Annotated in this window: 60 protein-coding genes (1 of these 60 only partly in view); 36 read left to right on the forward strand and 24 right to left on the reverse strand. The window is 69.6% G+C overall.

Going from position 1 to position 55590, the window contains the following annotated elements; genetic code table 11:
• Both CQ042_RS15670 and CQ042_RS15675 read right to left on the reverse strand, forming a co-directional pair.
• Positions 1 to 452 (reverse strand): response regulator transcription factor (locus CQ042_RS15670; RefSeq protein ID WP_146115416.1); only part of this gene is annotated, 452 nt, incomplete at its 3' end.
• An 8-nt stretch (positions 453 to 460) separates the two neighbouring features.
• Complete coding sequence (locus CQ042_RS15675; protein WP_105671387.1) at positions 461 to 1726, reverse strand: sensor histidine kinase; 1266 nt, start codon at positions 1724 to 1726, stop codon at positions 461 to 463.
• Between the two features lie 153 nt (positions 1727 to 1879).
• Between CQ042_RS15675 and CQ042_RS15680 the strand changes: the two genes are divergently transcribed.
• Genes CQ042_RS15680 through CQ042_RS15690 form a run of 3 tightly spaced genes read left to right on the forward strand, consistent with a single transcriptional unit; the run spans position 1880 to position 3643 of the window.
• A complete protein-coding gene (locus CQ042_RS15680; protein ID WP_181157596.1) occupies positions 1880 to 2317 on the forward strand; it encodes a VOC family protein in 438 nt (145 codons plus the stop codon).
• 1 nt (position 2318) lies between these two features.
• Positions 2319 to 3011, forward strand: a complete 693-nt coding sequence (locus CQ042_RS15685; RefSeq protein WP_105671388.1) for a helix-turn-helix domain-containing protein — start codon at positions 2319 to 2321, stop codon at positions 3009 to 3011.
• On the forward strand, positions 3008 to 3643 hold the full coding sequence (locus tag CQ042_RS15690; protein ID WP_105671389.1) for a dihydrofolate reductase family protein: 636 nt from the start codon (positions 3008 to 3010) through the stop codon (positions 3641 to 3643). Before CQ042_RS15685 ends, CQ042_RS15690 begins: the two co-directional genes overlap by 4 nt.
• 788 nt (positions 3644 to 4431) lie before the next feature.
• Here the strand turns inward: CQ042_RS15690 and CQ042_RS15700 are convergent.
• Both CQ042_RS15700 and CQ042_RS15705 read right to left on the reverse strand, forming a co-directional pair.
• Positions 4432 to 5241, reverse strand: coding sequence for a Cof-type HAD-IIB family hydrolase (locus CQ042_RS15700; protein WP_105671391.1), 810 nt, complete (start codon positions 5239 to 5241; stop codon positions 4432 to 4434).
• Positions 5242 to 5252: 11 nt separating this feature from the next.
• The gene (locus CQ042_RS15705) at positions 5253 to 6113 is read right to left on the reverse strand and encodes an exodeoxyribonuclease III (protein ID WP_105671392.1); all 861 of its coding nucleotides are present in this window, start codon (positions 6111 to 6113) and stop codon (positions 5253 to 5255) included.
• Between the two features lie 37 nt (positions 6114 to 6150).
• Here CQ042_RS15705 and pyrE point away from each other — a divergent pair, with 37 nt between their 5' ends.
• Entirely contained in the window at positions 6151 to 6711 is a 561-nt protein-coding gene (gene pyrE / locus CQ042_RS15710) for an orotate phosphoribosyltransferase (RefSeq protein WP_105671393.1), read from the forward strand.
• A complete protein-coding gene (locus CQ042_RS15715) occupies positions 6708 to 7610 on the forward strand; it encodes an ROK family protein (protein ID WP_105671394.1) in 903 nt (300 codons plus the stop codon). The genes pyrE and CQ042_RS15715 overlap by 4 nt, the downstream gene beginning before the upstream one ends.
• Before the next feature lie 31 nt (positions 7611 to 7641).
• Here CQ042_RS15715 and CQ042_RS15720 read toward each other — a convergent pair whose 3' ends face one another.
• From CQ042_RS15720 to CQ042_RS15730, 3 genes are all read right to left on the reverse strand, one after another.
• Positions 7642 to 7911, reverse strand: a complete 270-nt coding sequence (locus tag CQ042_RS15720) for a hypothetical protein (RefSeq protein WP_105671395.1) — start codon at positions 7909 to 7911, stop codon at positions 7642 to 7644.
• 4 nt (positions 7912 to 7915) lie between these two features.
• The gene (locus CQ042_RS15725) at positions 7916 to 8110 is read right to left on the reverse strand and encodes a hypothetical protein (protein ID WP_105671396.1); all 195 of its coding nucleotides are present in this window, start codon (positions 8108 to 8110) and stop codon (positions 7916 to 7918) included.
• 189 nt (positions 8111 to 8299) lie between these two features.
• Entirely contained in the window at positions 8300 to 9202 is a 903-nt protein-coding gene (locus tag CQ042_RS15730) for a MurR/RpiR family transcriptional regulator (protein WP_105671397.1), read from the reverse strand.
• Positions 9203 to 9325: 123 nt separating this feature from the next.
• Here CQ042_RS15730 and murQ point away from each other — a divergent pair, with 123 nt between their 5' ends.
• Positions 9326 to 10225 carry an N-acetylmuramic acid 6-phosphate etherase gene (gene murQ / locus CQ042_RS15735; RefSeq protein ID WP_258132281.1) on the forward strand — a complete coding sequence of 300 codons (900 nt, stop codon included), beginning with the start codon at positions 9326 to 9328 and terminating at the stop codon, positions 10223 to 10225.
• The gene (locus CQ042_RS15740; RefSeq protein WP_105671399.1) at positions 10225 to 11409 is read left to right on the forward strand and encodes an anhydro-N-acetylmuramic acid kinase; all 1185 of its coding nucleotides are present in this window, start codon (positions 10225 to 10227) and stop codon (positions 11407 to 11409) included. Before murQ ends, CQ042_RS15740 begins: the two co-directional genes overlap by 1 nt.
• A gap of 23 nt (positions 11410 to 11432) precedes the next feature.
• On the opposite strand, the gene CQ042_RS20530 is transcribed toward CQ042_RS15740, so the two are convergent.
• From CQ042_RS20530 to CQ042_RS15765, 6 genes are read right to left on the reverse strand one after another with little or no spacing between them, the layout of a single operon-like run.
• A complete protein-coding gene (locus CQ042_RS20530; RefSeq protein WP_165875499.1) occupies positions 11433 to 11600 on the reverse strand; it encodes a hypothetical protein in 168 nt (55 codons plus the stop codon).
• Positions 11597 to 12175, reverse strand: coding sequence for a YdeI family protein (locus CQ042_RS15745; RefSeq protein ID WP_105671400.1), 579 nt, complete (start codon positions 12173 to 12175; stop codon positions 11597 to 11599). Before CQ042_RS15745 ends, CQ042_RS20530 begins: the two co-directional genes overlap by 4 nt.
• A gap of 3 nt (positions 12176 to 12178) precedes the next feature.
• Positions 12179 to 12991 (reverse strand): HAD-IIA family hydrolase, encoded by an 813-nt coding sequence (locus tag CQ042_RS15750; RefSeq protein ID WP_105671401.1) that lies wholly within the window; start codon positions 12989 to 12991, stop codon positions 12179 to 12181.
• A gap of 53 nt (positions 12992 to 13044) precedes the next feature.
• The gene (locus CQ042_RS15755) at positions 13045 to 13677 is read right to left on the reverse strand and encodes a metal-dependent transcriptional regulator (protein ID WP_105671402.1); all 633 of its coding nucleotides are present in this window, start codon (positions 13675 to 13677) and stop codon (positions 13045 to 13047) included.
• 14 nt (positions 13678 to 13691) lie between these two features.
• The gene (locus CQ042_RS15760; RefSeq protein ID WP_105671403.1) at positions 13692 to 13994 is read right to left on the reverse strand and encodes a hypothetical protein; all 303 of its coding nucleotides are present in this window, start codon (positions 13992 to 13994) and stop codon (positions 13692 to 13694) included.
• 19 nt (positions 13995 to 14013) lie between these two features.
• Positions 14014 to 15306, reverse strand: a complete 1293-nt coding sequence (locus tag CQ042_RS15765; protein ID WP_374954474.1) for an Nramp family divalent metal transporter — start codon at positions 15304 to 15306, stop codon at positions 14014 to 14016.
• A gap of 191 nt (positions 15307 to 15497) precedes the next feature.
• Between CQ042_RS15765 and CQ042_RS15770 the strand changes: the two genes are divergently transcribed.
• Positions 15498 to 16295 carry a TrmH family RNA methyltransferase gene (locus CQ042_RS15770; RefSeq protein WP_258132276.1) on the forward strand — a complete coding sequence of 266 codons (798 nt, stop codon included), beginning with the start codon at positions 15498 to 15500 and terminating at the stop codon, positions 16293 to 16295.
• Between the two features lie 67 nt (positions 16296 to 16362).
• Positions 16363 to 16830, forward strand: coding sequence for a VOC family protein (locus CQ042_RS15775; protein ID WP_105671405.1), 468 nt, complete (start codon positions 16363 to 16365; stop codon positions 16828 to 16830).
• A gap of 41 nt (positions 16831 to 16871) precedes the next feature.
• Here the strand turns inward: CQ042_RS15775 and CQ042_RS15780 are convergent, their stop codons facing one another.
• The 3 genes from CQ042_RS15780 to CQ042_RS15790 form a co-directional block, all read right to left on the reverse strand.
• Complete coding sequence (locus tag CQ042_RS15780) at positions 16872 to 17117, reverse strand: hypothetical protein (RefSeq protein ID WP_105671406.1); 246 nt, start codon at positions 17115 to 17117, stop codon at positions 16872 to 16874.
• A 155-nt stretch (positions 17118 to 17272) separates the two neighbouring features.
• Positions 17273 to 18196, reverse strand: coding sequence for a hypothetical protein (locus CQ042_RS15785; RefSeq protein ID WP_105671407.1), 924 nt, complete (start codon positions 18194 to 18196; stop codon positions 17273 to 17275).
• Positions 18193 to 19515: an MATE family efflux transporter gene (locus CQ042_RS15790; RefSeq protein WP_181157597.1), complete on the reverse strand. Its 1323-nt coding sequence runs from the start codon at positions 19513 to 19515 to the stop codon at positions 18193 to 18195. The genes CQ042_RS15785 and CQ042_RS15790 overlap by 4 nt, the downstream gene beginning before the upstream one ends.
• 133 nt (positions 19516 to 19648) lie before the next feature.
• Between CQ042_RS15790 and CQ042_RS15795 the strand changes: the two genes are divergently transcribed.
• The 5 genes from CQ042_RS15795 to CQ042_RS15815 all read left to right on the forward strand — a co-directional run bounded on the left by CQ042_RS15795 (position 19649) and on the right by CQ042_RS15815 (position 24395).
• Positions 19649 to 20200, forward strand: a complete 552-nt coding sequence (locus CQ042_RS15795; RefSeq protein ID WP_258132277.1) for a DUF1992 domain-containing protein — start codon at positions 19649 to 19651, stop codon at positions 20198 to 20200.
• A gap of 71 nt (positions 20201 to 20271) precedes the next feature.
• Positions 20272 to 22236, forward strand: coding sequence for a M13 family metallopeptidase (locus CQ042_RS15800; protein WP_105671409.1), 1965 nt, complete (start codon positions 20272 to 20274; stop codon positions 22234 to 22236).
• Positions 22237 to 22347: 111 nt separating this feature from the next.
• Positions 22348 to 23313 (forward strand): serine hydrolase, encoded by a 966-nt coding sequence (locus CQ042_RS15805; protein ID WP_105671410.1) that lies wholly within the window; start codon positions 22348 to 22350, stop codon positions 23311 to 23313.
• Positions 23314 to 23342: 29 nt separating this feature from the next.
• Positions 23343 to 23744, forward strand: coding sequence for a hypothetical protein (locus CQ042_RS15810; RefSeq protein WP_105671411.1), 402 nt, complete (start codon positions 23343 to 23345; stop codon positions 23742 to 23744).
• A 57-nt stretch (positions 23745 to 23801) separates the two neighbouring features.
• Complete coding sequence (locus tag CQ042_RS15815) at positions 23802 to 24395, forward strand: dihydrofolate reductase family protein (RefSeq protein ID WP_105671412.1); 594 nt, start codon at positions 23802 to 23804, stop codon at positions 24393 to 24395.
• A 38-nt stretch (positions 24396 to 24433) separates the two neighbouring features.
• On the opposite strand, the gene CQ042_RS15820 is transcribed toward CQ042_RS15815, so the two are convergent.
• Positions 24434 to 25876 (reverse strand): MFS transporter, encoded by a 1443-nt coding sequence (locus CQ042_RS15820; RefSeq protein WP_105671413.1) that lies wholly within the window; start codon positions 25874 to 25876, stop codon positions 24434 to 24436.
• 62 nt (positions 25877 to 25938) lie between these two features.
• Between CQ042_RS15820 and CQ042_RS15825 the strand changes: the two genes are divergently transcribed.
• From CQ042_RS15825 to CQ042_RS15835, 3 genes are read left to right on the forward strand one after another with little or no spacing between them, the layout of a single operon-like run.
• Positions 25939 to 27264, forward strand: coding sequence for an alpha-hydroxy-acid oxidizing protein (locus tag CQ042_RS15825; protein WP_105671414.1), 1326 nt, complete (start codon positions 25939 to 25941; stop codon positions 27262 to 27264).
• 32 nt (positions 27265 to 27296) lie between these two features.
• A complete protein-coding gene (locus tag CQ042_RS15830; protein ID WP_105671415.1) occupies positions 27297 to 27917 on the forward strand; it encodes a hypothetical protein in 621 nt (206 codons plus the stop codon).
• A 50-nt stretch (positions 27918 to 27967) separates the two neighbouring features.
• Positions 27968 to 28657, forward strand: a complete 690-nt coding sequence (locus CQ042_RS15835) for a GNAT family N-acetyltransferase (protein WP_105671416.1) — start codon at positions 27968 to 27970, stop codon at positions 28655 to 28657.
• Positions 28658 to 28714: 57 nt separating this feature from the next.
• Here the strand turns inward: CQ042_RS15835 and CQ042_RS15840 are convergent, their stop codons facing one another.
• Positions 28715 to 30184, reverse strand: coding sequence for a peptide MFS transporter (locus CQ042_RS15840; protein ID WP_105671460.1), 1470 nt, complete (start codon positions 30182 to 30184; stop codon positions 28715 to 28717).
• A gap of 114 nt (positions 30185 to 30298) precedes the next feature.
• Here CQ042_RS15840 and CQ042_RS15845 point away from each other — a divergent pair, with 114 nt between their 5' ends.
• The 4 genes from CQ042_RS15845 (at position 30299) to CQ042_RS15860 (ending at position 37235) form a co-directional block, all read left to right on the forward strand.
• Complete coding sequence (locus CQ042_RS15845; protein ID WP_105671417.1) at positions 30299 to 31684, forward strand: glycine--tRNA ligase; 1386 nt, start codon at positions 30299 to 30301, stop codon at positions 31682 to 31684.
• 1 nt (position 31685) lies between these two features.
• A complete protein-coding gene (locus CQ042_RS15850) occupies positions 31686 to 32405 on the forward strand; it encodes a hypothetical protein (protein WP_105671418.1) in 720 nt (239 codons plus the stop codon).
• 228 nt (positions 32406 to 32633) lie between these two features.
• Positions 32634 to 34316: an ATP-binding cassette domain-containing protein gene (locus tag CQ042_RS15855; protein WP_105671419.1), complete on the forward strand. Its 1683-nt coding sequence runs from the start codon at positions 32634 to 32636 to the stop codon at positions 34314 to 34316.
• A 162-nt stretch (positions 34317 to 34478) separates the two neighbouring features.
• Positions 34479 to 37235, forward strand: a complete 2757-nt coding sequence (locus CQ042_RS15860; protein ID WP_105671420.1) for a DUF11 domain-containing protein — start codon at positions 34479 to 34481, stop codon at positions 37233 to 37235.
• A gap of 42 nt (positions 37236 to 37277) precedes the next feature.
• Here CQ042_RS15860 and CQ042_RS15865 read toward each other — a convergent pair whose 3' ends face one another.
• Positions 37278 to 38234: a YafY family protein gene (locus CQ042_RS15865; protein WP_105671421.1), complete on the reverse strand. Its 957-nt coding sequence runs from the start codon at positions 38232 to 38234 to the stop codon at positions 37278 to 37280.
• A gap of 68 nt (positions 38235 to 38302) precedes the next feature.
• Here CQ042_RS15865 and CQ042_RS15870 point away from each other — a divergent pair, with 68 nt between their 5' ends.
• The gene (locus CQ042_RS15870; protein ID WP_105671422.1) at positions 38303 to 39460 is read left to right on the forward strand and encodes an epoxide hydrolase family protein; all 1158 of its coding nucleotides are present in this window, start codon (positions 38303 to 38305) and stop codon (positions 39458 to 39460) included.
• A gap of 69 nt (positions 39461 to 39529) precedes the next feature.
• Positions 39530 to 40012, forward strand: a complete 483-nt coding sequence (locus CQ042_RS15875) for a hypothetical protein (protein WP_105671423.1) — start codon at positions 39530 to 39532, stop codon at positions 40010 to 40012.
• A 30-nt stretch (positions 40013 to 40042) separates the two neighbouring features.
• On the opposite strand, the gene CQ042_RS15880 is transcribed toward CQ042_RS15875, so the two are convergent.
• Complete coding sequence (locus CQ042_RS15880) at positions 40043 to 40468, reverse strand: DUF1801 domain-containing protein (protein ID WP_105671424.1); 426 nt, start codon at positions 40466 to 40468, stop codon at positions 40043 to 40045.
• Entirely contained in the window at positions 40465 to 41037 is a 573-nt protein-coding gene (locus tag CQ042_RS15885) for an HhH-GPD-type base excision DNA repair protein (RefSeq protein ID WP_105671425.1), read from the reverse strand. The genes CQ042_RS15880 and CQ042_RS15885 overlap by 4 nt, the downstream gene beginning before the upstream one ends.
• A gap of 126 nt (positions 41038 to 41163) precedes the next feature.
• Here CQ042_RS15885 and CQ042_RS15890 point away from each other — a divergent pair, with 126 nt between their 5' ends.
• Together CQ042_RS15890 and CQ042_RS15895 are read left to right on the forward strand one after the other, a co-directional pair.
• The gene (locus CQ042_RS15890) at positions 41164 to 41448 is read left to right on the forward strand and encodes a helix-turn-helix transcriptional regulator (protein WP_308736985.1); all 285 of its coding nucleotides are present in this window, start codon (positions 41164 to 41166) and stop codon (positions 41446 to 41448) included.
• The gene (locus CQ042_RS15895; protein ID WP_105671426.1) at positions 41445 to 42695 is read left to right on the forward strand and encodes a type II toxin-antitoxin system HipA family toxin; all 1251 of its coding nucleotides are present in this window, start codon (positions 41445 to 41447) and stop codon (positions 42693 to 42695) included. The genes CQ042_RS15890 and CQ042_RS15895 overlap by 4 nt, the downstream gene beginning before the upstream one ends.
• 43 nt (positions 42696 to 42738) lie before the next feature.
• Here CQ042_RS15895 and CQ042_RS15900 read toward each other — a convergent pair whose 3' ends face one another.
• Positions 42739 to 44049, reverse strand: coding sequence for a glutamyl-tRNA reductase (locus tag CQ042_RS15900; protein ID WP_105671462.1), 1311 nt, complete (start codon positions 44047 to 44049; stop codon positions 42739 to 42741).
• 87 nt (positions 44050 to 44136) lie between these two features.
• Between CQ042_RS15900 and hemE the strand changes: the two genes are divergently transcribed.
• Positions 44137 to 45159, forward strand: coding sequence for a uroporphyrinogen decarboxylase (gene hemE / locus CQ042_RS15905; protein WP_105671427.1), 1023 nt, complete (start codon positions 44137 to 44139; stop codon positions 45157 to 45159).
• A 3-nt stretch (positions 45160 to 45162) separates the two neighbouring features.
• On the opposite strand, the gene CQ042_RS15910 is transcribed toward hemE, so the two are convergent.
• A complete protein-coding gene (locus CQ042_RS15910; RefSeq protein ID WP_105671428.1) occupies positions 45163 to 46065 on the reverse strand; it encodes an NAD(P)H-binding protein in 903 nt (300 codons plus the stop codon).
• A 67-nt stretch (positions 46066 to 46132) separates the two neighbouring features.
• On the opposite strand from CQ042_RS15910, the gene CQ042_RS15915 reads away from it, so the two are divergent.
• From CQ042_RS15915 to CQ042_RS15960, 10 genes are all read left to right on the forward strand, one after another.
• Positions 46133 to 46465, forward strand: coding sequence for a metalloregulator ArsR/SmtB family transcription factor (locus CQ042_RS15915; RefSeq protein ID WP_105671429.1), 333 nt, complete (start codon positions 46133 to 46135; stop codon positions 46463 to 46465).
• Positions 46466 to 46518: 53 nt separating this feature from the next.
• The gene (locus tag CQ042_RS15920; RefSeq protein WP_105671430.1) at positions 46519 to 48201 is read left to right on the forward strand and encodes an NAD(P)/FAD-dependent oxidoreductase; all 1683 of its coding nucleotides are present in this window, start codon (positions 46519 to 46521) and stop codon (positions 48199 to 48201) included.
• A gap of 165 nt (positions 48202 to 48366) precedes the next feature.
• Complete coding sequence (locus CQ042_RS15925) at positions 48367 to 48846, forward strand: hypothetical protein (RefSeq protein WP_105671431.1); 480 nt, start codon at positions 48367 to 48369, stop codon at positions 48844 to 48846.
• Position 48847: 1 nt separating this feature from the next.
• Complete coding sequence (locus CQ042_RS15930) at positions 48848 to 49255, forward strand: phage holin family protein (protein WP_105671432.1); 408 nt, start codon at positions 48848 to 48850, stop codon at positions 49253 to 49255.
• Entirely contained in the window at positions 49242 to 49514 is a 273-nt protein-coding gene (locus CQ042_RS15935) for a hypothetical protein (RefSeq protein WP_105671433.1), read from the forward strand. The genes CQ042_RS15930 and CQ042_RS15935 overlap by 14 nt, the downstream gene beginning before the upstream one ends.
• A gap of 145 nt (positions 49515 to 49659) precedes the next feature.
• On the forward strand, positions 49660 to 50340 hold the full coding sequence (hemQ, locus tag CQ042_RS15940) for a hydrogen peroxide-dependent heme synthase (protein ID WP_105671434.1): 681 nt from the start codon (positions 49660 to 49662) through the stop codon (positions 50338 to 50340).
• Positions 50341 to 50345: 5 nt separating this feature from the next.
• Entirely contained in the window at positions 50346 to 51341 is a 996-nt protein-coding gene (hemC, locus tag CQ042_RS15945) for a hydroxymethylbilane synthase (protein ID WP_105671435.1), read from the forward strand.
• Positions 51338 to 52135 carry a uroporphyrinogen-III synthase gene (locus tag CQ042_RS15950; RefSeq protein WP_105671436.1) on the forward strand — a complete coding sequence of 266 codons (798 nt, stop codon included), beginning with the start codon at positions 51338 to 51340 and terminating at the stop codon, positions 52133 to 52135. The genes hemC and CQ042_RS15950 overlap by 4 nt, the downstream gene beginning before the upstream one ends.
• Positions 52132 to 53109, forward strand: coding sequence for a porphobilinogen synthase (hemB, locus tag CQ042_RS15955; protein WP_105671437.1), 978 nt, complete (start codon positions 52132 to 52134; stop codon positions 53107 to 53109). Before CQ042_RS15950 ends, hemB begins: the two co-directional genes overlap by 4 nt.
• Before the next feature lie 37 nt (positions 53110 to 53146).
• Positions 53147 to 54469 (forward strand): glutamate-1-semialdehyde 2,1-aminomutase, encoded by a 1323-nt coding sequence (locus tag CQ042_RS15960; RefSeq protein ID WP_105671438.1) that lies wholly within the window; start codon positions 53147 to 53149, stop codon positions 54467 to 54469.
• Positions 54470 to 54520: 51 nt separating this feature from the next.
• On the opposite strand, the gene CQ042_RS15965 is transcribed toward CQ042_RS15960, so the two are convergent.
• Positions 54521 to 55590 carry the 3' portion of an HNH endonuclease signature motif containing protein gene (locus CQ042_RS15965; RefSeq protein WP_105671439.1) on the reverse strand. The gene runs 445 nt beyond the window's last position, so the window shows 1070 of its 1515 coding nt (coding positions 446-1515); the start codon falls outside the window, past its right edge; the stop codon is at positions 54521 to 54523.

The following is a 55590-nucleotide window of genomic DNA, read 5'->3' on the forward strand; positions in this document are numbered from 1 at the left end:
GGCCGGTTGGTGATCGTCGGGCTCGCCGCGAACCGGGCCAGCACCCGCCGGGTCACCTCGGGAGCGAGCATCCCGTCCCCCGCGGCGAGGGCACGGACGGCGGTGATCAGGTCTTCCGCGCCGGCGTTCTTGAGCAGGAAGCCGCTGGCTCCGGCATCCAGCGCCTGGTACAGGTAGTCGTCGCGGTCGAAGGTCGTGACGATCGCGATCGCCGCCTCGACCTCGGGGTCGGCGACGATACGCCTGGTCGCCTCGATGCCGTCCATGTCGGGCATCTGCACGTCCATCGTGATCACATCGGGGCGGAGCGCCGACGCCTTCGCCACGGCCTCGGCACCCGACGACGCCTCGCCGACGACGGTGATGTCGGGCTGGGTGTCGAGGATGGTGCGGAAGCCGGCGCGCAGCAGTGCATGGTCGTCGACGAGCAGCACGCAGATCGGTACGGTCATCGGAGCGGTCAACGGAGCACGCTCGATTCGCTCGAGAAGGGAAGCGGGACCCGGGCGCGCACCCGCAGCCCGCCGACGGATCGGGGCGTCACCTCGAGCGTGCCTCCGGAGGCCGCGGCGCGCTCCCGCATGCCCAGCTGGCCGAGTCCCGGACGCACCTGGCCGACCGTACGGCCGGTGTTCACGATCTCGACCTCGACCCCGTCGTCGTCGTAGCGCACGCGGACGTCGGCCGTGGCACCGGAGCCCGCATGCCGCCGCGCGTTCGTCAACGACTCCTGGGCGATGCGGTACAGGTTCACGGCGACGAGCGACGGCACGGGCACCGGGTCTCCGATCACGGCGTAGTCGGTCGGCAGACCGGCCTCGGTCGACGCCTCGGCGAGCTCGGAGATGTCGTCGAGGGCGAGCGTCGAGGCGGCATCGGTCGTCTCACCGCCCGGTGTGCGCAGCGTCTCCAGCAGCTGACGGAGCTCGTGGATCGCGTCGCGCGCCGACCCCTCGATCCCGGTGAGGATCCGTGCCGACTCCGCAGGGTCGCGTTCGAGCACGAGGCGCGCCGCCCCCGCCTGGACGCCCATGACAGACACATGGTGGGCGACGACGTCGTGCAGCTCGCGGGCGATGCGCACCCGATCGAGGGCGACGGCCTGCGCCGCCGTGACCTCGCGCTCGCGTTCCAACTCGGCCGTGCGCTGTTCGAGCACCGCGAGCTGCGCCGCAGCCGTCCAGGAGCGCTCGCCGAAGTAGTAGGCCCCGCCGAAGTAGAGCACGTTGAGCAGCAGCTGGATGAGCATGAACGCCACGTAGGGCGACATGGCCCCGGCGATGACGTCGGCCTTGTCGGCTTCGCGGATCGCATCGCGGTACATCGTGATCAGCAGCCACACGAACATGCCGACGATGATGCCGACGCGCACGACGACGGCGCGGCGACGGTTGTTCATCCAGGCGCCGACGGTGTAGATGGCGATGAACATCGCGATGTTGCCGACGTAGATCTCGGGGACGCGGATCGTCACCGCGGTGAAGTACGCGGCGACCACGACGATGGCGACGATCCCCGGCCAGCGGCGGCGGAATGCGAGCGGTGCGGTCGCGAAGACGGCGTACACGAGAGCGGTCCAGAGCGGGGCCTGATCGTCGCCGTAGATCTCCGCGATCGAGGAGAGTCCCGCGCTGAGGACGGACCCGACGAACAAGACGGCTGCGAGGACGAGATCGCTCCGCCGTTCGCGCTCGGTCGCAATGCGGGTGAACGGGGCAGCGGGCATCCCTCCACCGTAGGGCGGGGGCGACGGCGACGCATCCCCCGTGCGGCGGATCGGAAGGACGTGCGATGTGCCGTTGACAACCGTGCTTGTTTTTTGCAAGCTGGTTTCGAGGGGCTCACCGACCGATGGGTCCGCATCGATAGAGGAGTCATCATGACCAAGGTCTTCGTCAACCTGCCGACCAGCGATCTCGAGCGCGCCAAGGCGTTCTACAGCGCCCTCGGCTGCGAGATCAGCCCGCAGTTCACCGATGAGAACGCCGCGTGCGTCGTGTGGAGCGAGGACATCTACTTCATGGTCCTCAAGCGCGAGTTCTTCGCCACGTTCACCGACAAGCCGATCGCCGACCCGAACGAGGTCGCCCAGGTCTCGGTCGCCTTCAGCCAGGACTCGCGCGAGGACGTCGACGCGATCCTCGCGAAGGGCCTCGCCGCGGGTGGCGCCGAGCCGAAGCCCGCGCAGGACTACGGCTTCATGTACTCGCGCGACCTCGACGACCCGGACGGCAACTCGCTCGGCTTCCTCTACATGACCCCCGAGGCCGTCGAGAACGGCCCGGACCACGTGGCAGACACCGCCACGTCGGCCTGACATGGCGGCGCGCAGCTACGGCCAGTACTGCGGCGTGACGACGGCCGTCGAGCTGATCGGGGAACGGTGGGCGCTGCTCATCGTCCGTGATCTGCTCGTCGGTCCCCGTCGCTACACCGACCTCAAGCAGGGCCTGCCGCGCATTCCGACCAACATCCTGTCCACGCGTCTGAAGGATCTCCAGGAGGGCGGGGTCGTCCGGAGGGTGCCGCTGCTGAACTGCGGCCTCGTCTACGAGCTCACTCCCTACGGCCACTCGTTCGAGCCGATCATGCTCGCGCTCGGACGCTGGGGGTTCCAGGCGATGGGAGACCCGGAGGAGGGCGACGTCGTCACCGCGGATTCCCTCACGATGGCGCTGCGCACGGCTTTCCAGACGGATGCCGCCGCGGACGCCGAGTACGAGCTCCACGTCGGCGATGTCGCCCTCCGTGCATCCGTGCGGGACGGCGAGCTCCGAGTCGCGCAGATCGCACCCCCGGCCCCACCCGTCGGCGGGCGTCCTCCCCGCGGCGAACCCGATGCGGTGATCGTCGCGGGTCCCGGCATCCGTCGTCTGATCGGCGGCGACATCACACCGGCCGAGGCGCTCGCGCAGGATGTCGTCGCGGTCGTCCGCGGCGACGAATCACTGCTGGACTCGTTCGCCGACACCTTCCACATCACACGACTGACCGTAGGGAGCACGACATGAACAACCGCGCATCCGGTCGCATCCTGATCGATCTCTTCACCTCCCTCGACGGTGTCGCCCAGGGGCCGGGCGGCACCGAAGAGGACACCTCCGGCGGGTTCCGCTTCAGCGGCTGGCAGGCCGGATACCCCTCGTCCGGCGTCGGCCCCGAGATCGAGAAGGGCATGCGCGGACTCGATGCGCTGCTGCTCGGGAGACGCACGTACGACATCTTCGCCTCGTACTGGCCGCATCACACCGAGGGGGAGTCGGGCGACATCGGCACGCTCTTCAACCGCGTGCCGAAGTACGTCGCGACGCGGGATGCGGATCTCGCGCTCGACTGGGAGGGCAGCACCCGTGTCGGGGGAGACCTGGCCGCAGAGATCGCGGCGATGCGGACGGCTCACCGCGAGGTGCACGTGATCGGCAGCATCGACTTCGTCCACACGCTGCTCGCCGAGGGGCTCTTCGACGAGCTGAACCTCTGGGTGTATCCGCTGCTGCTCGGCGCGGGCAAGAAGGTCTTCGACGACGGTGCGCTGCCGTCGGTGCTGCGCCTGCTGCAGCCACCGGTCACCGACGAGGCGGGCGTGACCCTGCTCCGGTATGGGCGGACGGATCGCGTGCCGGAGGTCGGGACGTTCGACTGACCACGGGAGGCAGGGTCATCGAGTGAGGTGACGCGGGTCGTGGGGTGAAGACGAGTCCGTGGAACGGTCCACCGTCAGCGCTAGATTCTTTCCATGACGATGACGAAGCGATTCGCGATCTTCGGGTCCATCGGGCTCATCGCTCTTGTCGGCGTGGTGGTTCTCGGCGTCGTCGTGATCGTGCCGGCGATCACGAAAGCACCAGGGCCAGGAGATCAGTTCGCGTATCCGATCGGTTGGCAGCTCTCTCGGCAACCTGATGCGGAGAACACGGCGACCGCAAGGATCACCCTCAACGAAGACGGGACCGCCGAGTTCGCAGGAACATCGATGGGACGAGTCGAAAGGTCACCTGACGGGCGATCCTGTGTGTCCGAACCCGAGGAAGCCGTCTCGGGGGCAGGCAGTTGGGAGATGGATCAGGACGGAGCACTCCGCGTCCGCAGTGATGTCGGTGAAGCGGTCTTCCTTCCCGGGCAGGGGCGCTTCTCGGGTCGCGACTGGTCTGAGTTGAGCGGGCCGTTCTGCGATGGGACCTCTGCTGATTTCAGTCCCACCGCGGCGACGCGGTGAGCACGGCCCAGGGTGCGTCGCTGAGGAGAGCAACGGCATCGAGGATGACATGACACGAACGGCGGATGCTCGGATGGAGGTTCGCAATTGAAGAAGAGAACCGGTCGATCAGTGCGCCTCGCCGCGCCGTGCGGGATGCCCAGCGCGTCGCGATGACGTGAGTGACCGAGGCTTGGCGCTCAGTGACACAAGGGAACTCACCCCTGCGGCGACCCTCAGCCGAGCAGCCGCTCGATCACCTGCGCCACGCCGTCGTCGTCGTTCGAGGCGGTCGTCTCGTCGGCCGCTTCCTGAACGAGCGGTTCGGCGGCGGCCATGGCGACTCCATGCCCTGCCCAGCGGAGCATCTCGACGTCGTTGAGCGCATCGCCGAAGGCCACGACGTCGGCGCGGTCGATGCCGAGGCGGTCGCAGAGGCGGGCGAGGCCGGTGGCCTTGGTGACGCCTTCTGCCATGACCTCGACGAAGGGTGCGCCGGAGAGTGTCGCCTCGAAGCCGGTGAGCCCGAGCGCGCGGACGGTGTCGAAGAGAGCGGCCGGGGCGAGCTCGGGGTGACGGATCACGAACTTCAGGCTGGGGGCCGACAGCACCTGCTCCAGAGGCACGCCGCCCATCGTCCGGGGGTCGCGTTTGTGGTCGGCGAGAGCGGCGATCGCGGCGTAGCCGTCTTGCGCCACGAACGTCTCGCCGGCGTCGCGCACGCTGGCGAACAGCAGGCCGGGGATGCTGGCACGCAGGGCCTCGGCGAGCGAGCGGATCGTGTCGGCGGGAAGCTCTTCGGCGAACAGCATCCGCCCGTCGTCGAGGCGCACCGCATAGGCGCCGTTGCTGCACAGCGCCCAGCCATCGAACCCGGCGTCGGCCGCGATCGCACGCAGACCGATCGGCTGGCGGGCTGTGACCGGGACGACATGGATATCGCGCGCGCGGGCTGCGTCGAGAGCCGCGCGCGTGCGCGGGGTGACGGCGGAAGTCGAGTCGAGAAGGGTGCCGTCGAGGTCGGTGGCGATCAGCCGGACACTCACGAGATCGGCGTTCAGGAGAAGATCATCGGCAAGTCGTCGTCGTCATCGGCGCCGCCCGTCCCCAGGCGGCGGCCGTCGAGGTCGACGACCACCGGGACGTGGTCGCTGGGCTGCTCGCCCTTGCGCTCGTCGCGGTGGATGGAGGCGCCCGTCACGGCCTCGGCCAGCGTGCGCGACCCCAGGACGAAGTCGATGCGGATGCCCTCGTTGCGCGGGAACTTGAGGCGCTGGTAATCCCAGTACGTGTATCCCTCGGGCAGCAACGGTCGCACGACGTCGGTGACCCCCGCGTCCTGGAACGCGAAGAACGCGTCGCGCTCCTGCGGGGACACGTGCGTGGACCGGCCGACCACGATGTCGGGGTCGCCGTTGTCGTGGTCGAACGGGATGATGTTGAAGTCGCCCACCAGGGCGAGAGGGAGGTCGGGGTTCGCCGACAGCTCGGCGGCCGTCGACTTCTTCAGCTGCTCCAGCCAGTGCAGCTTGTACGCGTAGTGCGGGTCTTCCAGCGAGCGGCCGTTCGGCACGTACAGGCTCCACACCCGCACCCCGTCGACCATCACGCCGAGCGCACGGGCCTCGAGCGGCGCATCCGGACCCTCATGCCCCTTCGCGAAGCCCGGCATCCCGTCGAAGGCCGTGCGCACGTCGGTGATCGGCAGGCGGCTCGCGATCGCGACGCCGTTCCACTGGTTCAAGCCGTGCACCTCGACGTGGTACCCGGCCTCTTCGAACGGTCCGTAGGGGAACTGCTCGGGCTTGCATTTGATCTCCTGCATCGCCAGCACGTCGATGTCCTCACGGACGGCGAATTCGACGGTGCGGGCGACACGGGTGCGGATGGAGTTGACGTTCCAGGTGGCCAAGCGCATGCGTCCAGCCTAGGCGTTGCCTCCTACACTGGATGCCGTGACCGCACTCGACGCAGACCGCCAGACACTCCTCGACCTCATCACGGACGAGGCGGTGTTCCACGGTGATTTCACGCTCTCCAGCGGCAAGAAGGCGACGTACTACGTCGACATGCGCAAGCTCACGCTCGACCACCGGGCCGCACCCGCGATCGGCCGCATCATGCTCGACCTGATCGGCGACCTCGATGTCGTGGCCGTCGGAGGCCTCACGCTCGGCGCCGACCCGATCGCGAACTCCGTGCTGCACGCCTCGGTGGCGACCGATCGCCCGCTCGATGCGTTCGTCGTGCGCAAGGAGCCGAAGGACCACGGCCGCGGCCGACAGATCGAAGGGGCAGACGTCAAGGGCAAGCGCGTCGTCGTGCTCGAAGACACCTCGACCACCGGCCAGTCGGCGCTCAAGGCCGTCGAGGCCCTGCGCAAGGAAGGCGCCGAGATCGTCGCGGTCGCCGTGATCGTCGACCGCAAGACCGGGGCGCAGGCCGCGATCGAAGCCGAGGGACTCGAATGGCGTGCCGCCTTCGACCTCGATGACCTCGGGCTCGCCCCCCAGTGACCGGCTACGCGCTCGCCGTCGACGTCGGCGGCACGAAGATGGAGGCCGCGCTCGTCGCAGAAGACGGGATGCTCCTCGACGGCAGCCGCAGTCGGCAGGCCACCGGCCGCGAAGCAACGGTCGCGTCGTTGAACGCCGCGGTCGTCGCGATCGTCGAGCACGCGCTCGCCGCACTTCCCGCCGACGCCGACCTGGTCGGTGCCGGAGTCGGCAGCGCCGGACCCATCGACCGCACCGTCGGTGCGATCATGCCGGTCAACATGCCTCTGGCGCGGGGTTTCGGCCTCGAGGCGGCCGTCCGCGCCGCGGCCTCGGCCGTGCTCGGGCGCGACGTGCCGACGATCCTCGGTCATGACGGCGGCGCGCTCGCGCTCGCGGAGTCCTGGCTCGGCGCCACGCAGGGGGCAGGAGCTTCGCTGTCGATCGTCGTGTCCACGGGAGTCGGTGGCGGCTTCGTCGCGGACGGCGCGTACATCCCGGGTGCCACCGGCAACGCCGGGCACCTCGGCCAGGTGCGTCGCGAGGGCGGGCTGACGCTCGAGGAGATCGCGTCGGGACCCGCGAGCGCCGCCTGGGCGCAACAGCAGGGGTGGACCGGCGCGACCGGCGAGGATCTCGCCCGGGATGCCGCCGCCGGCGATGCCATCGCACGAGCGGCGATCGAGCGGTCGGCACGTGCGGTCGGGGAGGCGCTCGCGGACGCCGCGACCCTCGTCGACCTCGACGTGGTGGCGATCGGCGGCGGGTTCTCCCGGGTGTCGGCGGACTACATCGAGCTCGTGCAGCAGGCGCTCACCGCGAGTGCCGTCCACGAATACTCCCGCCGCACACGCGTCGTGCGTTCGGGGCTCGGCGACGAGGGACCTCTCATCGGCGCAGCTGCTCTCGTGCTGCGGTAGGTCTTCGGGGCGCGTCGTTCCGGGACGCTGCTCAGCGGCTCGTGGTGAGCAGGCGTCGCGGCGGCCCTTCGAGGCGCGCGACGGAGATCTTGAGGTCGGTGACGTCGGCGGCGACCGCGTCGATGCGGGAGCTGAGCTTCTCGTCGACCGCGTCGATGCGGGAGCTGAGCTTCTCGTCGACGGCGTCGATGCGGTCGTCGATGCGGTGGATCATCCACGCGCCGGCGGCGAAGAGACTGGTGCCGAGGGTGAGGACGATCCCGATGGCGCTGAGGATGATGGTGAGGGTCTCCGTGGTCATGGCCTCAGCTTCTTCCCGTGGTGAGCAGGCGCCGCGGCGGCCCTTCGAGGCGCGCGACGGAGATCTTGAGGTCGGTGACGTCGGCAGCGACCGCGTCGATCCGGCGGACCATCCACGCGGCGCCGACGAAGACGCTCGTGCCGAGCGTCACGACGACACCGACGGCGCTGATGATGATCGCGAAAACCTCCGTGGACACGCGTGCTCTCCTTGCTCGGATGGGTGTGTCGACGACGTTACGCCGCACGGGCCGGTGTGTGCGCCGGTATTCCGGCATCTGTGAAGAGGTCGCCGGCGTCGCGAGGTGCGGAGGAGATGTCGGCTCGACGTCCACGTCGAGCGGGAGTGCCACGGCGAACAGCCGGGCCTGCACCCTGCGCCCCCTGCGTCACACCCCTGCCGTCCGCCCGCGGCGCACCGCGTCGAACGTGTCACGCAGCGCCTCCATCGAGCGGTCGTAGTTCGACTGGGCGACGCCGATGAAGATGCAGTCGACCACCATCAGCTGCGCGATCCGGCTGCCCAGTGCGCCGGAGCGGAAACCGGTCTCGCGGGCAGCCGTGGTCAGCACGATGTCGGCCTGATCGGCGAGCGGCGCGCCGGCGTGGTTCGTGATCGCGATCGTGGTCGCCCCGGCCTCTCGCGCGAGCAGCAGGAACTCGATCGTGTCGGTGGTCGCACCGCTGTGGGACACCGCGATCGCGACGTTGCCGGGGCCGAGCGTCGCCGCCGAGGTCCAGGCGGCGTGCGGGTCCGACCATTCCAGCGCCGTGCGTCCGATGCGGGTGAGTTTGCGCTGCAGGTCGAGGCCGACGATGGCGCTGGCCCCGACGCCGAAGATGTCGACCCTGGTCGACGAGGTGATCGCCTCGACGGATGCCCGCAGCGCCTCGGTGTCGAGCACTTTGGCGGTGTCGGCGAGGGACAGGGTTTCCGCGAGCGAGACCTTCGCGACGATGTCGGCGAGGGTGTCGTCGCTGTCGATGTCTCCCGACACGGCAGGGAGGGCCGCCGTGTCGAACGTCTCGCGCTCCACCTCGCGCAGTACGTGGTTGCGCAGCTCGCGCACGTGCTCGTAGCCGAGGCGCTTGCAGAATCGCACGACCGAGGTGGTCGAGGTGTCGCAGCGCCGGGCGAGCTCGGCGATCGAGAGTCCTGCCGTTCCCGCCGGATCTGCGAGGAAGAGGTCGGCGATGCGCTGCTCGCTCGGTCGCAGCTCGGGGCGGACCGCGCGCATGCGGACGAGCACGGGGTGCGCGCCGACGGTGTCACGGACGGCTTCACGGGGCATAGGGCGGTCTCCGATCGATGTCTCATACACTAGAGGAACGTCTGTTACATCAGAAGTGATGGACGGGTACTTTTGATACACGCCTGACCGGCGATGTCGAGAAGGCATCAGGAAGCGGTGACCATGGAGGACCTCGGCGGGCTGGCCACAGAGGCCAGCGATCCCCGCTATGCGGAGCTCGATCTGATGAGCGTCGCCGAGCTGGCGCAGACGATGAACGAGGCGGATGCCACGGTGCCGGCCGCCGTGCAGCGCGCACTCGGGCAGATCGTCCCGGCGATCGAGGCGACGGCCGCACGCATGGCTCAGGGCGGGCGCCTGGTCTACGTCGGCGCGGGAACCCCCGGCCGCATCGGCGTGCTCGACGCCTCGGAGTGCCCACCCACGTTCAGCACCCCGCCCGAGCTCGTGTTCGCGATCATGGCCGGAGGCCCCGGAGCGATCGTGAACCCGGTCGAAGGCGCCGAGGACGACGCGGATGCCGGAGCGGCAGCCATCGACGCGGCGGCCATCGGCCCGCTCGACACCGTGGTCGGCATCGCCTCGAGCGGACGCACGCCCTATGTGATCGCCGCCGTCCGCCGGGCGCGGGAGCGCGGTGCTCTCAGCGTCGGACTGTCGTGCAACCTCGGGACCGCGCTCAGCGCGGTGGCCGAGCACGGGATCGAGGTCGAGGTCGGGCCGGAGGTGCTCTCCGGCTCGACGCGGCTCAAGTCGGGCACCGCCCAGAAGCTCGTGCTGAACATGTTCTCGACCATCTCGATGGTGCGGGGCGGCAAGGCCTACGGCAACCTCATGGTCGATGTGAAGGCCACGAACCACAAGCTGCGCGAGCGGGCGATCCGGATGGTGCAGACCATCGCGGATGCCGACCGTGACGCGGCGGTGGCCGCGCTGGAGACGGCTTCCTACGACGTGAAGCTCGCGTCGATCATGATCCGCCGCAGCGAGGACCTCGCTGCGGCCACCGCACGACTGGCCGCCGGCGACGGTCGCCTGCGCACCGCACTGGAGGAGAACTGATGCGCGTCCTCGGACTGATCTCCGGCACCTCGCACGACGGGATCGACGCCGCCGTCGTCGACTTCACGACCAGCGGTGGATTCACGGCCCACGGTGTGGATCTGCACGGCACGGTGCTCGCGGCGACGAGTGTGCCGTATGCCCCCGAGCTGCGGGCGCGGCTGATCGCCGCCCTCCCGCCGGCGCAGACGACGCTCGCCGAGGTCGCAGAGCTCGACACCCTCATCGGGCAGGCCTTCGCCGAGGTCGCGGCCGACATCGCCGCCGAGGTCGGCGGCGTCGACGCGGTCTGCTCGCACGGCCAGACCGTGTACCACTGGGTCGACGGCGCGCACGCGCGGGGAACCCTGCAGATCGGGCAGCCCGCCTGGATCGCCGAGAAGGTCGGTGCTCCGGTGGTGTCCGACATCCGCATCCGTGACATCACGGTCGGTGGCCACGGCGCCCCGCTGGTGTCGTTCCTCGACGAGCTGCTGCTGCGCTCGCGCGCCGGGATCTCTGCGGCATTGAACCTCGGCGGCATCTCGAACATGACGGTGGTGCGGCAGGGTGGCCTGGTCGCGTACGACATCGGCCCCGCGAACGCGCTCGTCGACGCGGTCGTCGTGGAGCACGGCCTCCACCCGCTCGGCTACGACGACGACGCCGCGATCGCCCGCACCGGACAGGTCGACGAGGCGCTGCTGGCGGCACTGCTCGACGACCCGTACTACGCCCTCACCCCGCCCAAGAGCACCGGCAAGGAGCACTTCCACCTCGGCTACGTGCACGAGCACCTGGCCGCACAGGGCCGGGAGATCGAGGTCGCCGACATCGTGCGCACCCTCACCGAGCTCACCGTGCGCACGGTCGCGCGTGACGTGGAAGCCGCCGGCATCGGGTTCCTCGCCGTGTCGGGCGGCGGGTGCCGCAACCCGCTGATCCTCGATGGACTGCGCGCCGCGCTGCCGGGGACCGAGGTCGTGCTGGCCGACGAGCTGGGCGCCGCTGCGGACAGCAAAGAGGCGATCCTCCTCGCGCTGATCGGCTGGTCGACGATGCACGGTGTTCCCGCGATCGTCCCCGGCGGCACCGGTGCGCGTGAGCCGCGCATCCTGGGGACGATCACCCCCGGGGCCGGCCCGCTGCAGATGCCCGAGCCGGTCGTGGCGATCGAGACCCTGGTGCTGACCGAGGCCCCCTGACCGGGATTCCGGCGTCCGCGGGCTCAGCGCTTGCGGTCGTCGTCGTCCCAGGGGCCCTCCCACCAGCCCGCGCGGCCGTCGTCCGAGCCGCCGCGCCCTCGGCGGGAGCGCACGAACTGCACGATGAACACGGTCAGCGAGCTGAGCAGGATCAGGAAGACGACGAGGAACAGCAGGTCGTTCTGATTCATGGGCGCTTCCCCTCCGCGGCATCCGCCACGATCTTCGCGATGCGCGCCGACCGGGTCTCCGGGCGCTTGGCCATCGCGATGTGCGTGAGCCCGAACTTCTTGACCGACTTCGGGAACGCATCCCAGTTCTCGCGCGCGGCGGGGACGGCGTCGAGCGCAGCCGAGAACTCGGCGGGCTCGATCCCGGCCTCGGGGCCGTCGAGCACGGTCCAGGAGCCGTTCGCCTTGGCGACCTCCAGCACCCGGATGCCGGCGGGGGCGAGCAGTCCCGCCGCTTCGAGCTCGGCGATGCGCGCCTTGTTCGTCGCCGCCCAGCCGCTGCCGGGACGACGGGGAGAGAACCACTGTCCGTTGGCGCGTCCGTCCGTCCCGTCGTTGAACACGCGCACGGGTCCGTCGATCCAGCCGAAGCAGAGCGCCTGTCGCACGGCATCCTCGTAACCGACACCGTCGGAATCGCCCCGAACGCTCAGCAGCCAGACGCCCGCAGCCCGCTCGTGGTTCTCCTCGAGCCACGCGCGCCAGGCCGCAGCATCCGCTGCCCTGAGCCGCTCGCCGTCGTCCAGTGCGCCCATGGGCTACTTCTTGGTCTTCACCGTCGTGATCGTCTCGGTGATCCGCGGCAACAGGTCGGCCACGGACTGCACGATCTCGTCGGGGCGGAACGGGTACTTCTCGATCTCGGCCTGGTCGCTGATGCCGGTGAGCACGAGCACGGTGTGCAGCCCCGCTTCGATGCCGGCGACGACGTCGGTGTCCATGCGGTCGCCGATCATGCCGGTGCGCTTCGAGTGTGCGCCGATCTTGTTCAGCGCCGAACGGAACATCATCGGGTTCGGCTTGCCGACGACGTAGGGCTCCTTGCCGGTGGCCTTCGTGATGAGCGCGGCGATCGCACCGGTGGCCGGCAGCGGCCCGTCGGTGCTCGGGCCCGTGGCATCCGGGTTCGTGACGATGAAGCGCGCGCCGCCGATGATGAGGCGGATCGCCTTCGTGATCGCCTCGAAGGAGTAGTTGCGCGTCTCGCCGACGACCACGAAATCGGGGTTCGTCTCGGTCATGATGAAGCCCGCGTCATGCAGGGCGGTGAGGATGCCGGCTTCGCCGATCACGAAGGCCGAACCGCCGGGGAGCTGCTGCTTCAGGAAGTCGGCGGTCGCGAGAGCCGAGGTCCAGATGTGCTCCTCCGGCACGTGCAGTCCGCTGATGCGGAGGCGCGCAGACAGGTCGCGCGCGGTGAAGATCGAGTTGTTGGTGAGCACCAGATAGGGGATGCCCGCCTTCTCCCACCCGGCGAGCAGCTCGGATGCTCCGGGGATGGCGTCGTTCTCGTGGACGAGCACGCCGTCCATGTCGGTGAGCCAGCATTCGATGTCGTCACGTTGTGCCATGTGCACAGCCTAGAGGCCGCAGGCGACGCGCACCTGACCGTGTCGGCGCCGCGTCAGGCGCTGAGCCAGACGACCTGCGCCGCCCCGTCGGGCAACGCCGATCCGAGGCCGTCGATCTCGACCCCGGATGCCCTGACGGTCACGGTCGAGGCGACCGCGAGGCCCAGCGCATCGAGGGCGCGCAGCAGCTCCGGATCGCGGTCGTCCACCCGGAGCACGCGGCCCGTGTGGCCGTCGGGTGCATCAGCCAGCAGGACGAAGGGAACGCGCTCGATGTGGCCGTCGGCGTCGGGGATCGCGTCGCCGTGCGGGTCGAAGCGAGGGCGGCCCAGGCGCGCGTCGATGCCCTCCAGCAGCCGGTCGCTGATGGTGTGCTCGAGCACCTCGGCCTCGTCGTGCACCTCGTCCCACCCGTAGTCGAACTCCTGCACCAGCCAGGTCTCGATCAGGCGGTGCCGGCGCACCATCGCGAGCGCGCGGACCGTGCCGGCGTCCGTCAGCCGCACCGCGCCGTAGGGCACGTGCGAGACGAGGCCGGCGGCGGCGAGCTTCTTCACCATCTCGGTCACCGAGGACGGCGCGATGCCGAGCTTCGCGGCGAGCACCGACGGGGTGATCGGTGCGTCCTGCCACTCGGTGTGCGCGTAGACGGTTTTCAGATAGTCGTCAGCTGCCGGGGATGCCACCGCTCCAGCTTAGGTCAGGCGTTCGCCACGGCCACCAGGATGCCGAACGCGGCCTGGCCGGCGAAGAACACCACGAGGAAGCCGAGGAGGGCGGCGGCCAGAGAGAGCCGGCCGTCGAACCCCTCGATCTCGGCGATGCCGATCTTGCGGGCCCGGAACGCGAGCACGAGAGTGGCGACGCCCAGTGCGAGCTGCACCCAGGGGCTGGCGAGGTCGATGACCTTCGGGAACGCGATCAGCACACCGCCGATGATGCCGGTCGCGAAGCCGATCCACGTCAGGATGCGGACGTTGCGGCGGGCGTTCTCGGCGGACATGTGTCGAGCCTATCCGGGCTCACGCTCCCGTCAGCACCAGCCACAGCAGGGCGCCGTTGAGCGCGATCAGCAGCACGGAGGCCAGGACCCCGGCCGCCGTCGTCCACCGTCGGTTGACCCAGGCACCGAGGGTGCGACGCTGTGCGGTGAGCACGACCAGCGGGATCAGCGCGAACGGGATGCCGAACGACAGCACCACCTGGCTGAGGACCAGGGCGAGTGTGGGGTCGAAGCCGATCCCGAGGATCACGAGCGCGGGGATCAGGGTCACCAGTCGACGAGCGAGCAGCGGGATGCGCACGTGCAGCAGGCCGTGCATGATCTCCGCCCCGGCGTACGCGCCCACCGAGGTCGATGCCAGACCCGAGGCGAGCAGTCCGACGGCGAAGAAGGTCGCGACGACCGGCCCGAGGCCTGCGGCGAGAGCGGCATGGGCGCCCTCCAGCGAATCGGTGCCCTCGACGCCGGCGAGGTTCGCGGCGGCGAGCAGCAGGATGCAGAGGTTCACGGACCCGGCGATCACCATGGCGATCGAGACGTCCCAGCGGGTGGCCGTGAGGAGTCGGCGGATGCGCGAGGTCTCGGTGCGCAGGGCCTCGTCGCCGGCGTGCGCGGTCGTGGCGCCGAAGCGGTCGCGAGCGAGGGAGGAGTGTGCGTAGATCGCGTGCGGCATGATCGTCGCGCCGAGGATGGACGCGGCCAGCAGGACCGAGCCGGTGTCCTCGAAACGCGGAACCATCCCGCCGAGAACTCCCGCCGGGTCCGGTGGGGCGACGAACACTCCCGCGACGAATCCGATCGTGATGATCGCCATGAGCCCGATGATCACGAACTCGAACGGACGGGCGCCCCGGCGGCTCTGCACGGTGAGCAGGATCATCGAGACCGCGCCGGTGATGAGACCGCCCAGCAGCAGTGGCACGTCGAACAGCAGGTTCAGGGCGACGGCGCCGCCGATGACCTCCGCGAGGTCGGTCGCCATCGCGACGAGCTCGGCCTGCAGCCAGTAGGCGCGACGGGCCCAGGGTCGCGTCAGCCGTGCGCCCAACAGCTCGGGAAGACTCCGCCCGGTGACGACGCCCAACTTCGCCGAGAGGTATTGGATCAGCCACGCCATCACGTTGCCGGCGAGCACCACCCACACCAGCAGGTAGCCGTACTGCGCCCCCGCGGTCATGTTGCTGGCGACGTTGCCGGGATCGAGGTAGGCGACGCCGGCGACGAGCGCCGGTCCGAGCAGCCAGAGACTGCGGGGTGCGGTCGCCGGGGTCGCGTGGCGGACCGTCACCGGGAGCGAGGAATTTTTAGGCACACCGAAACCGTAGCGTATTTTTCGGCACACCTAAATATCCTGGGGTGACATTTCTTCCCTGCGTCGACCGCCCGTCCTGCGCGCCGACGCGCACGGTGCAGGCCGACACGCCAGATGTCGGCCATGGTGTGCTCGCGAGTCCGACATCTGGCGTGTCGGCATGCAGAAAGCGGCGGCGATAGCCTGGCGGGATGGATGATGCCGCGCCGGAGAGCCCGAACCCCGAGGCCCCGGCGGCCTCAAGGAGCCTGCGCCCTGAAGCCCCGGCGGCCTCAAGGAGCCCGAACCCCGAAGCCCCGGCGGCCTCAAGGAGCCTGGGTCCTGCCACGACGAGCCCTGCCGCGACGGGCCCTGCCGCGACGGGCCCGGGATCGAGCACCCAGCCCGGCTACGGCGTCGGCCCCTGGCCCGGGGGAGAGGATGCCTGGCCCGAGGGGGACCAGTACGACCGGGAACTCCTCGCTGTCGGCGACACCCGCAACGTGATCGACCGCTACCGCTACTGGCGGATGGAGGCGATCGTCGCGGATCTCGACACCCAGCGGCATCCGTTCCACGTCGCCATCGAGAACTGGCAGCACGACATGAACATCGGGTCGATCGTGCGCAGTGCCAACGCGTTCCTCGCCGACACCGTGCACATCATCGGTCGCCGCCGCTGGAACAAGCGCGGTGCCATGGTCACCGACCGGTACCAGCACGTCGTGCATCACGAAGACGTCGAGGCGTTCGCGGCGTGGGCCGACGCCGAGGGGCTGCCGATCATCGCGGTCGACAATGTCGACGGCGCCGTCCCCGTCGACAAGGCGGATCTCCCGCAACGCTGCGTCCTGCTGTTCGGCCAGGAGGGGCCGGGGCTGTCGGCCGAAGCGCTCGCCGCGGCGTCCGCCCACATCGAGATCACCCAGTACGGGTCGACGCGCTCGATCAACGCCAGCGCCGCCGCCGCCGTGATCATGTACGAGTGGTGCCGCAGATACGCGCGCTGACGCTGCAGGTGCCTCTCGACAGGCGGTGACCGCGGGCGTAGCGTGAGTGCCGATCGAGGAGGCCGACATGGCAGGCGTCACACCCATCCGTCCGTATCTGTGGTTCGTCGACACCGCGCAGGAGGCGATGGACTACTACGTCTCGGTGTTCCCGAATTCGTCGATCGACAGTGTGACCTTCTATCCGGATGAGAACCTCAGCACGCATTTCGAGGGGATGTCGGGGAAGATCATCAACGGCGAGTTCACTCTGAACGGCACGCGGTTCGGCTGCATCGACGGAGGACCGGCGTTCGCCTTCAACGAGGCGATCTCCTTCGTGATCGAGTGCGCCGACCAGGCGGAGATCGACCACTACTGGGCGGCGCTCTCGGCGGTGCCGGATTCCGAGGCGTGCGGCTGGTGCAAGGACCGGTTCGGTGTCAGTTGGCAGGTGGTCCCCGCCGGCCTCGACCTGCTGCAGCAGCGGCCGGAGCAGATCCAGACGCTGATGCACATGAAGAAGATCGTGATCTCGGAGCTCGAGAACGCCTGATCCCGCACCTCCGCCCCCGCAGCCGAGCGCTTCCGCAAGGGTCAGCCGCGGTCGATGCCGAACAGGTGACGCGAGATCGCGTTGACGTCGCGATCCAGATGGTCGATGCGCCCGTGGAGGGCGCGGATATCGGTTCGTGCGCTTTCGATTCCGCTGCCGAACTCCGCCCGCATACCTTCGAAGCCGTTCTGCATCGATCGCAGGAGCATCGTCGACATGAGCGTCATCGTGCCGAACATCCCGGCGGCGAACACGCCGATCAGTGTCCAGACCTGTGGTTCCGTCATCCCCAGCATCCCTTCAGTGTCCCCCGATCATCGCCGATGGCGCCAGGTTCGGCGGCCTAGTATTCCGCGGAATCCGGCTGTTGTGAGGAAGTCGCTTCCTGCCGAGTCGGTGCAGTTTCAGATGCGGCCCGGCGATGCGTCGTCGACCGCGCCTCTCAGCTCAATCGAGCGGCGATCGTGATCTCGTCGTCGACCGTGATGCGCACGTCGTGCAGGCGCGGACCGGAGTCGCCGATGCCGAGGCTCTCGTTCAGGTCGTGGGTGCGTCCGATCTCGGCGCGGATCGTCTTGCGTGCCGTCCGCAGCGCGAGGGCGATCAGCGGGTTGCCGCTGCTCACCTGCACGTCGCGCACGGTGACGATGCCGTCGGGGTGCACGCCGATGCGGGCCATCGCGCGCGCGGAGGCGGGGACGACCCGCCAGCGGACGCTCGCCGCACCATCGACGCGGATGCCGTCGGCTCCGTCCGGCGCGACGGTCACCGTGAGTCGTCGCAGACGCACGCCACCGGCCCTCAGCGCGGGGCGGAGGACGGCGGTCAGCAGCGGGGTCAGATCCGACGCCGCCAGCGACGCCAGGAACGAGCCGCGCATCCCGGCTCCGTCTCCGGCGATCTCGATACCGAATCGACTCTCCGGCCGGCCGGCGACGGCGGGCGCCGCATGAACGAGCCATTCGATCGGGGCGTCGTGCACCTGGGCGTCGACCACGAGCGGAATGCCCTCGACGCGGACGGGCTGCGCGGTCAGTCGTATCCTGCGGGCGGTTCCCGTCCGACGGCGCAGAACCGCGGGGGTCGGCGAGGGGACGGATGCGGACGGGACGGATGCGGACGGGACGGATGAGGACGGGACGGATGCGCCCTGTTTCGGGGCGCGCACACGGAGTCCCACCGCGCTCGCGTCGAGCGTCAGATGCTCCAGGTCGTCCCCGTCGAGCTCGCACGAGACGCGCACGTCGTCGAGTCCGCGCACCTCGATCTCCGACTCGTCGGGGCGGAGCGAGGCTCGCATCCATCGGGTGACGGTGGCGGCATCCCCCGGCCACTCCTGATCTTCCCGCCAGGTCGTCGTCGTCATGCGGCAGCTCCCACCCAGCGTCCCGATCGCACGCGCCAGCCGAGAGTGCCGAGCCGCGCGAGCAGGTAGATGCCGAAGAACGCGACGGCGAGCCAGATGAGGCCGGCCGTGCCGTCGACGCCCGTGGCGGCGATGATCCACAGCGCGGGCAGGAACGGCACCAGGTTCAGACCGCCGGCGATCGCGAGGTACCGCGCGTCGTTCGCGCCCATGAGCACCCCGTCGAGGACGAACACGACGCCGGCGATCGGCTGGGCGATCGCGAGGACGAGCAGCGCCGGCTGCACGAGGGCTGCGATCTCCGCGGAGCCCGTGAACACGATGCCGAGCACGCCCGACAGGGCGGCGATCAAACCCCCGACGATCACGCCGAACCAGGCGCCCCAGGCGACGGTGCGGGCCAGCACGCGGTGCACCTGCTGTTCGTCGCCGGCTCCCAGCTCCTTGCCGATGAGCGCCTGCGCCGCGATCGCGAGTGCGTCGAGCGCGAAGGCCGCGGCCGAGAAGATCGTGAACACGATCTGCCATCCCGCAAGCTCCTCGGTGCCGATGCCGGTGGCGACCCCGACGGTCGCGAGCAGGGCCACACGCAGGCTCACGGTGCGCAGGAAGAGCCATCCACCCGAGGTCGCGGTGCTGCGGATCCCGGCCCGCTGGGCACGCAGCGATGCGCTGTGGCGGGTGGCCAGGCGGCGGACCACCAGCACGTAGGCGGCGACCATGCCCCACTGGGCGGTCACGGTGCCGGCGGCGGAACCCGCGATGCCCCAGCCGAATCCGTAGATGAACAGCCAGTTGAGCAGGGCGTTGACGCCGAAGCCGAGCCCCGCGATCCACAGCGGCGTCATGGTGTCCTGCATGCCGCGCAGCAGTCCGGTCGCCGCGAAGACGATGAGCATCGCCGGCAGTCCCCACATCGAGATGACCAGATACTCGTTCGCCTGCGCGGCCACGGCGTCGCTCGCACCGAACAACGACACGAGCCACGGCGACGAGACGGCGCCGACCACGGCGAGCACGGCGCCGAGCCCCAGCGCCAGCCACATCCCGTTGACGCCGACGGACACGGCCTCGCCCGGCTGCCCCGCACCGAAACGACGGGCGACCGCCGGAGTGGTCGAGTAGGCGAGGAAGACCATGAGCCCGACGATGGTCTGCAGCACGGCGCCGGCGATGCCGAGCCCGGCGAGCGGCGTCGTGCCGAGGTGCCCGACCAGCGCCGCATCCACGATCAGGAACGCGGGTTCTGCGATGAGCGCGCCGAGTGCGGGGACGGCGAGGCGCAGGATCTCTCGGTTGAGGGAGGCGCGCGCGATCATCCTCCGAGCCTATGACCTCGTGCCGACCTCGCCGCTCCGTCTGCCGGGTGCCGGAGCCTGCGACGGGTGCCGGACGTGGGGATCGGGGGCCCGTCGTAGTGTGGAGGGGAACTCGATGCCACGGAGGTGCATCATGACCGATCCCAGGGAAGCGGCGGCACGATACCTGGCCGCGCAGCAGCAGGATCAGAACGCGGACGGCGACGAGGAGTCGGGGACACCGCCCGGGATCGCCGCGGCCGTCGATCGCGCCGCCTTCATCGAGACGGCCATCCAGGTGGCGATCCGCCGCGGCGAGTTCGACGATCTGCCCGGTGCCGGCAAGCCCCTCGAGGGCCTCGGCACCCACCACGACCCGGACTGGTGGATCCGCCGCAAGATCGAGACCGAGAACCTGACCGGTCTCGGACCACCCGCCATCTTGCTGCGCACCGAGGACCAGGAGCTGAACGATCAGCTCGACCTGCTCGGCCGGGAGTCGGATGTGCGGGATGTGCTTGACGACTTCAACCGCCGTGTGCGGGAGGCGCGACGTCAGCTCCAGGGCGGCCCTCCCGTGGTGACCGAGCCGCGCGACGTCGACGTCGAGGTCGCCGCGTGGGCGGAGCGCCGAGCCGCGCGGCCGATCGCCCCGCCGGTCGAGCAGCAGCGGCGACGGCGCTTCGGGATACGTCGCCGGGGCTGACCGGTACCCGGAGCCGTGCGATCCGCCGCGATCCTCCCCGAGTGGGGGAGGCGGGTCATAGGCTGGAGCGCATGACTGACGTTCTTCCCGTGGGCCTCGCCCTTGATGAGTTCAGCTCCGACATCCGCCCGCAGGACGACCTCTATCGCCACGTGAACGGCGCCTGGCTCGCCCGCACCGAGATCCCCGGCGACAAGGCGCGGTGGGGCTCGTTCCACCTTCTCGCCGAGCAGGCCGAGAAGGATGTGCGCACGATCATCGAGGAATCGCAGGATGCCGCGGAGGGCACGCTCGCCCGCAAGATCGGCGATCTGTTCGCGAGTTTCATGGACACCGAGCGCATCGATGCCGCCGGGGTCACACCGCTGGCCGAGACCCTCGCCGAGATCGACGCGATCGACGGCATCCCGGCATTCCTGCGCACCGTCGGCACCTACGACCGCGACGGCCGTGCCGCCGTCATCGGGCTCTACGTCGACGGAGACCCCGGCGACCCCGAGCGCTACCTGCCGGTGCTCGTGCAGGCCGGCCTGTCCCTGCCGGACGAGAGCTACTTCCGCCTCGACACGTTCGCCGACACCCGGGCGGCGTACCGCGCGCACCTCGAGCGTCTGCTCGGACTGGCCGGCATCGCGGGCGCCGCGGCGAACGCCGACCGGGCGATCACGCTCGAGACCGAGCTCGCGGGACACCATTGGGACAACGTGCGCAGCCGCGACGCGGTGGCCACCTACAACCTCAAGAAGTGGGACGAGCTGCAGGCGCTCGCGGGCGTCGACCTGACTCCGTGGCGCGAGGCGGTCTCGCCGTCGAACCCCGCGGCCTTCGACGAGGTCGTCGTCTCGCAGCCCAGCTTCTTCGAGGGCCTCGGCTCACTGCTGACTCCCGAGCGTCTGGACGACTGGAAGGCGTGGCTGCGGGCCAAGGCCGTGCACGCGGCGGCCCCGTACCTGACCGACGACCTCGTGCAGGAGAACTTCTCGTTCTACGGCACCGAGCTCACCGGCGTCCCGACGATCCGTGAGCGCTGGAAGCGGGGTGTCTCGCTCACCGAGGGCGCGCTGGGCGAGGCGATCGGCAAGGTCTACGTCGAGCGGCACTACCCGCCGACGGCGAAGGCCGCGATGGACGAGCTGGTCGCGAACCTCATCGAGGCCTACCGGCAGAGCATCACCGAGCTCGAGTGGATGACGGCCGAGACGCGCGAGCGCGCTCTCGCGAAGCTCGATTCCTTCACGCCGAAGATCGGGCACCCCGAGGTGTGGCGCGACTACTCGAGCCTCGAGATCGATCGGGCCGACCTGTTCGGCAACGTGCGCCGTGCGTCGATCTTCGAGCATGACCGCAACGTCGACAAGGTGGGCAAGCCCATCGACCGCACCGAGTGGCACATGCCCCCGCAGATGGTCAACGCCTACTACAACCCGTCGATGAACGAGATCGTGTTCCCCGCGGCGATCCTGCAGTACCCCTTCTTCGACGCCGGTCGGGATGCCGCCGCCAACTACGGCGGCATCGGCGCGGTCATCGGCCACGAGATCGGTCACGGCTTCGACGACCAGGGCAGCCGCTACGACGGCGACGGCCGGCTGCAGGACTGGTGGACGGACGCCGACCGCTCGGCGTTCGAGGAGCGCACGAAGGCGCTCATCGCGCAGTATGACGCGCTGGTGCCCGAGGGTCTCGACGCCGAGCACCATGTGAACGGCGCTCTCACGATCGGTGAGAACATCGGCGACCTCGGGGGACTGGGCATCGCGCTCAAGGCCTACGAGCTGTCGCTGAACGGCGCCGAGGCGCCCGTGATCGACGGCTATACGGGCGTGCAGCGGCTGCTGCTGTCGTGGGCGCAGGTGTGGCAGCAGAAGAGCCGGGACGCCGAGACGCTGCGGCTGCTGACGATCGACCCGCACTCGCCGAACGAGTTCCGCTGCAACCAGATCGTGCGCAACATCGGCGCCTTCTACGAGGCGTTCGGCGTGAGCGAGACCGATGCGCTCTGGCTGCCGGAGGCATCGCGAGTGACCATCTGGTGACCAATCGTCCGACTCTGTGAAGCATCCCCCGGCGGTGGGGTTACGATAGCCCTGCCGCCGGGGAGAGTCTCCCCTCGGTATCCCGCACATCCACCCCCCTTAAGGATCAGCGTGGGCGCTCTCGAGCCTGGTGAAGGGTTCCGCAACTCCTCGGCCCCCGAGTCCCTCGGAGGTGCCCAGGAGGCCTCGGGCACGGGTCGCCGGTCGCAGCGAACCAGTCGGCGGCTCCCTCGACGCGCCGCCGCCGGACGCCGCTCGTTCACCGCGACGCTCCGCTCGCTGGAGGGCCTGGTCGATTCCGGTGCGCAGGTCTCCGTGCACGTCGTCGACCTCGACAACCACGTGCACGTGCTCGCCGGCGACGACCATGTGACGATGCCCGTCGCAGGCCTCGGCGTGGTCCCCTTGCTCATCGAGGTCGCCGCAGGGTTCCAGAGCGGGGCGCTCGACCCGTTCGAGATCGTCGAGCGCGAGAGCGTCGAGGCCGTGGAGACCTCGGGGCTGTGGCGGCATCTGCATGCGCCGGCGCTGCCTCTGGAGGATCTCGCCGTGCTGGCCGCGACCGCCGGCGACCCCATCGCGGTGAACGCCCTGCTGCAGAAGGTCGGACACGACCGGGTCCGCGAACGCATCGAGGCGCTGGGACTGCGCCGCACCGCGCTGCTCGACCGCTTCCGCGACCGCCGTGGTCCCGATGACGCCCCGCAGGTGGCCGTGGGTTCCGCGCGAGAGCTCGCCGGACTCTTCTCGGCCCTCGTGAACTCGCAGGTCGTCGACGCCGCGGTCAGCGCCCAGGTGTCGGAGTGGCTGAGCCTCAACCAGGATCTGAGCCTGGTCGCGGCATCCACGGGCCTCGACCCGTTCGCACACGATCACGATGCGCACGGCCTGCTGTTCGTGAACAAGACCGGCCGCGACCGCGGCGTGCGTGCCGAGGCCGGCGTGCTGGCCGGACCGCGTGCCGGTGTCGCCTACTCGCTCATCGTCTGCTTCGACGATCTCTCGATCACGCACCGTCTGCGCGCGCACGATGCCTTCCGGGTGCTCGGTGTCGAGCTCATGGAGTACACGCACTGACCCTGTCGTCACCTCGCTAACATCGAGGGATGCCCCGACCTGACTGGACCCCGCACCGCCGCGACGACGGCGAGCTGCTCGGGTGGATCCACCCCGCCGGCGACGACTGGGTGGCCGTCGATGTACTCGGGCGCCCCGCATCCGCTCCGACCGAGTGGCTCGATGCCGAGGCGGCGCTGGAGGAGCACGGCATCGCCTGGCTCGCCGATCCGTGGATGCTGGAGGGCGAAGAGGCGCGTCCGCTGCGGGTGCGCATCCTCGAGGTGACTCCCGACGAGGAGGGGGTGCCCGGTCGGATCGTGGTGAAGATCGACGACTTCGGCGACATGACCCGCCCGGCGACCGCGCAGTTCATCCTGTCGTGGCCCATCCCCGATCGGCTGCGCCCGCCACGCGAGGGTGATCCGGACCCGCGCACGATCTCTCGTTGACGGCGGGCTTCGACTCCCGTAGACCGGAGGGCGACCGCATCGGATGAGGAGCACCGTATGGGAATCGTCTTCAGCGACATCGCCGTCTCGGCCGACGGCTACGCGACCGGCCTGAACCAGACCGAGGAGAGGCCGTTCGGCGATGTCGACGACGGCTGGCTGCACAACTGGATGTTCGACGCGTACGAGGAGAACAAGGCGGAGGTCGACGCGATCGTCACCTCGGGCGCGACCATCATGGGTCGCAACATGTTCGGCCCCGTGCGCGGCGAATGGGATCGGGAATGGCGCGGCTGGTGGGGCCCGAACCCGCCGTACCACAACCCGGTCTTCGTGCTCACGCATCACCCGCATGCGCCGATCGAGATGGAGGGCGGGACGACCTTCCATTTCGTGACGGAGGGGATCGAGGTGGCGCTCGAGAGGGCGCGGGCGGTCGCCGACGATCAGGACATCTCGATCGCGGGCGGTGCGCGCACCGTGAACCAGTACCTCGCCGCCGGGCTCCTCGACGAGCTGCGCCTGCACATCACCCCGTGCATCATCGGCGCCGGGGAGCGCGTCTTCGAGGGCGTGCCGCCGCAGCGGCTCGAGCGGGTCTCGGTGCGCGCGACCTCCCTGGTGACCCACATCACCTACCGCCGGCTCTGACCTGTCGCCGGCTCCGACCAGTCGGGTGAAGTCCGTCCTCAGCCCGGGAGCGAGGGATGCTGCTCGGTGGAGCGCTGCTTCGGGATGAAGAGCGAGAGCACCACGGCGATCACGCCGGCCGCGATCGCGAGCCAGAAGCACACCTCGAAGGCGGCGCGCGTGGGAACGGCGACCCCGCCGACGTCGATGCTCATCGCGGCGAGCACGCCGCCCATCACCGCGGAGGCGCTCGAGGTGCCGACCGAGCGGAACAGCGCGTTGAGACCGTTGGAGGCGCCGGTCTCGTTCGCCGGGACCGAGCGCATGATGATCATCGGCATGGCGGCGAACGTGAACCCGATGCCGACGCCGATGAAGATGTTGGCCACGAAGATGTGCCAGACCTCGGAAGACCACAGCAGCACGAAGACGTAGGCGAGCACGATCGCGACGGCGCCGAACGTGAACAGCGGGCGTGGTCCGACCGTGCGCTCGAGCCACCCGGACAGCGGCGAGATCACCATCATCACGAGACCGGCGGGCATGATCACGAGGGAGGCTGCGAGCATGTCGAGCCCGAACCCGGCGCCGCCGACCGTCGGCATCTCGAGCAGCTGCGGGAACGTCACGTTCGAGGCGAACAGCGCGAAGCCCATGCCGATCGCGGCGATGTTCGTGAACAGCACGGCGGGGCGCGCGGCCACGCGCAGGTCGAGCAGGGGATCCTTCGTGCGCAGCTGGTACCAGCCCCACACCAGCAGCACGGCGAGTCCGCCGATGATGCAGACGAGGGTGAGCGGCGAGGTCCATCCCCACTGCGCACCGCGGGAGACGAAGAGCAGGATGCCGGTGAGTCCGATCGCGAGGCCGACGGCGCCGAGCACGTCGAGTCGACCGGGGGAGCGGAGCACGTCCTCGGGGATCACGGTCAGCACGAGCGCGAGGCCGACGACGCCGAGTGCGGCCGCGAGCCAGAACAGCATGTGCCAGTCGGCGTTCTGGGCGAGGAGGGCGGCGACCGGCATCCCGATCGCACCGCCGACGCCCATCGTGGCGCTCATGAGGGCCACAGCGGTGCCGAGCCGTTCGGGCGGCAGCACGTCGCGCATGATCGCGATGCCGAGCGGGACGACCCCCGTCACGGCGCCCTGCAGCGCGCGGCCGACGATCACGCCAATGATCGAGCCGGAGACCGCGGCGATCACGGAGCCGAGGATCAGGATCGCCAGCAGCGCGATCACGACCCGGCGCTTGCCGTACATGTCGCCCAGTCGGCCGGAGATGGGGGTGGCGACCGCGGCGACGAGCAGCGTGATCGTGACGACCCAGGTGGTGTCCTCGCGGGAGGCGTTCAGCAGCTGCGGCAGCTCGGCCTGCAGTGGGACGACGAGCGTGAACATGAACGACGAGCACAGGCCCGCGAAGGCGAGCACGGCGACGATCGCCCACTTGGGTGGGGTGCGGGAGAGGCGCTTCCTGGCTCTGTCATCACTCGCACCCACCGGCTCAGGCTATCGGCGATCGCCCCTGGTCGGCGCGGATCGGGCATGGCTAGCATGTGGTCATGGTCACGAGCAGCGTCGCTCCGGACGATCCCGCCGCCCGCCGCGGCATCTCCCGGCGCACCCAGTCCGACATCTACCGCGCGGGTATCAGCGGCACGAAGCCCGCCGTGCCGGTCGATCCCGCAGGACTGGAAGCGGCGGCCCGCAAGGCGCTGAGCGCAGAGGCCTTCGCGTACATCGCCGGTGGTGCCGGCGCCGAACGCACCATGACGGCCAACCGCCGGGCGTTCGACCATTGGCAGGTGTGGCCGCGGCCGCTGCGCGACGTCTCGACCCGCGACCTCGGCGTGGAGTTCCTCGGGAAGCGGCGGCCGACCCCCCTGCTGCTCGCTCCGCTCGGGGTGATGGAGTTGGCGCATGCGGAGGCCGACCTCGCGGTCGCCCGTGCCGCGGCCTCCCTCGGCGTCCCCTACACGCTGTCTAACCAGGCATCGTTTCCGATGGAGCAGGTGGCGGATGCCGCGCCGCAGGGCTCCCGGCTGTTCCAGCTCTATTGGTCGGCGTCGGACGACCTCAACCGCTCCCTGCTCGCCCGTGCCGAGGCGTCCGGATGCGAGGCGATCGTCGTCACGCTCGACACGCACCTGCTCGGGTGGCGCACCCGCGACCTCGATCTCGCGTACCTGCCCTTCACGCGGGGGATGGGGATCGCGCAGTACACGAGCGACCCGGTGTTCCAGCAGCTGGTGCGGGAGCGTGCGGCTGCCCCGAAGGACGAGGCCCCGGGTGTCAAGGTCACCCCCAAGGCGGTCGCGGCCGCCGTCACGATCGCCCGCAAGGGCGCGGCGCTCACGGGCGGAGGATCCCTGCGCGACAACCTCCGCTCGCCGCTGCCGCGCGCCGCCGTCGAGACCTTCCTCGACGTGTTCTCCACGCCGGCGCTCACCTGGGACGACCTGGCGAAGGCCCGGGAGTGGACGGGCCTGCCGATCATCCTCAAGGGGATCGTGCACCCCGATGACGCGCAGGCCGCCCTGGATGCCGGAATGGACGGCATCTGGATCTCGAACCACGGCGGGCGCCAGATCGATCAGTCGGTGCCGACGCTCGATGTGCTGCCCGAGATCGCCGGGCGCGTCGCCGGTCGGGTTCCGGTCGTCTTCGATTCCGGAGTGCGCGGCGGGGCGGATGCGGCGATCGCTCTCGCGTTGGGAGCCACGGTCGTCGCCCTCGGCCGCCCGTACGCGTACGGCCTCGGCATCGCGGGTGAGACCGGCGTGCGGGAGGTCGTGCGCAACGTGCTCGCCGAACTCGACATCACGCTCGGGCTCGCCGGGCTCACGTCGGTGTCGCAGCTCGATCGCGACGCGCTGCGGGAGCTCTGACCCCCGAGAGGTCCGCATGATTGCATGGGGGCATGAGCGACGACGCCACGATCGAACAGCACCCTGCCGACTCCGCATACCACCGCAGGCTCCCGATCGGCGAAGTGCTCGATGCCTCCGCCATCGCCGACGGACTGCCCTGGGCGTTCGAGACGGTCACCATGCGGCCGTTGGAGCCGATGCTGGTGCCGGAGAAGCCGCGCGGCGGTGAGCGGAACCCCGACGAGTGCGGGCCCTGCGCCCCGAGCGAGTTCACGATCTGGCACGACGAGCACTGGCAGGTGCGCGCCGGCTGGGAGATCGGCGGGCTGCCCTTCATCGGGGCCATCGCGCCTCGGGAGCACTGGCTGCTCGAGAACGCGCCGCACGAGGTGCTTGCGGCGCTGGGGCCGCTGATGCAGCGCGTCTCACAAGCGGTGAAAAGCGTCCCCGGTGTCGCACGCTGCCACTTCGGCCGCTGGAACGACGGCTCCGCGCACCTGCACCTGTGGGCGATGGGCCGCCCCGCCGGCATGATGCAGGGGCGAGGCGCGGTGCTCGCATTCTGGGACGGGATCCTCCCTCCGATCCCGCAGGAGATGGCCGAGGAACACATCCGCATCGTCGCCGACGCCCTCGCCGCGGGTGGCGGAGAGGCGTTCCCGACGCGCTGACATCCCCGTTCCGATTCCTCGAACGGGCCGAGGAGGGGCAGACTGGGTGCGTGCGAACCATCCGTGATCTCGACACCGTTGAACTCATCCTCGACGCGCAGGGCCTGCTCGACTCCATCCGGGGTCCGCAGCGCGTGGTGGATGCCGGCACCCTGCGCGCCCTGCAGCAGTCGGGCAACTACGTCGTCGGCTTCTTCGACGGTGAGGGCGACGAGGAACGCATGGTCGGCGCATCGATCGCCTTCTTCGGCGAGCCCGCCCGCCGTGCGATGCACTCGCACATCACGGCCCTGCTGCCCGAGTACCGCGGGCGCGGCTGGGGGCGCGAGCTCAAGGAGCACCAGCGCCAGTGGGCGTTCTCTCGCGACGTGGGCCGCATCACGTGGGTGTTCGATCCGCTCGTGGCGCGCAACGCGCACTTCTTCTTCACGGTGCTCGGGGCACGCGCCACGGGGTACTCGGTCAACCGCTACGGCATCTTCGGCGGGGGCGACGCGGGCGATGAGAGCGATCGCCTCGACGTCGAGTGGGCACTGGCCGACATCGCCAAGCCCCCGGCCGACGACGCGGTCGTGGAGACGCTGGAGATCCCGGCCGACATCGAGGCGCTGCGCGTCTCCGATCCGGAAGCCGCCCACGAGTGGCGCCTCCGTCTGCGCGCGCAGATGGAGGGTCTGCTCAGCAGCGGCCTGAAGATCGCCGGCTACGACAACGCGCGCGGGTACCTCTTCACCGCGTGAGGAGCGGTCTCACCGCGTGAGGAGCGGTCTCACCGCGTGAGGATCGGCACCGGGTGTTCAGCGCACTCCGCGCATGAGCTTCAGCACGGGCTTCACGCTCAGCAGCAGTCCGATGCCGACGACGATGGCGATCCCGCCGAGGATGGCGAAGAAGGGCACCTCGTCGTCGGGGTTGTAGAACTGGACGAGCCAGCCTGAGATCGCCGTGCCCAGGGCGATCGACAAGAAGAACAGCGCGACCATCTGCGTGCGGAACACGGTCGGTGCGAGCTTGGTCGCGGCCGAGAGACCGACCGGCGAGATGAGCAGCTCCGCCACCGTGAACACGAAGAGGATCCCGACGATCGCGAGCAGCGGCGTGGAGTTCTCCCCTCCACCGGCGAACGGGAGGAAGAGCAGGAACGCCGATCCCATGATGATCGCCGCCAGCGCGAACTTGACCGGTGTTGACGGCTGGCGTGTGCCCAGGCGGGTCCAGATCGCCGCGAAGACGCCGGACAGGATGATGATGAACACCGGGTTGATCGACTGCACCCAGGACACCGGCATCGTCCAGCCGAAGAGATTCCGATCCAGGCGCTGGTCGGAGTAGATCGTCAGCACCGTGAACTGCTGCTGATACAGCGACCAGAACGCGACGCTGGTGATGAAGAGCGGCAGGAACGCCCACACCCGGGAGCGTTCGGTGGCGTCGATGCGGCGGCTGCCGAGGATCACCGAGAAGTAGGCGACCGCGGCGACGATCGTGACGCCGATCACCAGGGCGGCCAGGTTGTCCGGGCGGATCACGCCGGTGAGCACGAGGACGGCGATGAGCACGATCGCGCCGCCGGCGATGAGCCCGACCAGCAGGTAGCGGGACTTCGGGAGCGGGTTCGGCACCTCGCGCGCCGAGGCGGGCAGCGACTTGCGGCCGAACGCGTACTGGATGAGTCCCAGCGTCATCCCGATGGCCGCGAGCCCGAAGCCGTAGTGGAAGCCGAGACTCGACTGCAGGATCCCGGTGAGGATCGGTCCGAGGAACGCGCCGAGGTTGATGCCGAGGTAGAAGAGCGAGAAGCCGGCATCCCGTCGCGGGTCGTCGGCGCTGTAGAGGCTGCCCACGACCGAGGTGGCGTTCGCCTTGAGTCCGCCGGATCCGAGTGCCACGAGCACGAGGCCGACGCCGACGCCGACCGCGCCGGGGAGCAGGGCGAGGGCGAGGTGCCCCGCCACGATCACCATCGCGCTGACGAACAGCACGCGCTCCGCCCCGAACAGGCGGTCGGCCAGCCAGGCTCCGAGGATCGTCGACAGGTAGACCGACCCTCCGTACGCGCCCACGATTCCGCCCGCGATCGCCTTGGGGATGCCGAGGCCGCCTTCGGTCACCTCGAAGTACAGATAGATGAGCAGGATGCCCTGCATGCCGTAGAAGCTGAACCGCTCCCACATCTCCACGCCGAAGATGTGCACCAGTGCCCAGGGCTGTCCGAAGAAGCGGGTGTCCTCGTCGCGGGTCTGCCGGGTTCGTGCGGGAGTGCTCATCCCAGGACGGTACTCCGGCGCGGCCTCCGAGGCCAGGGAGCGCGCGGGAACCACGGATAGAATGAGATGCCCGTGTTCACGGGTTTCCTCCCGCATCCGACCATTGGAGCCGCCATGGCCGAACAGTCCCGCCTCGACAAGGTCATCGCCCTCGCCCGCCACCGCGGGTTCGTGTTCCAAGCGGGTGAGATCTACGGCGGTTCTCGGTCGGCCTGGGACTACGGCCCCCTCGGCACGGAGCTCAAGGAGAACATCCGTCGTCAGTGGTGGCAGACGTTCGTGCGCGGCCGTGGCGACATGGTCGGCCTCGACTCCAGCATCATCCTCCCCAAGCGCGTGTGGGAGGCGTCGGGTCACGTCGCGACGTTCACCGACCCGCTGGTCGAGTGTCTGCAGTGCCACAAGCGCTTCCGTGCCGACAACCTCATCGAGGACTTCGAGGCGCGCAAGGGGCGCAAGGCCGAGAACGGCCTCGCCGACGTGCCCTGCCCGAACTGCGGCACCAAGGGGCAGTACACCGAGCCCAAGGCCTTCTCCGGCCTGGTGAAGACGTACCTCGGCGTCGTCGACGACGAGTCGGGCCTGTACTTCCTGCGCCCCGAGACCGCGCAGGGCATCTTCGTGAACTTCTCGAACGTGCTCACCGCCAGCCGCAAGAAGCCGCCGTTCGGCATCGGCCAGGTCGGCAAGGCGTTCCGCAACGAGATCACCCCCGGGAACTTCATCTTCCGCACCCGCGAGTTCGAGCAGATGGAGATCGAGTTCTTCACGCCGCCGGCGGAGGCGCAGGAGTGGTTCGAGCACTGGGTCGAGGCCTGCTGGAACTGGTTCATCGATCTCGGTATCGACCCGGAGAACATGCGTCAGTTCGACGTGCCGGAAGATGACCGCGCGCACTACTCGGCAGGCACGATCGACGTCGAGTACAAGTTCGGCTTCGCGGGCAAGGAGTGGGGCGAGCTCATGGGCGTCGCCAACCGCACCGACTACGACCTCTCCAGCCACAGCGAAGCGTCCGGCCAGAGCCTGACCTACTTCGACCAGGCCACGGGTGAGCGCTACACCCCGTACGTGATCGAGCCGTCGTTCGGCCTCACGCGCGCCATGATGGCGTTCCTCGTCGACGCGTACCGCGAGGAGCAGGTGCCCAACGCCAAGGGCGGCACCGACGTGCGCACCGTGCTCAAGCTCGACCCGCGCCTCGCTCCGGTCAAGGCCGCGGTGCTGCCGCTGTCGCGCAACGAGAAGCTGTCGCCGCTCGCCCGCGAGGTCGCCGACACGCTCCGCAGCTCCTGGGCCGTCGACTTCGACGACGCCGGCGCGATCGGCCGCCGCTACCGTCGTCAGGACGAGATCGGCACCCCGTTCTGCGTCACGGTCGACTTCGACTCGCTCGACGACCGTGCCGTCACGGTGCGCGACCGCGACACCATGGCGCAGGAGCGCGTCTCGATCGACGAGCTGCACACGTACCTCGCGGAGCGCCTGCGCGGCGCCTGAGATGTCATCGCCGGGGGGAGACGGCACGCGGGACCGGCCGGGCTCCCCGGTGCGGCCGGTCGCCGCGATCGTCATCGGAGCGCTCGCGATCGTCTGGATGATCCTGACGATGCTCGATCTCCGCGAGAACGACGGCATCGCCCCGCTCATCGCGATGTTCGGCGTGCCTGCGCTCGCCGCCGCCGTCATCATCCAGATCGTGATGACGCGCGTGCGGGGCAAGGAGCGGGTGGGCGGTGCCGTGTTCTGGTGGGTACTCGTCGTGCTCCCGCTCGGGACGCTCGCCGCCTTCATCGTGGCGATCCTGCGTGACCCCGACTACTTCATCGGGGATGACGGCCCGTGGATGCTGATCTGGGTGCCGATCTTCATCTGCCTGGCGATACTGCTCGGCGCGCTCGTCTGGTTCTTCTTCGTCTTCCCCGCGGTCATGCTGGTCGAGGTGACCGGCAGGATCCTCCGCGGCGAGGCGAAGCCGACCGCGATCATCCCGTCGCTGGTGCTGCTCGCTCTGGGGGTGCTGTGCGTCGTCGGAGGCCTGTCGATCGACACCGACAGCAGCGGCCGGGCATCGTGGGGCGCGATCATCGCAGCCTTCCTCGGTGTCCCCGGCGGCTACGACGTGGTCTGGCCACCGGGTCTCTGGATCGTCCGGGGCATCATCCTGGCGATCGTGCTGGTGTTCGCGGTCCCCGCGATCTCGCGGCGAATCCGCTCCTGAGGGCCGCGTACAGGCCGGAGGGGGCTCTTGCATTCGGGGAGGGTGGCTGGTAACGTCGCCGCCCGTGGGTACTCTGATCCGATAGATCGGGACGCCGCGTCGAGTCTTCTCCGCGGCGGGTCCTGAGCGAGCACGGCGTCTGACCGTCGTGCTCGAGGTCCGTTTCAGACACGCATCCGAGGATGCACCGTCCCCCGCTGCGCAACCGCGTCGCGGAGAGGAGACCTCATGTTCCCCGTACTCCCTGTCCCCGCCCATCCACCGCTGGCCTATCGGGTCTGCGAACTCCGCGCCGCCACTGTGCGCTTCGCCGATCGAGTCGTTCTCGACCGCGTCGACCTCGTCATCGGCTCCCGGGATCGACTCGCGATCATCGGCGACAACGGTGCCGGCAAGTCCACCCTGCTCGACCTGCTCGCCGGACTGCTCACCCCGACGGCCGGCAACGTCCGAGTCTCGATCCCCGGTGGGGTCGCGCACGCCGCGCAGGCCCCGCGAGTGGCCGATGACGCGACCGTGTCGGAGGCCCTCGACGTGTTCCTCGCCGAGCTGAGGACGCTCGAACGGGCGATCCAAGACGCCTACGAGGGGCTCGCCGAGGGGGACGAGATCCAGCGACCCGTGATCCTCGACCACCTCACCGCGCTGCTCGAGCAGTTCGAAGCGCGCGAGGGCTACGACGTCGACCGACGCGTGGACGCGGCCCTCGGACGACTCGGCCTCGGCGGGCTGGACCGTGAGCGTCCGTTCATCACCCTGTCCGGAGGCGAGCGCGCTCGCGTCGCGCTCGCCGCTGCCCTCTCTTCGAAGGCTGAGCTGCTGCTGCTCGACGAGCCGACGAATGATCTCGACGAGGGTGCCCTCGCCTGGTTGGAGGGGCGGATCCAGGCTCATCGCGGAGCTCTCGTCGTGGTGACGCACGACCGCGCCTTCCTCGAGCGGTTCGCGCGCGACATCGTGCATGTGGAGAGCGGCGCGCTGAGACGTTACGGCGACGGATATCACGGGTACCTGGTTGCGCGTGCGGTCGAACGTCAGCGGATGACGGAACGCCACGAAGCCTGGAAGATCGAGATCGCGCGCCAGGAGAACCTGCTCGCGGCCAACGCGTTCCGCCTCGACGCGATCCCGCGCAAGCTCGAACTCGACGGGTTCGGCCACGGTGCCTTCCGTGCACGCAGTCGCGATCACGGGGCCGTGGGGCGTATCCGGATGGCGAAGGAACGGCTCGCGCGCCTCCATGCCGACCCGTGCCCGCCGGCACCCGAGCCGCTGAGCCTCGTGGTCGACCTGCACGGAGACGCCGTCGACGTGGAGGGGCCGTTGATCGTGCTGGAAGGCATCCGCATCGACGACCCGTCGACGCAGATCGTCGTGCCGCCGTTGTCGCCGGGGACGCGGCTGCTGGTGACCGGAGCCAACGGTGCGGGCAAGACGACGCTGCTGCGGCTCCTCGCGAAGGAACGTCGACCCGATGCCGGTGCGGTGCTCTGGCGCGACGGCCTGCGGGTCTCGTGGCTGCGGCAGGAGGTCTCGCCTCCTGTTCCGGGTACTCTCGCCGAGACGTTCGCACACTCGGCGGGGGTGCACCCCTACGATGCCGCCGAGATCCTGCTGCGCTTCGGCCTCTTCGCCGAGGACGACCTCGCACGAGAGGTGCGTGCGCTCTCGGTGGGGCAGCGCCGCCGTCTCGACCTCGCCGTCGTGCTCGCAGACCCGGGGGACGTGCTGCTCCTCGACGAACCCACGAACCATCTGGCGCCCGAACTCATCGAGCAGCTGGAGGCGGCGATCGAAGCACACCCCGGCGCGGTCGTCACCGTCACCCATGATCGGCACTGGATCGACGCGGCGCGCAGACGCGGCGCACAGACCCTCCACCTCGACCGGGGGGAGCCGGCAGCCGGGTAAGAGGACGCGAATCGGGTACGAGGACGCGAATCGGAGAACGCTATGTATGCTGTCGCCTACGCACGGGGACAGCGACCAGATCGGAAGACGATGACGTTCAAACGACGGAACGCAGGCACGGAGTCCCGGGGGCGTCGCTGGAGGGCGGGGCTGGCGCTGAGTGTGGCGGCTGCCCTCCTCGGCGGCGTTCTCGGAGTGGGCGCATCCTTCGTGACCGCCGCTCCGGCGCAGGCCGCGGTTCCCGCATTCGAGTGCACGAGTTCCACGTATGTCGTCACGGCGGACGGTGCGATCTCCCGAGTGGATCCGACGACCGGCGCTGCCACCGCCAACGGTCAGTTCACGGTTCCGGCCGGTGACACGGTCAATGCGCTCGCATTGGACGAGGGCGGAGGGCGCTACATCTGGGGGTATGACCGCACCGCGGGTCAGGTGCTGAGGTTCGATTCGACCACGGAAGCCACGGACGCCTACCCGGGGTTGCCGAACACCTCCGGCGTCGTGGCGGGCGCGATCAACCCGGACACGGGGATCTATTACTTCGCGACCTCGGGTGTCATCTGGACCCTGTACGCGTTCGATACCAGCACCAACACCCTCATCGGTCAGGTCGCGACCATCTCCGGTCTCTCCGCCAACGGTGACATGGCATTCGACTCCGTCGGGAACCTGTACGCCGTCTCCAATGCCGATGCGACCGCAGCGGGCGTCTTCGCGCGCGTGCCCGGTCCCATCCCTGCGGTCGCCGGCACGGCGGCCCTGTCTGCCGAGGTCATCACCACGACCCCTCCCAACCTGGGGCAGTACCACTCGGTCGCCGTCGTGTCTGACGGCTCTATCGCGATCGGTGCCGGCTCCACGATCACCCGAGTCCGCCCGGAGAACGGTGCCACTCTCTCGCAGTCGAACACCGGCATCGGCTTCGTGGACGTCGCGAGCTGTGCGTACCCCAATCTGGTGTACGCGCAGAAGGTCCTCCCGAACGGGCGGTATCTGCCGACGGATCAGTTCCGGCTCGACGTCACCTCGCCGATTCTGCCGAGAGAGTACATCGGGATCACCGAGGGGACGGAGCCCGGTCGGCAGGACCTGCCGGGGGAGACCGCCGGGCCGGTGCTCGGACTCGACAGTGCGACGTTCACTCTGACCGAGGGGGCAGTCGGAACGACGGACTTCGCGAACTACGAGACGTCGTGGACATGCACGAACAACACCGACGGCGCCGTGTTGTCCTCCGGAACCGGGCGGGTCGCCGACGTCACGCTCCCTACGGGTTCGAACGCTGCAGACGTTCGCTGCGATTTCGTGAACCTCGCACTTCTTCCGGCGCTCACGCTCGTCAAGCGGGTCGTCGACGTGCTCGACGTGAATGGGAACGGCTACAACGACCTGGGCGACCAGATTCTCTGGGCGTTCGATCTCCACAACACGGGCAACACCGATCTCAGCGACCTCACGGTCGCCGACGACGTCCTCGGCGCCGCGGGTATCGGAGTCACCTGCGATCCCGACTCGCTCACGCCCGATGGGCGCGTCACGTGTGAGGCGGACGCGCGCTACACGATCACCCAGGCGGACGTGGACAACGGTCAAGTTCTCAACACCGCCACCGCGACAGGTACTCCGCCCACTCAGCCGCCGGTGACGACGCCTCCGTCGTCGACGACGACCCCTGTCGGCGACTACACGGTGACGAAGACATCCGACCCGTCTTCGGGTTCCGTCGTCGCGATCGGCGACGAGATCACCTACACCGTCACCGTCGAGCACGTCGGAACCGCCGACGTCCCCGGTGCGAACTTCCTGGACGATCTGTCCGATGTGCTGGATGATGCCACCTTCAACGGCGACGCCACGGCTTCGGGAGGAACGGTCGACTTCGACGCGGCCAGCGGCGAGTTGACCTGGCTCGGCGATCTGGTCAGTGGGGACACGATCACGATCACCTACTCGGTGACGGTGACGAACGACGGCAACTCCACCCTGGCGAACGTCGTGACCAGCCCCGGGTGCACGGAATCCTGCACGACGGAGAACCCCGTCGGCGACTACTCGGTCTCGAAGTCCTCTGATCCGGTTTCGGGGACGAGTGTCGCGGTCGGCGATCGCATCGCCTACACGATCACGGTCGGACAACTCGGGAGCGCGGCCGTCACGGGCGCCCTCTCCGATGACCTCTCCCGAGTCCTCGACGATGCGACGTTCAACGGCGATGCCACGGCATCTTCCGGACTGCTTTCCTTCGACCCCGAGACCGAGGCGTTGAGCTGGTCCGGGAACCTGGCTGTCGGCGAAGTCGTCACGATCACTTACTCGGTGACGGTGACCGGAGAGGGCGACGGGGTCCTCGACAACGCCGTCACCAGCGACAAGTGCGAAGACTCCTGCGTCACGACGCACACGATCGGCGGGTTCGTGTTCGCCAAGGTCGCGGATCCGGTCTCGGGGGAGACCGTCCGCACCGGCCAGAGGATCACCTACACCGTCACCGTCACCCAGACCGGTGTCGGCCCGGTCACTGGGGCCGACGTCACGGATGACCTCTCCGGTGTGCTCGACGATGCGACATGGAACGACACGGCGGTCGCGAGTTCCGGCACGGTCGCGCGCTCGGGGAACTCTCTTGTCTGGAGCGGTGACCTCGCCAGAGGTCAGGTGGTCTCCATCACCTACTCCGTCACTGTGAAGGAAGGTGGCGACCGTGCGCTCCGGAACGTCGTGACCACGACCGATCCTCTCGGTGCCTGCGATCCTTCCGCGGCCTGCTTCACACAGCACTTCGTCCCGCCTCCGCCGGGACTTGCGGCCACCGGTGGGACGATCGCGTGGACGGCCGCCGGGTTCGGAGCTCTGGCGCTGATGGTGGGTGCAGGGATGATGCTTGCTGCGCAGCGCCGACGGTTCATCCGCCTGGACTGAGGTCGTCTGGCTCCACGTATGCGCGTGGCGGGAACATGTCTGTCATGATCCCGCCACCGCGCGCGCATACCTCTCGGAGAGCAGCTGCAGGCGGGGGATCAGCTCGGGCGGGCTCTCGACCGTGAAGTCCATCATCAGCATCCCGATGTACGCGGCGACGGTGTCGAGGCTGTCCGCGCCCGTGACCAGGATGCAGTGCTGGTCGTCGACCGGCTCGACCACCCCGACCGCAGCGTGGATCCGGTCGAGCACGGCCGCAGCAGGCGCATCGATGCGCAGCCGGGCGTGCACGATCCAGCCGCTCACCGCGATGGTCCTCATCGCGAAGGCCGTGTAGTCGCCGCCCGGGAGCGGCTGCGGGTCGAAGCGGCGATGCGTCGGCATCCGCAGCTCCATCCAGTCGACCCGGTACGTGCCCCACTCCGCGGTCTGCGGGTCGCGCGCCACGAGGTACCAGCGCCGCACCCAGGTGAGCAGTCGGTACGGCTCGACCAGCACGGGCGCGCCCTCGTAGTCGAAGCGCAGCCACTCCTCGTTGCGGATCGCCCCCGCGATGGCCTGCAGCGATGCGGCGTCGACCTCGGGATCGGGGGCGTCGGTGTCGTTGTTCTCCGGCGCCCGGTCGACGCTCGATCGGAGCGCGTCGACCGTGGGGCGCAAGTGCGACGGCAGCACCTGTTCGAGCTTGGCCAGTGCTCTGGCCCCCGACTCCGCGATCCCGGCGATGCCGGCCGCGGCGCGGAGCCCGACCGTGACCGCCACGGCTTCCTCATCGTCGAGCAGCAGTGGCGGGAGCCTGCCACCGGCGCCGAGACGATATCCACCGACCGAGCCTCTCGTGGCGTCGACCGGGTAGCCGAGGTCGCGCAGTCGCTCGACGTCGTGCCGCACGGTGCGGGATGAGACGCCGAGCCTCGAGGCGAGCTCTGTTCCGGAGCGCTCGGGACCGGTCTGCAGCAGGGCCAGCAGCGCGAGCAGTCGAGCGGTCGGATCGGCCATCGGAACTCCTCGAAAGTCATGCATCCATTAGGAACGAATCCAACCTAATGCCCTCATACCTTCGAGATATGGAAAACACGACGCTCACCTTCAGCCCCTTCGCCGTCTCGGTCTCCGCCGCCGAGGTCGCCGATCTCCAGGATCGCCTCGCCCGCACCCGCCTTCCGCAGCCGTCGCCGACGGATGACTGGGATGCCGGCACCCCCAACTCCTACCTGCGCGAGGCAGTCGCCGCCTGGCGCGACTTCGACTGGGCAGCCGCCCAGGAGCGGATCAACGCCGTCCCGCACTTCACCACCGAGGTCGACGGCCAGACGATCCACTTCATCCACGTGCGCTCCGCTCACGAGGGCGCGACGCCGCTGCTGCTCGCCCACACCTATCCCGGCTCCTCCGTCGACTACCTCGATGTGATCGACCGGCTCGTCGACCCGGTGGCCCACGGCGGCCGTGCCGAAGACGCGTTCGACGTCGTGATCCCGGATGCGCCGGGCTACGGCTTCTCGCAACCCCTGGCTTCGGCCGGGTGGACGACCGCTCGGGTCGCGGAGGCGTACGACCGCCTCATGCGCGGCCTCGGCTACGACAGCTACGGCATCCACGGCTCGGACAACGGTGCCATGGTCGCCCGCGAGCTCGGACTGCGGAACCCGGAGGGCTTCCTCGGGCTCCACGTGCTGCAGCTGTTCTCGTTCCCCTCCGGCGACCCCGCCGAGTTCGAGAAGCTCGAACCCGCGGACTACGCCGGCCTCGAGCACATGCAGTGGTTCCAGTCGGTCGGCGGGTACAACACGATGAACGCCTCGCGCCCGCAGACCGTGTCCGTCGGGATCAGCGACTCCCCGGTCGGGCTGCTCGCCTACAGCGAGCTGTTCAACTCGTTCGGCAACGGCACCTCTCTGGTGCCACTGGAGAAGATCCTGCTCGAGGTCAGCGTGAACTGGTTCGCGAACGCGGCGTCGGGAATGAGCCGCAGCTATCTGGAGAACGCCAGGGCCGATGCCGCCGCCGAAGGGGCGGAGAATGCCGCGCCGCCGGTCAACGCCGCGCGGACCGGGGTCGCGGTCTTCGCCGACGACTTCCAGACGATCCGGGTCTTCGCCGAGCGCGACAACTCGAACATCGTGCACTGGAGCCGCTTCGACGAGGGCGGGCACTTCGCCGCTCTGGAGCGGCCCGACCTGCTCGCCGACGACATCCGCGCGTTCTTCGCCACCCAGTCTTGACACCTCGCCCTGGTTCTTCATCCAGACCCACCCGTGCGACCGTCGCGCGGGTGGGTCTAGCATGACGGCATGTTCGAGTCGTGGAGCGAGTTCAACGTCGCGATGGCGGGAGCGACGGCCGCGCTCGCCGGACTCGTGATCGTCGCCGCGAGCGTGAACATCGCCGAGATCGTCAAATCGCGCACTCTGACCGCGCGGCTCCTCGCCGGGATCGCCGCACTGCTCCTGGCCCTCGCGGTGTCGGCGCTGGGACTGATCCCCGGCATCGACGGCCCCTGGTTCGGCGCTGCGGCCGTCGCCGCGACGTTGCTGGCCGCGGTGTTCCAGGTGCATGCGACGCGACTCATCGCGACCGACCCGAGCCCCGAGGACCGTGCCCGACCGCTCAAGTACCTGGTCGGCTTCCTGCCGATCTTCGCCTACCTCGCCGCGGGTGTGCTGGTGGGGATCGGGCATCCGGCCGGGCTCTACCTCGCGGCGGCGGGCTGCCTGCTCGCGATCGTCTCGGCCGTGGTGGTGTCGTGGGTCGCGCTCGTCGAGGTCTTGCGCTGAGCGTGTGCTCGCGGAGACGGGAGTCGCGCGTCAGCCCGTGACGGTGAGCTGCACCTCGGGGGTGCCGCCCGCCTCGACCCAGGCCAGCGAGCGCTCGAGGATGCCGCGCAGCACGTCGAGGTCGATCTGATCGAGGTCCTTGATGTAGAGGCAGCCGACGCCGGTGGTGTGCGGGCCGAGCTTCGCCAGGGCCTCGGTGTGCTCGGCGACGCCGTCGAACAGATAGATCGTGGTCGCGGCCTTGCGCGGTGCGAAGCCGAGCAGCCCGCTGTCGCCCTCGGTGCCGGTGGGGTAGCGGTAGTGGCACGAGCCGAACCCGATGATCGTGCCCCACGTCTGCGGCTCGCGTCCGGTGATCTCCTGCATGAGCGCGGTCAGGGTCTCGGCATCCCGGCGCCGGATGGCGGGGGAGGAGCGGGCGATGAGCCCCGCGACGTCGTCCCCTGTCGGCTTCACTTCGGGGCCTTCGCCGCGGCCTTCATGGCCTTCTTGTGCTCGCGCACCTTCGTGAGCGAATCGGGCGAGACGATGTCGGCGACGCTGCGATACGAGCCGTCGTCACCGTACGGAGCGGATGCTTCGCGCCAGCCCTCTCCCGTGAAGCCGTACTGCTTGCCGAGGAGCGCGAGGAAGATCTTCGCCTTCTGCTCGCCGAACCCGGGGAGGGCCTTCAGCCGCTTCAGCACCTCGGGCCCCGAGGGGGCGCCCTGGGTCCACAGGGCCGCGGCGTCGCCGCCCCAGTCGTCGACGAGGGTCTGACACAGCGTCTGCACGCGCGTCGCCATGGACCCGGGGAACCGGTGCACGGCCGGAGTCTGTTTGAAGGCCTCGAGGAACTCGTCAGGGTCCATGCCAGCGATCGCCGTGGCATCCGTCGCTCCGGTGCGCTGCTCGATCTTGAGAGGACCGGCGAACGCGGTCTCCATCGGAACCTGCTGGTCGAGGAGCATCCCCACCAGCAGGGCCAGCGGGTTGTCGGTCAGCAGCTCGTCGGCGGCGGTGTCTCCGGTGATGTGAAGGGCCATGCCTCCAGTGTGCCACTGGGGAGGCAGAGCAACAGGTCATCAAACGGTTCATCTCGCGCTAATGCTAGTTCTCGGCCATTTAAGCAAAGTAAATGCTACTCTACTGGCAGTAGTGAGAGGGGTATTGTGGCGTATAACATCACGCGGCAGAGGGGCACGTTCGGTGAGCACCTGCGGGCTTGGCGCATGGTCCAGGGATTGACTGCTCAGCAGGTCTGCGAACGGGCGGAGATCTCGCTCACGACCCTGCGCAATCTCGAGCGGGGCGACGGGGGTGTTCGTCTCGAAGCGGTGCTGCAAGTGGCCAGGGCGTTGGGTGTCCTCGATTCTCTGGTGGAGAGCGTCGACCCGTTGCGCACCGACCTCGGGCGCGCACGCGCCGATCTCATCCATCGAAAGCGTGTGCGATGACCGACGTCGTCGTGCGCGTGAGTCGTCGAGGCGAAACGATCGTGGCCGGCACCGCGCACTTCACCCGGGAACGCCGGACCGTCACGACCACATTCACCTATGACACGGCCTACCTCGCCGCTGCGGGCAACCTGCCGATCGACCCGGCTCTGCCGCTCTTCTCCGGGAACCAGTACCTCCCTCGCCTTCCCGGCGCATTCGGTGATAGTGCGCCGGATCGGTGGGGGCGGAACCTCCTCGTCCGGAGGGAGCGGCAGCTCGCGACCGAGGAGAGGCGAACGGTGCGCTCTTTCGACGACGTCGACTTCCTCCTGGGGGTCAACGATGAGACCCGCCAGGGTGGGCTGCGGTACTCCCTTCCCGGCAGTGATGTGATGCTCTCTCCACACACCGATGTGCCTCGACTGGTCGCCCTCCCCGCACTCCTGCGCGCCAGCGACGAGGTCGCCGCCGATGGCGAAGAGGTCGCCGCCTACAAGAGGCTCCTCGCCGCTGGTACGGCTTCCCTCGGTGGCGCACGACCCAAGGCCACCGTGCAACTCGCTGATGGTGCGCTGGGAATCGCGAAGTTCCCCCACCAATCGGATGAGAGAGATGTCATGGCATGGGAATGCGTGTCGCTCGACCTCGCCGAGGTGGCGGGGATCGATGTGCCGCGTCGCCAGCTGGTCAAGGTGGGCGATCGCCACGTGCTGCTGCTCGCGCGGTTCGATCGCTCGGGGACCGTGCCCGGCGCTGAGCGCATCGGGTACACGAGCGCGATGACGATGCTCGAGGAGACGGATGGCGTCTCCCGCGACTACATCGACATCGCGGAGCATCTCGCAGACTTCTCCGCAGCTCTTCGCTCCGATCGGAGGGAGCTCTTCGACCGGGTCGTGCTGAGCATCGCACTGCACAACACAGACGATCATCTTCGCAACCACGGCTTCCTCGAAGTCCCGGGAGGGTGGCGGCTGAGCCCCGTCTTCGACGTCAACCCGAACCCCGATCTCGCTGAGGAACGCGCCACCTCCATCGCCGGAGCGACGAGTGCGAGCGACGAGGCCGCGGGTCTGCACGAGCTCGCCGCAGTCATGGGTATCAAGGATGAAGAGGCGCAGGCGCGCGTGCAACGCGTGGTCGAGGCCGTGGGGGAGTGGAGAGGAGTCGCGATCCGATACGACGTTCCTGACTCGGAGCAGCGGGCGATGGGGGCGGTCATCGACGACCGCGTCGCGCATCTGCGTAGCCGATTCGGCCTGTAGCGCAGGATCCGATCGGCGATCGAGCGGGGATTCCGTTCGGCAGCTACGCGATGGACGGGGCTCTGCCGGCTTCTTCTCCGTCGGCGTCGGCCTCGGGCGCGATGCCGTACAGGGCGGCGAGTGCGGCGGTGAACTCGTCGGCACGGCCGGCAGCGGCGAGCTCGTGCGCCCGCACGGTCGGGGTGTGCAGCAGCACGCCGGAGAGGTGACGCAGAGCCTGTTCGACCTTGCCGTCCTCATCGCCCCGCGCGCGGGCACGGTCGATCTCGCGCTCCAGCAGCTCGAAGATGTGCGAGCGGAAGGCCACGACCGACGGGGTGACGCTCTGGCGTGCGCCGACCACGTGGAAGGTCTCCGCAGCTTCGCGGACGACGGAGCGCGCGGCATCCGTCGCCTGCAGCTCTTCGAGCGGGGCGTGCAGGCGGATGGTCTCGAGGTCGAGCAGGGCCACGCCCTCGAGCGCGGCGACCGCGGGGTCGACGTTGCGCGGCATGCCCAGGTCGACAACGAGCTGGCTGTGCGCACCGACGGGGCAGCCGGCGGCTGCGGGGCCGGTCGGCAGCTGCAGGTGCTCGGGGCCGAGCACGGGCTCCGTGGCCGTCGTGCAGGTGATGAGCAGGCTCGACCGTGCGGCGGTGCGGGCGTACTCGTCGGCGGTGATCGGACGGATGCCGTGCTTCGCGGCGAAGACCTCGGCGCGGCCGGAGGGCGAATACACCGAGATGTTCACGGCGCCGCGTTCGCGGAGCGTGGCGAGGGTGACGGCGGCATAGGCGCCGGTGCCCACCAGCAGCACGCGCTCGGCGGACCAGTCGGCGATGCGGCTGTCGGCCAGCTCGAGCGCGAGACGCACGAGCGAGCGACCGGCACGACCGAGGGCGGTGACGTTCTTGACCTTGCGCTGCGCCTGGCTGGCGCGCTGGAAGAGACGCTCGAGCTCGGGTGAGGTGGTGCCGTCCTTGCGGGCGGACGTGAGAGCGCGGCGCACCTGACCGGCGATCTCGCCCTCACCGGAGACGACGGATTCGAGGCCGGAGGCGACGGAGAAGAGGTGCTCGGCCACGCGGCGCCCGGAGTGCACGGTGTAGGCACCGTCGAGGTCGGCGGCGGGGATGCCGGTCGCGGACTCGACCGCCTCGATCACGGCTTCGACGCCGATGGCGCCGGCGGCGGTGACCGGTTCGTCCATCTCCACGTACGCCTCGAAACGGTTGCACGTCGCCAAGACGACCGCACCCTGCACGCACGGCGTCAGGCCCACGATGGTGGGTGCGACGTCGTCGGGGGTGCGGCTCAGGCGTTCGAGCAATTCGAAGGAGGCGGTCTTGTGACTCGCCGTCACACACAGCAGCACAGATCGATTGTACCGGAGCGGCTGCGGGCGGAGGTTCGCGCGGTCGAACTCGGCGGCTCCATAAGGGTCGGATGGGAGGATGGGGGCATGGCCCTCTCCGACGCCCCGCTCCTGCGCGCCCTCGCCGGCGACCGTCCCGCCCACGCTCCGGTGTGGTTCATGCGGCAGGCCGGGCGGTCCTTGCCCGAGTACCGCGATCTGCGTGTCGGGACGCGGATGCTCGACGCCTGCCTCACCCCCGACCTCGCCGCCGAGATCACCCTGCAGCCGGTGCGCCGCCACGGGGTCGACGCGGCCGTCTTCTTCAGCGACATCGTCATCCCGTTGCGCCTGGCCGGCGTCGAGGTCGAGATCGAGCCCGGTCGCGGCCCGGTCTTCGCGAACCCGGTGCGCACGGCGGCCGACGTCGACCGCATCACCGCGATCGACCCGGACGGCCTGGACGGCACGGCCATCGCCGAGGCCGTTCGGCTCGTCACGGCGGAGCTCGGCGACACCCCGCTGATCGGTTTCGCCGGCGCGCCCTTCACGCTCGCGGCCTATCTCGTCGAGGGCGGCCCCTCCAAGGAGCACCTGCGCGCCAGGGGAATGATGCACGCCGACCCCGAGTCGTGGAACCGTCTCGCGGGCTGGCTCGCCCAAGTCTCGCGCCGATTCCTGGAGACGCAGCGCGACGCCGGAGCATCCGTCGTGCAGCTCTTCGACAGCTGGGCCGGGTCTCTCAGCACCGCCGACTACCGCACATTCGTCGCCCCGCACTCGCACGCGGCGCTTGCGGGAATCGGACTCCCGACCATCCACTTCGGCGTCGGGACCGGACCCTTCCTCGCCGACATGCGCCTCGACGGTGTGGCCGACGGGGTGGGTGTCGATTGGCGGCAGCCGCTCGACGAAGCCGCCGCGATCCTCGGACCCGATGTCACGGTGCAGGGCAACATCGACCCGGCGCTGCTCTCCGCCCCGTGGCCGGTGCTGGAGGCGCACGTGCGCGACGTGCTCGAGCGCGGCCGTGCGGCGCGTGCCCACATCCTGAATCTCGGCCACGGCGTTCCGCCGGAGACCGATCCCGACCAGCTCACCCGCATCGTCGAACTGGCGCACACGGTCTGACGCTCAGGCGCCCCGCGTCCGCCGCAGGCGACGCGTGACCCGCAGGTCGTCGAGGGTGAAGCGGCCGACCGGGAGCGCATCGCGGATGCTCTGGTCGTCGAACGGGCGCGAGGGGCGGATGCCGAGGGGAGCCTCTGGTGCGAACGGCACCGCCTCGCTCACGCCCTCGGCGAGCATCCGCGCCTGGGCCTTCGCGACGAGCGGGACCACCATCGTCCACTCGGTCAGCTGGGCGAGCACCCGGACCATCCACGTCGGCACGGGGAGGAATGCGGGGCGACGTCCGGCGACGCGCGCGATGCGACGGATGGCCTCGCCGAGCGTGACCTCGTCGGCTCCCAGGACCGCGATCGTCGGCTCCGCGATCCGCCCCTCGAGCGCCGCGAGGAGCACGTCGACGGCGTCATCCACCGGCACCGGTCGAGCCGTGCGCTCGCGGTAGCCGACGGTCCAGAACAGCGGCAGGGTCCGGACCGCCTTGGTCACGTGGTCGACCATGTGGTCGCCGGGACCGTAGATCATGCCCGACTTGAGGATCGTGTGCGCGATACCGGAGGCGCGGACGATCTCCTCCGCCTCCCACTTCGACTCGTGATAGCCGGACCCGCAGTCGGGGCGCGCCCGGAGGAAGCTGACCAACACGATGCGCTGCACCCCTGCGCGGCGGGCGGCCTCCACCACAGCCTTCGTGCCGTCCACGTGCACCCGGCGGAAGGTCTGCTCGCCGAGCTCCCGGTTGATGCCCGCGCAGTGGGCGACGGCGTCGCAGCCCTCGAAGGCTGCGGTCAATGCGTCGACGTCTGTGATCTCGACGCCGCTGCGCCGGGAGATCACGACCGTGTCGTCGAGACGCTCTGCGAGATTCCTTCCGACGAATCCCGTGCCGCCCGTGATCGCAACCCTCATGGTGCATCTCCTTCGCTCATTAGCTACGCGGCTAAAGACTATCTAGCGAAAGTGCTATATTGCAACCATGGCAGACAGCGCGACCGACATCTTCGCAGCGCTCGCGCATCCGACGCGACGCCAGATTCTCCAGGACCTCAAAGACGGCGAGCTCGCGGCCGGGGAGATCGCCTCGCGGTTCTCCGCGAGCGGCCCGACCATCTCCCGCCACCTGAGCGTGCTCCGCCAGGCAGGCCTCATCAGCGAGCGTCGCGACGCCAACCGCATCCTCTACTCCCTCGTCGGCGAAAGGCTCGCGCTCTCGGTCGGGGACTTCCTCTCGACGGTGTGTCCCGAGCAGATCGTGCTGCGCGAGGTCCGCAAGCGCGGACGCGGCACCGCCGAGCCCGTCGAGGCCTGATCGCCCCCTCGCGCCGTCGAGGCCGGAACCGGCCCGGTGCGAGAATTGAGGGCATGACCACTGAGCCGTCTTCCGCCGAGCCCTCTGTCGCCGAGCCATCCGACCTCGCCGCCCGCGCGGCGGAAAAGCACGTCGTCGTCGTCGGCGGCGGGATCGGCGGACTCGTCGCGGCACGGGAGTGCGCGAAGGTCGGCATGCGCGTCACCCTCCTCGAGGCGACGGACGACCTGGGCGGCGCGATCCGCCGTGTCGAGCTCGGCGGCGTCGTGGTGGATGCCGGGGCCGAGAGCTATGCGACCAGGGGCGGCCTCGTGCGCGCGCTCGTCGAAGAGCTCGATCTGGCCGATCGCATCGTGGTCCCGCAGGGCAGTGGTGCCTGGCTCGCCGGCATCCCGGGCGTCGGTGCCGCGCCTCTGCCGGCGGGTGGCATCCTCGGGATCCCCGCCAATCCGTTCCAGGACGACGTCCGTCGCATCATCGGCTGGTCGGGTGTCTGGCGTGCCTACCTCGATCGCGTGCGTCCGCCGCTCACGATCGGACACCAGCTCAGCCTCGGCAAGCTCGTCGCCTCGCGGATGGGCGCGAAGGTGCGCGACCGCCTCGTCGCGCCCGTGACGACAGGCGTGTACTCGGCATCCCCCGACGACGTCGACATCGACGTCGCCGCCCCCGGGCTCAACGCCGCCCTCACCCGTGTCGGCTCCCTCTCCGGTGCGGTGCAGACCCTCCGCGATGACGCGGCGGCGAAAGCCTCGGAAGCGCGCGCGGCGGCGAAGACGCCCGGTGCGGCCGTCGAGGGGCTCTCCGGAGGCATGAGCACACTCGTCGATGCGCTCGCCGCCGACCTGGTGCGCCTCGGTGCCGAGGTGCGCACGGGCGTGCAGGTGCGCACCGTGCGCAAGACGGGGGCGCACTGGTCCGTCGAGGCGGTGGTCGACGTCCCTGCTGATGTCGCCGTCGACGTCCCTGCTGATGTCGCCGCCGACGTCCCTGCCGATGTCGCCGTCGACGTCCCTGCTGATGTCGCCGCCGACGTCCCTGCAGATTTCTCCGCCGATGTCTCCGCTGAGGCGCTCGTCGCCGAGCTGCACGCAGCCGAGGTCGACACCGCGCCGCCGATCACGGAGGAGATCACCGCCGACGCCGTCATCGTCGCGACCCCCGAGTCCGCGGCGCGGATGCTCCTTGCGGCGGCCGTCCCGGCGCTCGCGAAGACGGAGGCCGCGGCATCGCCCGAGATCGAGATCGTCACGCTCCTCCTCGACGCTCCCGAACTGGCTGCGGCACCGCGCGGCACCGGTGTGCTCACGGTTCCGGGCAGCCACACGGCCAAGGCGCTCACGCACTCGACGGCGAAGTGGACCTGGGTGCGCGATGCCGCGGGGCAGAAGCAGATCGTCCGGGTGTCGTTCGGCGCCCAGGGAGAGCCGGCGGCCACGGCGGACCTGAGCGACGACGCGGCCGCCGATCTCGCGCGGGTCGAGGCCTCGACCCTGCTCGGCGTCGCCCTCGCCCCCGAGTCGGTCCTCGCCTCGCATCGCGGTCGCTTCGTCCAGTCGCAGCCGGCATCGGTCATCGGCTCCGGAGAGCGCCGCACCGCGGCGCGTGCGGCGATCCAGGCGGTGCCGGGGGTGGCCGCGGTCGGCGCCTGGCTCGCGGGCACCGGGCTCGCGCAGGTGATCCCGGATGCGCGTGACGAGGCCGATCGTCTGCGGCGCGCGCTGTTGTGGGACTGAGAGATGTGGGAGTGAGAGGTCGCTCCGTGTCAACCCTCTGACCCATAGATGCCGAAATCGGCATACGGGGTTACGCTGGGTACCTGGTCGCGGGGAGCAGATGCCTGTGGTCGGTCCCAACCGGGCGAATCTGGCCGGACAACCGGAACAAGGTGAGGAGACCCCATGAAGGGGAAGATCGGACTCGTCGTCGGGCTCGGCGTGGGCTACGTCCTCGGCACCCGTGCCGGGCGTGAGCGCTACGAGCAGATCAAGACGCAGTGGCTGAAGGTGTGGCACCTCGATCCCGTGCAGGAGCAGGTCTCCAAGGTCAAGGGCTTCGTCGGCGATAAAGCCGCGGCCGTGCCAGGAGCGCTCTGGACCGGTGTCGTGAAGGTCGCGAAGTCGGTCAGCGGCTCCGGCACTCCCGGTCAGCGACTCGACTCCGCCATCGCCACCGGCCGTGAGGCGGCAGAAGACCTCGCCGAGGCGACCGAAGAGGCCGTCGAGGCCGCGAAGGCGACCGCGTCGTCGTCCTCCTCCGCGTCGAAGTCGGCTGCGTCGAAGTCCTCGGCGTCGAAGGCGACCGCGTCGAAGTCGACCACGTCGAAGCCGGCCGCCAAGAAGCCCGCCACCAAGTCCGCCCCCAAGAAGTCCGGCGCCTGACATGCCCCGCGGATACCGAGATCGTGCCGACGACAGCCTGCTGACCCTCCTCGGGGATCTGCCGGAACTCGTCACGAATCTGGTCAAGGCCGAGATCGACGCCGCGAAGGCGTGGATCTCGCGCACCTCGAAGGATGCCGGCATCGGTTCCGTGTGGTTCCTCGTCGCGCTGTTCTTCCTGTTCTGGGCCGTGCCCGTGATCCTCGTCTTCGCGATCGCCGGCCTCTCCTCGTGGTGGCCCGTGTGGCTCTCGGCGATCGCGGTGTTCGGCATCCTGATCCTGGCCGTCCTGCTGTTCGCACTGCTCGGCATCCTGAAGTTCCGCAAGGTGCTCGCGCGCCAGAACCCGGCGCAGGCCGTCGCCGAGGACATCCGACTCGTGAAGGAGGCCGGCGATGACGAACTCTGAGTCGATGCCGCGCACCGCCGTCCCCGGAGGGATCGTCGATCCCGTCGCCTCGGCCCGCGCGGAGCTCAAGGCCGCCCTCGCGGCGATCGAGGTCAAGGGGAACGTCCCTCGTCGCCTCGAGAAGGCGTCGACGCGTGCGGCGGCGAAGGCGCGGGTGTTCGCCGATCGCAATCCGCTCGGCGCGATCGCTGCTGCCGTCGGCGTCGCCGCGGTCGTGGGAGGCGCGGTCTGGGCGATCGCGCGCGCGATCTCGCGCTGAGCTGAGATCTGACGTCGAGCCGGGATCTCGCGCTGAGTGGGATCTGGCGCCGCGATCCGGAGCCGGGGTGCAGCATTCCAGGATGCCCCTGGCCCGCCCCTGTCGGTGATTAGCGGCTCCTCCGCAAACGAGGCAGACTGGGGTCATGATGTCCGAAGAGCGCGATGAGAACCCGTCCGGCTTCACCCTCTGGGCTGTCTGGCGACGAAACCCCGACGTTCCCGTGACGGAGAACGACTCGACCGAGCTCGAGACGATCGTCTCCTACATCGAGGACTCCGGCGTCACCGTCCGCGGCTTCTACGACGTCTCCGGCCTCAAGGCCGAAGCCGACCTCATGGTCTGGCTGCACGGCGAGACCGCCGAGGAGCTGCAGAAGGCGCTGCGTCGTCTTCGTCGCACCGAGCTGCTGCGCCCCCTCCTCCCGGTGTGGAACGTGATGGGTGTGCATCGCGATGCCGAGTTCAACCGTGCGCACGTGCCGGGCTTCCTCCGCGGCGTCGAGCCCAAGGACTGGCTGTGCCTGTACCCGTTCGTGCGCACGCCGGAGTGGTATCTCGCCCCGGAGGAGGAGCGTCGCAAGATGCTCGCCGATCACGGACGCAAGGGCGCTGCCTTCACGGGCGTGCTCGCCAACACCGTCGCCTCGTTCGCTCTCGGCGACTACGAGTGGCTGCTTCCGCTCGAGGCCGATGAGCTCACCGACCTCGTCGATCTGATGCGCGACCTCCGCTACACCGATGCCCGCCTGTACGTGAAGGAGGAGGTGCCCTTCTACACCGGGCGCAGGCTCCGGTTCGACGAGATCGCGGACGTCCTCCAGTAAGCGCCATGAGCACCCCCATCCGTCTGGGTACCCGTCGCAGCGCGCTCGCGCAGGCGCAGTCGGGCCACGTCGCCACAGCCCTCGAGAAGCTCTCGGGGCGTCCTGTCGAGCTCGTCCCCATCACCAGCGAGGGCGACACCAACCGTGCCTCCCTCTCCGAGATCGGCGGCCAGGGCATCTTCGCCACGCGGCTCCGCGAGGCGCTCTTCGCGGGGGAGTGCGACTTCCTCGTGCACTCTTTGAAGGATCTGCCGACGGCCATCCCCGATGGACTCGTGATCGCGGCGACCCCGAAGCGGGAAGATCCGCGCGACGTGGTCCTGACGCGCGACGGCGTCCCGCTGCACGAACTGCGCACGGGCAGCACGGTCGGCACCGGCTCGCCGCGCCGCATCGCGCAGGTGCACCGGCGCGCGCCGGGCGCCGAAGTCGTCGACATCCGCGGCAACGTCGATTCCCGTCTCGCACGAGTCGTCTCCGGGGAGCTGGATGCCGTGATCCTCGCGGCGGCGGGTCTCTCCCGGCTGGGGGCGGAGTCCCCGCTGCGGCGTGAGGAGCTCGGCCTCGGCGAGTGGCCGACCGCGCCCGGACAGGGCTCTCTCGCCGTCGAGACGCGGGCGGACGCCCCGGAGGAGCTGCTCTCGGCGCTCGCCGGCCTCGACGATGCGCAGACCCGTCTGGCCATCACGGTGGAGCGCGCGATCCTCGAAGGACTGGACGCCGGATGCCAGGCGCCGATGGCCGCGCACGCCGTGGTCGACGGCTCCTCCGTGCGCGTCAGGGCGGTCGTCTATGCGGTCGACGGAGGGCGCCGGATCGGCCTCGACGTCACCGAGGAGCTGAACGGGGAGTATATTCGTCGGAACGGCAGTGGCAATGGAGCGGATGCTGCCGATGGTGCAGACCCGATGCACGCAGCGCGCGAGCTCGGGTTCACTGTTGCCCGTCGGCTGCTCGATCAAGGGGCGGCCGGCCTCGTATCCCGAGAGCAATCCTCATGACCACTTCCGAAATCAAGCAGGACCGACCGCTGGACGGCTGGCGCATTCTGGTGCCCCGTGGCGGGCCGTGGGGCGATGGCGTCGCCGCGAGTCTCCGCGCCCAGGGCGCCGTGCCCGTGGTGGCTCCCCTCATCAACTTCGCTCCGACGACCGACCAGGCGGCGCTCGACGCCGCCCTGGAGGAACTGGCCTCCGGAGCCTTCGACTGGCTCACGATCACGAGCGCGACGACGGTCGACGTGCTCTTCGCGCATCGCGCCGTCGTTCCGCGCGGGACGAAGATCGCCGCCGTGGGTGAGACGACGGCCGCCGCTCTCCAGGCCGTCGGTTACGAGGTCGCTCTGGTCCCCGAGCAGGACAACTCGGCGGAGGGGATGGCGCAGCAGCTGATCGCGCTGGAGACCGAGCCGCGTCGCATCCTGGCTCTGCGCAGCGAGATCGCGAAGCCGGTCCTGAGCAAGCAGCTCTCCAAGGCCGGGCACGATGTCGCGAGCGTCGTCGCCTACCGCACGGTCGGCGTTCCCGTGACGGAACGCATCCGCCGCGACGTCGAGAACGGTCGCATCAACGCGATCCTCATCACCAGCGGGTCGGTCGCCGAGCAGGTGCGGGAGCAGTTCCCGGAGATCCCCGACGAGACGCTGCTCGCCGCGATCGGACCGCGCACCGCGAAGGATGCTCAGCGTGCGGGTCTGCCCGTGTCGGTCGTCGCCGACCGTCAGACCGTCGACGCGCTGATCGACGCGGTCTCGCACTTCACCCTCCCGCACGCGGCCGACGAGTTCGCGCCGTGAGCTTCCCCGAAGTCCGGCTGAGGCGGCTGCGTCAGTCCCGAGCCGTGCGCGATCTCGTGCGCGAGACCTCACTGCAGCCCCGACAGCTCGTGCTGCCCCTGTTCGTCCGCGAAGGCATCGCGGAATCCGTGGAGATCGGGTCGATGCCCGGGGTCGCGCAGCACTCGCTCGACTCGCTGCGCGCCGCAGCCGTCGACGCTGCGGAGGCCGGTGTCGGCGGCGTGATGCTGTTCGGTGTGCCGGCCGTGCGTGATGCTCGTGGATCCGGGGCCGACGATCCCCGGGGCATCCTGAACATCGCCACCGAGGCCCTGGCCTCCGAGGTCGGGGATGCTCTCGTGGTGCAGACCGACCTGTGCCTGGACGAATTCACCGACCACGGCCACTGCGGCGTGCTCGCGGTCGACGGCTCGGTCGACAATGACGCGACGCTCGAACGGTACACCTCGATGGCGCTCGCCCAGGCGCGCGCGGGCTCGCAGCTGCTGGGCCTTTCCGGGATGATGGACGGCCAGGTGGCGGTCATCCGCGCCGCGCTGGATGCCGAGGGCTTCACCGACACGCTTCTGCTCGCCTATGCGGCGAAGTACGCGAGCGCCTTCTACGGACCGTTCCGCGAGGCTGTCGACTCGCAGCTGACGGGCGACCGCCGCACGTATCAGCTGGACCCCGGCAACCGGCGCGAAGGCGTTCTCGAAGCTGTGGTCGACGAAGCCGAGGGCGCGGACATCGTGATGGTGAAGCCGGCTATGGCTTTCCTCGATGTGCTGCGCGAGGTGCGGGATACCGTGCGTATTCCGGTCTGGGCATACCAGGTGTCGGGCGAGTACGCCATGATCGAGGCCGCCGGTGCGAACGGCTGGATCGATCGCCGTGCCGCTGTCCTCGAGTCCCTGCTGTCCATCCGCCGTGCGGGCGCCGACGCGGTGCTGACCTACTGGGCGACCGAGGCCGCCGGCTGGTTGCGCGACTGATCCCTCGGCGATCATTCGCCGCTGTGAGGAGCTTTTCATGACCGATCGCAATGACGACCTGTTCTCCGCCGCTCGCGCGGTGATCCCCGGCGGGGTCAACTCCCCGGTGCGCGCCTACGGTTCGGTCGGTGGGACGCCGCGATTCCTCGCCTCGGCGAAGGGCGCGACCGTGACGGATGCCGCCGGTCGGGAGTATGTCGACCTCGTCGCGTCCTGGGGCCCGGCTCTGCTCGGCCATGCGCACCCGGAGATCGTCGCCGCCGTGCAGGAGGCCGCATCCCGAGGGCTGTCGTTCGGTGCTCCGACCGAGGGCGAGGTCGAGCTCGCCGCGCTCATCGCCGACCGTGTGCGTTTCGGCTCGATCCGTCCGGTCGAGCGTGTGCGTCTGGTCTCGACCGGCACCGAGGCGACCATGACGGCGATCCGTCTCGCGCGCGGGGCCACCGGTCGCGATCTGCTCGTGAAGTTCGCCGGGCACTACCACGGTCACTCGGACGGCCTTCTCGCGGAGGCCGGTTCGGGCGTCGCGACGCTGGCGCTTCCCGGTTCCGCCGGTGTTCCGGCGCCGATCGCCGCACAGACCCTGGTGATCGGCTACAACGACCCGGAGGCGCTGGCCGCCGTGTTCGCCGAGCACGGCGACCGCATCGCCGCCGTGATCGTCGAAGCCTCCGCCGCGAACATGGGTGTCGTCGCCCCGCTCCCCGGCTTCAACCGCCTCATCGCCGAGACCGCACACGCCCATGGCGCCCTCATGATCCTGGACGAGGTGCTCACCGGTTTCCGTGTGCACCCCGCGGGCTTCTGGGGCCTGCAGGCAGCAGCCGGCGAGGACTACTCGCCGGACATCTTCACCTTCGGCAAGGTCGTCGGCGGGGGAATGCCCCTGGCCGCGCTCGGCGGACGCGCAGAGGTCATGGACCTGCTCGCTCCCCTCGGACCGGTGTACCAGGCAGGGACGCTCTCCGGGAACCCGCTGTCGGTCGCGGCGGGTCTCGCGACGCTGCGGCTGGCGACGCCGGAGGTGTACGCGACCGTGGATGCGGCTGCCGCCCGGGTGTCGGCGGCGCTCGATGCCGCGCTCTCCTCCGCAGGCGTCACGCATTCGGTCGCCTCGGCGGGCAGCCTGTTCAGCGCGTCCTTCCGCGCGTCGGCTCCTCAGAACTACGCCGAGGCGCAGGCGCAGGAGTCGTTCCGATATGCCCCGTTCTTCCACTCGCTGCGGGAGCAGGGCGTCGCGCTTCCGCCGAGCGTCTTCGAGGCCTGGTTCCTCACCGCCGCACACGGCGACGCGGAGCTGCAGCAGATCGAGAATGCCCTCCCCGCCGCAGCGGAGGCGGCGGCAGCCGCACGACCGTAGCCGAGGCCCGGTCGTAGACGAGGTCCGGTCGACGTCGCCGGGACTGTGCGCTCAGACGAACATGACGCGGCGCGGCGACGCATCGGAGTAGACGCGACCGAGCGGGCTGGTCCACTCGATGTCGCCTCCAGCCAATTGTCGAGCGCGCCACCGATGCTGGTCGGCGATGTCGGGATGCTTCAGTGCGTGGTGTCCGCGGCAGAAGTGGCTCAGATTGTCGATCGATGTTCGTCCGCCCCGGGCATGATCGTGGTTGTGATCGATCTGACACCGATGGACGGGCGTTCGGCAACCAGGGAATCGACAGTGTTGATCGCGTGCCTGGAGATGTCGACGCATCGCCGCGGTCGGAGCATAGGCGGCGGTGGCGGTCACCATGCCGAGGTCATCGAGGAAGAGGCGCGACCATCCGCCGTTCCGTCCGGCGAGATCGCGGGCGACGTCGGGGTGGAGCGGACCGACGCCGTCGAGCTCCGCCGGCCGGCCGTCGGCTCCGAGCAGGGTCTCGGCCGCGATCGTGACCTGGATGCGGGCCTGGATGCCCTCGAGCCCGGTGCCGTTCGCGGCCGACGGATCGCTGGCGAGAAGCAGGTCACTGAGCAGGTCGGTACGAACCTCATCGATTCCGCGGTCGTCGACGGCAACATGGCCGGCATCGCGCGACGGGTCGGTCGTGTAGGTACCGCTCTCGCCGAAGATGACGTGTGGGTCGAGCGGGGCCTCTCCGAAGCTGACCCCTCCGAATCGTGGATCGTCGTATCGGGGATCGCCGAGGTGGTGGTCGTCGAGGAGAGGATCGTCGCGGAAGACGGCATCCGCGGTCAGATCCTGGAGGAAGACCGGATCATCGCCCGAGTCGAGGTCGTCCGAGGAGAGCATCGGCTCGTGGTCGACAGGGAGGCTCCGGTCGGATCGCGTGGCGATGACCTGCTGCGCGAGTCGGGTCAGGCGGTCGAGGATCGCGTGGGCGAGATGCTCCGGCAGAACCACCTGCAGCAGAGCGAGTCCGTCGTCGAGCGAGCGCACGGTCACCGAGCGCTCACCCCGCGCGCGCCGATGCCGCTCGACGACAGTCTCACTCGCGAGGGAGGACGCGATCTGCCGCACCATCGCGCGGGTTC

This window comes from Microbacterium sp. MYb62 (assembly GCF_002979475.1).
GTDB lineage: Bacteria > Actinomycetota > Actinomycetes > Actinomycetales > Microbacteriaceae > Microbacterium.

Bases quoted from the DNA above. Each gene is read 5' to 3' on its own strand.
- CQ042_RS15675 (WP_105671387.1), bottom strand. From the start codon at position 1,726: ATGCCCGCTGCCCCGTTCACCCGCATTGCGACCGAGCGCGAACGGCGG.
- CQ042_RS15680 (WP_181157596.1), top strand. From the start codon at position 1,880: ATGACCAAGGTCTTCGTCAACCTGCCGACCAGCGATCTCGAGCGCGCC.
- CQ042_RS15685 (WP_105671388.1), top strand. From the start codon at position 2,319: ATGGCGGCGCGCAGCTACGGCCAGTACTGCGGCGTGACGACGGCCGTC.
- CQ042_RS15690 (WP_105671389.1), top strand. From the start codon at position 3,008: ATGAACAACCGCGCATCCGGTCGCATCCTGATCGATCTCTTCACCTCC.
- CQ042_RS15705 (WP_105671392.1), bottom strand. From the start codon at position 6,113: ATGCGCTTGGCCACCTGGAACGTCAACTCCATCCGCACCCGTGTCGCC.
- CQ042_RS15720 (WP_105671395.1), bottom strand. From the start codon at position 7,911: ATGACCACGGAGACCCTCACCATCATCCTCAGCGCCATCGGGATCGTC.
- CQ042_RS15730 (WP_105671397.1), bottom strand. From the start codon at position 9,202: ATGCCCCGTGAAGCCGTCCGTGACACCGTCGGCGCGCACCCCGTGCTC.
- murQ (WP_258132281.1), top strand. From the start codon at position 9,326: ATGGAGGACCTCGGCGGGCTGGCCACAGAGGCCAGCGATCCCCGCTAT.
- CQ042_RS15740 (WP_105671399.1), top strand. From the start codon at position 10,225: ATGCGCGTCCTCGGACTGATCTCCGGCACCTCGCACGACGGGATCGAC.
- CQ042_RS20530 (WP_165875499.1), bottom strand. From the start codon at position 11,600: ATGAATCAGAACGACCTGCTGTTCCTCGTCGTCTTCCTGATCCTGCTC.
- CQ042_RS15745 (WP_105671400.1), bottom strand. From the start codon at position 12,175: ATGGGCGCACTGGACGACGGCGAGCGGCTCAGGGCAGCGGATGCTGCG.
- CQ042_RS15750 (WP_105671401.1), bottom strand. From the start codon at position 12,991: ATGGCACAACGTGACGACATCGAATGCTGGCTCACCGACATGGACGGC.
- CQ042_RS15760 (WP_105671403.1), bottom strand. From the start codon at position 13,994: ATGTCCGCCGAGAACGCCCGCCGCAACGTCCGCATCCTGACGTGGATC.
- CQ042_RS15770 (WP_258132276.1), top strand. From the start codon at position 15,498: ATGGATGATGCCGCGCCGGAGAGCCCGAACCCCGAGGCCCCGGCGGCC.
- CQ042_RS15775 (WP_105671405.1), top strand. From the start codon at position 16,363: ATGGCAGGCGTCACACCCATCCGTCCGTATCTGTGGTTCGTCGACACC.
- CQ042_RS15780 (WP_105671406.1), bottom strand. From the start codon at position 17,117: ATGACGGAACCACAGGTCTGGACACTGATCGGCGTGTTCGCCGCCGGG.
- CQ042_RS15785 (WP_105671407.1), bottom strand. From the start codon at position 18,196: ATGACGACGACGACCTGGCGGGAAGATCAGGAGTGGCCGGGGGATGCC.
- CQ042_RS15790 (WP_181157597.1), bottom strand. From the start codon at position 19,515: ATGATCGCGCGCGCCTCCCTCAACCGAGAGATCCTGCGCCTCGCCGTC.
- CQ042_RS15795 (WP_258132277.1), top strand. From the start codon at position 19,649: ATGACCGATCCCAGGGAAGCGGCGGCACGATACCTGGCCGCGCAGCAG.
- CQ042_RS15800 (WP_105671409.1), top strand. From the start codon at position 20,272: ATGACTGACGTTCTTCCCGTGGGCCTCGCCCTTGATGAGTTCAGCTCC.
- CQ042_RS15810 (WP_105671411.1), top strand. From the start codon at position 23,343: ATGCCCCGACCTGACTGGACCCCGCACCGCCGCGACGACGGCGAGCTG.
- CQ042_RS15815 (WP_105671412.1), top strand. From the start codon at position 23,802: ATGGGAATCGTCTTCAGCGACATCGCCGTCTCGGCCGACGGCTACGCG.
- CQ042_RS15825 (WP_105671414.1), top strand. From the start codon at position 25,939: ATGGTCACGAGCAGCGTCGCTCCGGACGATCCCGCCGCCCGCCGCGGC.
- CQ042_RS15830 (WP_105671415.1), top strand. From the start codon at position 27,297: ATGAGCGACGACGCCACGATCGAACAGCACCCTGCCGACTCCGCATAC.
- CQ042_RS15840 (WP_105671460.1), bottom strand. From the start codon at position 30,184: ATGAGCACTCCCGCACGAACCCGGCAGACCCGCGACGAGGACACCCGC.
- CQ042_RS15845 (WP_105671417.1), top strand. From the start codon at position 30,299: ATGGCCGAACAGTCCCGCCTCGACAAGGTCATCGCCCTCGCCCGCCAC.
- CQ042_RS15850 (WP_105671418.1), top strand. From the start codon at position 31,686: ATGTCATCGCCGGGGGGAGACGGCACGCGGGACCGGCCGGGCTCCCCG.
- CQ042_RS15855 (WP_105671419.1), top strand. From the start codon at position 32,634: ATGTTCCCCGTACTCCCTGTCCCCGCCCATCCACCGCTGGCCTATCGG.
- CQ042_RS15865 (WP_105671421.1), bottom strand. From the start codon at position 38,234: ATGGCCGATCCGACCGCTCGACTGCTCGCGCTGCTGGCCCTGCTGCAG.
- CQ042_RS15870 (WP_105671422.1), top strand. From the start codon at position 38,303: ATGGAAAACACGACGCTCACCTTCAGCCCCTTCGCCGTCTCGGTCTCC.
- CQ042_RS15875 (WP_105671423.1), top strand. From the start codon at position 39,530: ATGTTCGAGTCGTGGAGCGAGTTCAACGTCGCGATGGCGGGAGCGACG.
- CQ042_RS15885 (WP_105671425.1), bottom strand. From the start codon at position 41,037: ATGGCCCTTCACATCACCGGAGACACCGCCGCCGACGAGCTGCTGACC.
- CQ042_RS15895 (WP_105671426.1), top strand. From the start codon at position 41,445: ATGACCGACGTCGTCGTGCGCGTGAGTCGTCGAGGCGAAACGATCGTG.
- hemE (WP_105671427.1), top strand. From the start codon at position 44,137: ATGGCCCTCTCCGACGCCCCGCTCCTGCGCGCCCTCGCCGGCGACCGT.
- CQ042_RS15910 (WP_105671428.1), bottom strand. From the start codon at position 46,065: ATGAGGGTTGCGATCACGGGCGGCACGGGATTCGTCGGAAGGAATCTC.
- CQ042_RS15915 (WP_105671429.1), top strand. From the start codon at position 46,133: ATGGCAGACAGCGCGACCGACATCTTCGCAGCGCTCGCGCATCCGACG.
- CQ042_RS15920 (WP_105671430.1), top strand. From the start codon at position 46,519: ATGACCACTGAGCCGTCTTCCGCCGAGCCCTCTGTCGCCGAGCCATCC.
- CQ042_RS15925 (WP_105671431.1), top strand. From the start codon at position 48,367: ATGAAGGGGAAGATCGGACTCGTCGTCGGGCTCGGCGTGGGCTACGTC.
- CQ042_RS15930 (WP_105671432.1), top strand. From the start codon at position 48,848: ATGCCCCGCGGATACCGAGATCGTGCCGACGACAGCCTGCTGACCCTC.
- CQ042_RS15935 (WP_105671433.1), top strand. From the start codon at position 49,242: ATGACGAACTCTGAGTCGATGCCGCGCACCGCCGTCCCCGGAGGGATC.
- hemQ (WP_105671434.1), top strand. From the start codon at position 49,660: ATGATGTCCGAAGAGCGCGATGAGAACCCGTCCGGCTTCACCCTCTGG.
- hemC (WP_105671435.1), top strand. From the start codon at position 50,346: ATGAGCACCCCCATCCGTCTGGGTACCCGTCGCAGCGCGCTCGCGCAG.
- CQ042_RS15950 (WP_105671436.1), top strand. From the start codon at position 51,338: ATGACCACTTCCGAAATCAAGCAGGACCGACCGCTGGACGGCTGGCGC.
- CQ042_RS15960 (WP_105671438.1), top strand. From the start codon at position 53,147: ATGACCGATCGCAATGACGACCTGTTCTCCGCCGCTCGCGCGGTGATC.